47 protein-coding genes and 1 pseudogene (1 of these 48 running past the window's edge) are annotated in these 57,671 nt (G+C 62.7%); 21 read left to right on the top strand and 27 right to left on the bottom strand.

Translation table 11 applies throughout. From position 1 onward, the window contains the following. The 3 genes from ABIB00_RS33550 to ABIB00_RS33540 all read left to right on the top strand — a co-directional run. Positions 1–285 carry the 3' portion of an ABC transporter ATP-binding protein gene (locus tag ABIB00_RS33550; RefSeq protein WP_247349621.1) on the top strand. 501 nt of this gene lie to the left of the window's left edge, so the window shows 285 of its 786 coding nt (coding positions 502–786); its start codon lies off the left edge, out of view; its stop codon occupies positions 283–285. Next, on the top strand, positions 278–1,510 hold the full coding sequence (locus ABIB00_RS33545; protein ID WP_354107309.1) for a Zn-dependent hydrolase: 1,233 nt from the start codon (positions 278–280) through the stop codon (positions 1,508–1,510). Before ABIB00_RS33550 ends, ABIB00_RS33545 begins: the two co-directional genes overlap by 8 nt. 1,156 nt (positions 1,511–2,666) lie before the next feature. Continuing rightward, on the top strand, positions 2,667–3,806 hold the full coding sequence (locus ABIB00_RS33540; protein ID WP_354107308.1) for an MFS transporter: 1,140 nt from the start codon (positions 2,667–2,669) through the stop codon (positions 3,804–3,806). Positions 3,807–3,812: 6 nt separating this feature from the next. Here ABIB00_RS33540 and ABIB00_RS33535 read toward each other — a convergent pair whose 3' ends face one another. Beyond that, positions 3,813–4,802, bottom strand: a complete 990-nt coding sequence (locus tag ABIB00_RS33535; RefSeq protein ID WP_354107307.1) for a Bug family tripartite tricarboxylate transporter substrate binding protein — start codon at positions 4,800–4,802, stop codon at positions 3,813–3,815. 297 nt (positions 4,803–5,099) lie between these two features. Here ABIB00_RS33535 and ABIB00_RS33530 point away from each other — a divergent pair, with 297 nt between their 5' ends. Beyond that, the gene (locus tag ABIB00_RS33530; RefSeq protein WP_354107306.1) at positions 5,100–7,940 is read left to right on the top strand and encodes an ATP-binding protein; all 2,841 of its coding nucleotides are present in this window, start codon (positions 5,100–5,102) and stop codon (positions 7,938–7,940) included. A 29-nt stretch (positions 7,941–7,969) separates the two neighbouring features. On the opposite strand, the gene msrA is transcribed toward ABIB00_RS33530, so the two are convergent. The 6 genes from msrA to ABIB00_RS33500 form a co-directional block, all read right to left on the bottom strand. Next, complete coding sequence (gene msrA / locus ABIB00_RS33525; protein ID WP_247353513.1) at positions 7,970–8,485, bottom strand: peptide-methionine (S)-S-oxide reductase MsrA; 516 nt, start codon at positions 8,483–8,485, stop codon at positions 7,970–7,972. A gap of 171 nt (positions 8,486–8,656) precedes the next feature. Further along, positions 8,657–9,079, bottom strand: coding sequence for an OsmC family protein (locus ABIB00_RS33520; RefSeq protein WP_354045322.1), 423 nt, complete (start codon positions 9,077–9,079; stop codon positions 8,657–8,659). 206 nt (positions 9,080–9,285) lie between these two features. Next, positions 9,286–10,134 (bottom strand): enoyl-CoA hydratase/isomerase family protein, encoded by an 849-nt coding sequence (locus ABIB00_RS33515; RefSeq protein ID WP_354107305.1) that lies wholly within the window; start codon positions 10,132–10,134, stop codon positions 9,286–9,288. A 60-nt stretch (positions 10,135–10,194) separates the two neighbouring features. After that, positions 10,195–11,508: an epoxide hydrolase family protein gene (locus tag ABIB00_RS33510; RefSeq protein ID WP_354107304.1), complete on the bottom strand. Its 1,314-nt coding sequence runs from the start codon at positions 11,506–11,508 to the stop codon at positions 10,195–10,197. A 252-nt stretch (positions 11,509–11,760) separates the two neighbouring features. Continuing rightward, complete coding sequence (locus ABIB00_RS33505) at positions 11,761–12,450, bottom strand: VOC family protein (RefSeq protein WP_354107303.1); 690 nt, start codon at positions 12,448–12,450, stop codon at positions 11,761–11,763. Positions 12,451–12,484: 34 nt separating this feature from the next. Next, positions 12,485–13,153: a sensor histidine kinase gene (locus tag ABIB00_RS33500; protein ID WP_354107302.1), complete on the bottom strand. Its 669-nt coding sequence runs from the start codon at positions 13,151–13,153 to the stop codon at positions 12,485–12,487. 329 nt (positions 13,154–13,482) lie between these two features. Here ABIB00_RS33500 and ABIB00_RS33495 point away from each other — a divergent pair, with 329 nt between their 5' ends. The 4 genes from ABIB00_RS33495 to ABIB00_RS33480 all read left to right on the top strand — a co-directional run bounded on the left by ABIB00_RS33495 (position 13,483) and on the right by ABIB00_RS33480 (position 19,140). Then, the gene (locus tag ABIB00_RS33495; RefSeq protein ID WP_354107301.1) at positions 13,483–16,326 is read left to right on the top strand and encodes an ATP-binding protein; all 2,844 of its coding nucleotides are present in this window, start codon (positions 13,483–13,485) and stop codon (positions 16,324–16,326) included. A 118-nt stretch (positions 16,327–16,444) separates the two neighbouring features. Continuing rightward, positions 16,445–17,152 (top strand): hypothetical protein, encoded by a 708-nt coding sequence (locus tag ABIB00_RS33490; RefSeq protein WP_247353524.1) that lies wholly within the window; start codon positions 16,445–16,447, stop codon positions 17,150–17,152. A gap of 184 nt (positions 17,153–17,336) precedes the next feature. Further along, the gene (locus tag ABIB00_RS33485; RefSeq protein ID WP_354107300.1) at positions 17,337–18,038 is read left to right on the top strand and encodes a type 1 glutamine amidotransferase domain-containing protein; all 702 of its coding nucleotides are present in this window, start codon (positions 17,337–17,339) and stop codon (positions 18,036–18,038) included. A gap of 145 nt (positions 18,039–18,183) precedes the next feature. Further along, positions 18,184–19,140: an alpha/beta fold hydrolase gene (locus tag ABIB00_RS33480; RefSeq protein WP_354107299.1), complete on the top strand. Its 957-nt coding sequence runs from the start codon at positions 18,184–18,186 to the stop codon at positions 19,138–19,140. Between the two features lie 50 nt (positions 19,141–19,190). On the opposite strand, the gene ABIB00_RS33475 is transcribed toward ABIB00_RS33480, so the two are convergent. Continuing rightward, the gene (locus ABIB00_RS33475; RefSeq protein WP_354107298.1) at positions 19,191–22,073 is read right to left on the bottom strand and encodes an ATP-binding protein; all 2,883 of its coding nucleotides are present in this window, start codon (positions 22,071–22,073) and stop codon (positions 19,191–19,193) included. A 351-nt stretch (positions 22,074–22,424) separates the two neighbouring features. Between ABIB00_RS33475 and ABIB00_RS33470 the strand changes: the two genes are divergently transcribed. Continuing rightward, a complete protein-coding gene (locus ABIB00_RS33470; protein ID WP_354107297.1) occupies positions 22,425–23,408 on the top strand; it encodes a helix-turn-helix domain-containing protein in 984 nt (327 codons plus the stop codon). A 92-nt stretch (positions 23,409–23,500) separates the two neighbouring features. Here the strand turns inward: ABIB00_RS33470 and ABIB00_RS33465 are convergent, their stop codons facing one another. After that, positions 23,501–25,822 (bottom strand): molybdopterin guanine dinucleotide-containing S/N-oxide reductase, encoded by a 2,322-nt coding sequence (locus ABIB00_RS33465; RefSeq protein ID WP_354107296.1) that lies wholly within the window; start codon positions 25,820–25,822, stop codon positions 23,501–23,503. Positions 25,823–26,146: 324 nt separating this feature from the next. On the opposite strand from ABIB00_RS33465, the gene ABIB00_RS33460 reads away from it, so the two are divergent. Continuing rightward, positions 26,147–26,497 (top strand): RidA family protein, encoded by a 351-nt coding sequence (locus tag ABIB00_RS33460; RefSeq protein ID WP_354107295.1) that lies wholly within the window; start codon positions 26,147–26,149, stop codon positions 26,495–26,497. 159 nt (positions 26,498–26,656) lie between these two features. On the opposite strand, the gene ABIB00_RS33455 is transcribed toward ABIB00_RS33460, so the two are convergent. The 3 genes from ABIB00_RS33455 to ABIB00_RS33445 form a co-directional block, all read right to left on the bottom strand. Beyond that, on the bottom strand, positions 26,657–29,767 hold the full coding sequence (locus tag ABIB00_RS33455) for an efflux RND transporter permease subunit (RefSeq protein ID WP_354107322.1): 3,111 nt from the start codon (positions 29,765–29,767) through the stop codon (positions 26,657–26,659). Between the two features lie 120 nt (positions 29,768–29,887). Next, positions 29,888–30,346, bottom strand: coding sequence for a nuclear transport factor 2 family protein (locus tag ABIB00_RS33450; protein ID WP_247353538.1), 459 nt, complete (start codon positions 30,344–30,346; stop codon positions 29,888–29,890). 40 nt (positions 30,347–30,386) lie between these two features. Further along, positions 30,387–31,493: an efflux RND transporter periplasmic adaptor subunit gene (locus ABIB00_RS33445; RefSeq protein WP_354107321.1), complete on the bottom strand. Its 1,107-nt coding sequence runs from the start codon at positions 31,491–31,493 to the stop codon at positions 30,387–30,389. A 212-nt stretch (positions 31,494–31,705) separates the two neighbouring features. On the opposite strand from ABIB00_RS33445, the gene ABIB00_RS33440 reads away from it, so the two are divergent. Next, a complete protein-coding gene (locus ABIB00_RS33440; protein WP_354107294.1) occupies positions 31,706–32,284 on the top strand; it encodes a TetR/AcrR family transcriptional regulator in 579 nt (192 codons plus the stop codon). Positions 32,285–32,317: 33 nt separating this feature from the next. Next, complete coding sequence (locus ABIB00_RS33435; RefSeq protein ID WP_354107293.1) at positions 32,318–33,169, top strand: alpha/beta fold hydrolase; 852 nt, start codon at positions 32,318–32,320, stop codon at positions 33,167–33,169. A 65-nt stretch (positions 33,170–33,234) separates the two neighbouring features. Here ABIB00_RS33435 and ABIB00_RS33430 read toward each other — a convergent pair whose 3' ends face one another. The 5 genes from ABIB00_RS33430 to ABIB00_RS33410 are packed head-to-tail and all read right to left on the bottom strand — an operon-like array spanning position 33,235 to position 38,184. After that, on the bottom strand, positions 33,235–34,074 hold the full coding sequence (locus ABIB00_RS33430) for an endonuclease/exonuclease/phosphatase family protein (RefSeq protein WP_354107292.1): 840 nt from the start codon (positions 34,072–34,074) through the stop codon (positions 33,235–33,237). Beyond that, positions 34,074–34,883: a carbohydrate ABC transporter permease gene (locus ABIB00_RS33425; RefSeq protein WP_247353546.1), complete on the bottom strand. Its 810-nt coding sequence runs from the start codon at positions 34,881–34,883 to the stop codon at positions 34,074–34,076. Before ABIB00_RS33425 ends, ABIB00_RS33430 begins: the two co-directional genes overlap by 1 nt. Further along, positions 34,880–35,800 (bottom strand): carbohydrate ABC transporter permease, encoded by a 921-nt coding sequence (locus ABIB00_RS33420; protein WP_354107291.1) that lies wholly within the window; start codon positions 35,798–35,800, stop codon positions 34,880–34,882. The genes ABIB00_RS33425 and ABIB00_RS33420 overlap by 4 nt, the downstream gene beginning before the upstream one ends. Before the next feature lie 48 nt (positions 35,801–35,848). After that, complete coding sequence (locus ABIB00_RS33415; protein WP_354107320.1) at positions 35,849–37,108, bottom strand: ABC transporter substrate-binding protein; 1,260 nt, start codon at positions 37,106–37,108, stop codon at positions 35,849–35,851. Positions 37,109–37,164: 56 nt separating this feature from the next. Then, positions 37,165–38,184, bottom strand: a complete 1,020-nt coding sequence (locus ABIB00_RS33410; protein WP_354107290.1) for an ABC transporter ATP-binding protein — start codon at positions 38,182–38,184, stop codon at positions 37,165–37,167. Between the two features lie 261 nt (positions 38,185–38,445). On the opposite strand from ABIB00_RS33410, the gene ABIB00_RS33405 reads away from it, so the two are divergent. Continuing rightward, complete coding sequence (locus ABIB00_RS33405) at positions 38,446–39,249, top strand: DeoR/GlpR family DNA-binding transcription regulator (protein WP_247353551.1); 804 nt, start codon at positions 38,446–38,448, stop codon at positions 39,247–39,249. 432 nt (positions 39,250–39,681) lie between these two features. Here ABIB00_RS33405 and ABIB00_RS33400 read toward each other — a convergent pair whose 3' ends face one another. The 6 genes from ABIB00_RS33400 to ABIB00_RS33375 form a co-directional block, all read right to left on the bottom strand. Next, a complete protein-coding gene (locus tag ABIB00_RS33400) occupies positions 39,682–42,870 on the bottom strand; it encodes an efflux RND transporter permease subunit (protein ID WP_354107289.1) in 3,189 nt (1,062 codons plus the stop codon). Beyond that, a complete protein-coding gene (locus tag ABIB00_RS33395) occupies positions 42,867–44,261 on the bottom strand; it encodes an efflux RND transporter periplasmic adaptor subunit (RefSeq protein ID WP_354107288.1) in 1,395 nt (464 codons plus the stop codon). The genes ABIB00_RS33400 and ABIB00_RS33395 overlap by 4 nt, the downstream gene beginning before the upstream one ends. Further along, positions 44,258–44,665 (bottom strand): FixH family protein, encoded by a 408-nt coding sequence (locus ABIB00_RS33390; protein ID WP_354107287.1) that lies wholly within the window; start codon positions 44,663–44,665, stop codon positions 44,258–44,260. The genes ABIB00_RS33395 and ABIB00_RS33390 overlap by 4 nt, the downstream gene beginning before the upstream one ends. A gap of 92 nt (positions 44,666–44,757) precedes the next feature. Then, positions 44,758–45,111: a hypothetical protein gene (locus tag ABIB00_RS33385; RefSeq protein ID WP_354107286.1), complete on the bottom strand. Its 354-nt coding sequence runs from the start codon at positions 45,109–45,111 to the stop codon at positions 44,758–44,760. A gap of 216 nt (positions 45,112–45,327) precedes the next feature. After that, complete coding sequence (locus ABIB00_RS33380) at positions 45,328–45,741, bottom strand: DoxX family protein (RefSeq protein ID WP_354107285.1); 414 nt, start codon at positions 45,739–45,741, stop codon at positions 45,328–45,330. Between the two features lie 138 nt (positions 45,742–45,879). Further along, positions 45,880–46,752 carry an NmrA family NAD(P)-binding protein gene (locus tag ABIB00_RS33375; protein ID WP_354107284.1) on the bottom strand — a complete coding sequence of 291 codons (873 nt, stop codon included), beginning with the start codon at positions 46,750–46,752 and terminating at the stop codon, positions 45,880–45,882. A 116-nt stretch (positions 46,753–46,868) separates the two neighbouring features. Here ABIB00_RS33375 and ABIB00_RS33370 point away from each other — a divergent pair, with 116 nt between their 5' ends. The 3 genes and pseudogenes from ABIB00_RS33370 to ABIB00_RS39210 form a co-directional block, all read left to right on the top strand. Next, positions 46,869–47,291: a winged helix-turn-helix transcriptional regulator gene (locus ABIB00_RS33370; protein WP_354107283.1), complete on the top strand. Its 423-nt coding sequence runs from the start codon at positions 46,869–46,871 to the stop codon at positions 47,289–47,291. Positions 47,292–47,494: 203 nt separating this feature from the next. Then, entirely contained in the window at positions 47,495–48,820 is a 1,326-nt protein-coding gene (locus tag ABIB00_RS33365) for an adenylate/guanylate cyclase domain-containing protein (protein WP_354107282.1), read from the top strand. Positions 48,821–49,303: 483 nt separating this feature from the next. After that, positions 49,304–49,666, top strand: a pseudogene (locus tag ABIB00_RS39210) (hypothetical protein); the annotation flags it as partial. A 307-nt stretch (positions 49,667–49,973) separates the two neighbouring features. Here ABIB00_RS39210 and ABIB00_RS33360 read toward each other — a convergent pair. Continuing rightward, positions 49,974–50,672 (bottom strand): LuxR C-terminal-related transcriptional regulator, encoded by a 699-nt coding sequence (locus ABIB00_RS33360; RefSeq protein ID WP_354107281.1) that lies wholly within the window; start codon positions 50,670–50,672, stop codon positions 49,974–49,976. 1,046 nt (positions 50,673–51,718) lie between these two features. On the opposite strand from ABIB00_RS33360, the gene ABIB00_RS33355 reads away from it, so the two are divergent. Then, positions 51,719–52,060, top strand: coding sequence for an H-NS histone family protein (locus ABIB00_RS33355; protein ID WP_354107280.1), 342 nt, complete (start codon positions 51,719–51,721; stop codon positions 52,058–52,060). A gap of 71 nt (positions 52,061–52,131) precedes the next feature. Here ABIB00_RS33355 and ABIB00_RS33350 read toward each other — a convergent pair whose 3' ends face one another. After that, complete coding sequence (locus ABIB00_RS33350) at positions 52,132–52,353, bottom strand: hypothetical protein (protein WP_247443964.1); 222 nt, start codon at positions 52,351–52,353, stop codon at positions 52,132–52,134. A gap of 505 nt (positions 52,354–52,858) precedes the next feature. Between ABIB00_RS33350 and ABIB00_RS33345 the strand changes: the two genes are divergently transcribed. Further along, on the top strand, positions 52,859–53,860 hold the full coding sequence (locus ABIB00_RS33345; protein WP_354107279.1) for a hypothetical protein: 1,002 nt from the start codon (positions 52,859–52,861) through the stop codon (positions 53,858–53,860). On the opposite strand, the gene ABIB00_RS33340 is transcribed toward ABIB00_RS33345, so the two are convergent. Next, positions 53,805–54,185, bottom strand: a complete 381-nt coding sequence (locus tag ABIB00_RS33340) for a VOC family protein (protein ID WP_354107278.1) — start codon at positions 54,183–54,185, stop codon at positions 53,805–53,807. The two genes, ABIB00_RS33345 and ABIB00_RS33340, sit on opposite strands and share 56 nt — an antisense overlap. Positions 54,186–54,241: 56 nt before the next feature. Further along, a complete protein-coding gene (locus tag ABIB00_RS33335) occupies positions 54,242–54,862 on the bottom strand; it encodes a GNAT family N-acetyltransferase (RefSeq protein WP_354107277.1) in 621 nt (206 codons plus the stop codon). Between the two features lie 137 nt (positions 54,863–54,999). Between ABIB00_RS33335 and ABIB00_RS33330 the strand changes: the two genes are divergently transcribed. From ABIB00_RS33330 to ABIB00_RS33320, 3 genes are all read left to right on the top strand, one after another. Continuing rightward, positions 55,000–56,874: an HAD-IIIC family phosphatase gene (locus ABIB00_RS33330; protein ID WP_354107276.1), complete on the top strand. Its 1,875-nt coding sequence runs from the start codon at positions 55,000–55,002 to the stop codon at positions 56,872–56,874. Then, entirely contained in the window at positions 56,861–57,109 is a 249-nt protein-coding gene (locus ABIB00_RS33325) for an acyl carrier protein (protein WP_247443969.1), read from the top strand. Before ABIB00_RS33330 ends, ABIB00_RS33325 begins: the two co-directional genes overlap by 14 nt. Before the next feature lie 404 nt (positions 57,110–57,513). Then, positions 57,514–57,671 (top strand): DUF4082 domain-containing protein (locus tag ABIB00_RS33320; protein ID WP_354107319.1); only part of this gene is annotated, 158 nt, incomplete at its 3' end.

Genomic DNA, 57,671 nt, shown 5'->3' with positions numbered 1-57,671 from the left:
GACAACCAGACCCGCGCCTTGATGCAGGAAATGCTGCTCGGGATCTGGGAGCGCGACCAGAAGACTGTGCTGTTCGTGACCCACGACATCGAGGAAGCGATCTTCCTCGGCAGCCGCGTCATCGTCATGAGCGCACGCCCCGGCCGCATCAAGGCCGAGATCAATGTGGACCTGCCGCATCCGCGCTCCTACAAGATCAAGACCACGCCCGAATTCGTCCAGCTGAAGGAACGGCTGGTCGAGGAGATCCGTACCGAGGCGCTGAAGGTTGCCGAACATGCCTGACACGTTTTCGCGCGCAAACGGCGAACGGGTTCTCGCCGACCTCAATGCGCTCCGCGCCATCGGAGCCTACAAGACCGGGGTGCACAAGCCGACCTTCTCCGAGCCGCACAGGCTTTCGCTGGACTGGCTGGTGCAGAAGCTGCCCGACGCGGGCCTCACCGCCGCCATTGACGGCATCGGCAATGTCTTCGGCAGCAGCGCAAAGCGCGGACCCAAGCTGCTGGCGGGATCGCACCTGGAAAGCCAGAACTACGCCGGCTGGCTCGATGGCCCGCTCGGTGTCGTCTACGCGCTCGAAGCGGCCCGCGTGCTCAATGCCGATCCCTCGGTCAGCGGCGTGGTCGAAGTTGCCGCCTGGTGTGACGAGGAAGGACACTTCGGGCACTTCCTCGGTTCGCGCTCCTATGTCGGGCAAGTGACCGAGGCCGATATTGACGCGGCTCGCAACCGCACCAGTGGCCGCACCATGCGGGACGCGCTCGCCGACATGGGGTTCGCTGGACGATCGCGCGCTACCGCAGAGCCGGGTCGGCACGTCGGATATCTGGAAGCGCATATCGAACAGGGCGACACGCTCGAAAGCGGACGCCTTGCGGTCGGCGTCGTGACCTCCATCGTCGGCATCTGGCAATACCAGATCAATTTTGTCGGCGAGCAGAATCACGCCGGCACCACCCGCATGGCAGCGCGGAAGGATGCGGGCCTCGCGCTCGCAAAATTCTGCGTGGCGATCGACGGGCGTTTTCCTGCCGCGTGCGGTCCACGCACGGTCTGGACCACCGGCCGCATCACACTCGATCCCGGCGCGCCCAGCATCATTCCGGGCGGAGCCGAGATGCTGCTCCAGATCCGCGACGATGATCCTACCGTCATCGCGCGGCTGGAGCAGCTGCTGCGGAGCATGGCGGATGAGGCCAGCGCGAACGGCCCCTGCACCGTCACCGTGAAAAAGCTGCGCACCGGTGCGCCCGCCATGATGAACCCCGGCATTCAGGACGCGATCGAAGCGGCGAGCAAGGCGCTGGCGGACGGACGGTCCGTCCGCATGCCCAGCGGCGCCGGCCACGACGCGCAGATGCTTGCGACCGTCATGCCCGCAGGCATGTTGTTCGTACCGTCGATCGGCGGCATCAGCCATCACTGGACCGAGAACACCGCCGACGCCGACCTCGTCACCGGCGCGCAGGTGTTCGTCGACGCGTGCCGGAGGATACTCGGCGGTTAGAACGACGTGCCGCCGCCGAACCTCATGGTGATCGCTCAGTCTCTTCGGTGTCCCGGACAAGCTGCAACGCTATTGAGCGTTGCTGCGCAGAGCCGGGATCCAGAAGGCAACACGGCGCAATGCGGCAACATGGGCCCCGGCTCAGCAGCGCACCGCTCTGCTGGACGATGCTTCGCATCGCCAGGGAAGCGCTGCGCTGCGTCCGGGGCACGAGAGTTTGGCGCTCGCTCTCTCAAACCGTCATTGCGAGCGAAGCGAAGCAATCCAGAATCCCTCCGCGGAGGGATTCTGGATTGCTTCGTCGCAAGGGCTCCTCGCAATGACAGAGCAAGGGGCGGCATCGCCTTCCTCCAATGCACCTTTCAACTCGCAGACACGCCTTCGCATTCTCGCGGCTGATTTCGCCCGAGCTTTGCTTGGTCGCTTCACCCTCTTGTCCAAGAGGGTGCAGGGAAGGCCGGGTGCCGGCTGGCACCCGCGGTCCGCTGCGCGAAGATGTAGCGCAAAAGAACCGCACAGCAGCATACAGGTGTAGCCAATCACTCGGCCTTCCCTGCGCAGTGGCTTTACGGCTTATGCCGTGCTCTCCCGGGAGCCGAGTTCGTTTTGGCCTCCCTCACCTTCGCGAAAGTCACGGACATCGCGCCGGTTGACGCGAATGCCGCATCCGCAAAGGCTTGACCGTAGCAACGACGACCAGGACCACACGGTTTTGCCGTACGCACGGCTCGCTTGTCGCTACCGGTTTCGACGACGTTGTGCACGTTGCCGCCGACCTGATGACGAGCCGAACCTGACAGCGCCGCTCGTCGGCACGAAGTTCTGGGCTCACGGAGAGCAATCCGCCCTGCCCGCACTTTCGCGCCCGACGCTGTCGCGTCCACCGCAAGCCCGGCTCTACGACCATCACGACACATGGCCGCCCCTCAAGGGTGAGCCGGGATGGGCGATACATACGCCAATTCCGAATTTCGGTAAAGTGGAATATTTTCGCGCTGGCGGATTGACAGGGGAGCGACACAGGGCACAAAGCCTTGCGCGTCCACTTGCAGCTGGCGATGGCTGCCTGCGACAATTCGGGCACGCTGCGGACATAAAGGCGCGGCAATCGCAGGGCTTGTCGATTCACCCCCGCCCCGCTTCCCCCGGAGTTCCCATGCCTTCTGCCGACACGCCGGCGACACGCCTTGCGACCAGGCTTGCCTTCCTCGTCGCGGGCTTCGGCATCGCGTGCTGGGCACCGCTGGTACCGTTCGCGAAGGCGCGGCTCGCCGTCGATGACGGCATCCTCGGACTGCTCCTGCTCAGCCTCGGCATCGGCTCGGTCGTCGCGATGCTCCTGACCGGCATCATGAGCGCACGCCATGGCAGCAAGCCGATCATCATTGCGGGCGGGCTCGGTCTCGCTTTCGTCCTGTCCCTGCTGGCAATCGCGAGCGCGCCCGCGACGCTGGCGCTGGCACTGTTCGCATTCGGCGCCGCGCTCGGCTCCATCGACGTCGCCATGAACATCCACGCGGTGGAGGTGGAACGCGCCGCGGGACGCCCGCTGATGTCCGGCTTCCACGCGCTGTTCAGCATCGGCGGCTTTGCCGGGGCCGCGCTGATGACCGCGCTGCTCTCGCTGCGACTCGGTGCGCTCGCTTGCACGCTGATCTGCTCCGTCCTGATGCTGATCGCAATGCTGGCGACCTGGCCGCGCCTGCTTCGCTCCGTGCAGGTGCAGGAGGGGCCTCTGTTCGTGCTGCCGCATGGCTCCGTGCTCCTGCTCGCGCTGCTTTGCGCCATCACCTTCCTCGTCGAAGGCGCGATGCTCGATTGGGGCGCGCTACTCGTCATCGGCGCGGGCCTCGTCTCCGAAGCGCAAGGCGGGATCGGCTACATCGTGTTCTCGATCGCAATGACGATGGGGCGGCTCGGCGGCGACGCCGTCGTCGCGCGCATCGGAGACCGCACGACATTGGTCTGGGGCAGCCTCATTGCGATCGCGGGCTTCGCGGTCCTGCTCACGGCTCCCGTAGCAGTGGTCGGCGTCGGCGGCTTCCTGCTGATCGGCCTCGGCGCATCAAACCTCGTGCCGGTGCTGTTCCGCCGGGCGGCGAGGCAGAAGGTGATGCCCACGGGGCTCGCCGTCGCGGCGATCACGACCGCCGGCTACGCCGGCGTCCTCGTCGGTCCCGCCGGTGTCGGGTTCGTCGCACGTCTTGGCGGATTGCCGATGGCGTTCTGGCTCCTGGCTGCGCTGATGGGCCTCGTCACACTGTCGGCGCGCATTGTTACGCGCGCAGATGGCTGAGCGGCCTCACAAATTGCTCAGCCCGATCGATTTGATCACGGGCGCCAGGCTTGCGGATGTGGCCTCGACGATGCGCTGGAATTTATCGGGGCTTGAATCGTTGTCCGGCTCCATGCCCTGGGCGCGATAGCTCGCCAGAAGCGCCGGATCGGACATGGCCAGCCGCGTGGCCTGCGCGATCCGGTCGATGATGGCATCGTCGGTGTGCTTGGGTGCAAAAATGCCGAACCATCCCTCATAGCGAAGATCCGGCATGCCGGATTCGGCGGCAGTCGGAATCTCCGGTGCACCGCTCAGCCGCCTTTCGGTGGTGACCGCCAGCAGCCTGACCTTCCCGGCCTCGCTCAGCTCCTTCAATTGGACGGACATCACGCCAATGATGAGCGAGATCTGGCCGCTGACGAGGTCGTTGGCCGCCTGCGACATCCCCCGATAGGGCACGTGGACGATATCCAATGCGCCCGCCTGCTGCTTGAAGGATTCGCCGACCAGATGGTTTCCGGTGGCGATGCCGGGCGTCCCGTAGGACAGCTTTCCCGGATTGGCCTTTGCGTAGGCGATTAACTCGCGCAGATTTGCGGCAGGCAACGACGGATGGACGGCGAAGACCAGCGCAGTGCTGATTAGACGGTAGATGGCGCGGAAATCGTCAACGGAATAGCCGGGATTTGCCGAGGTCAGGGGAATGATGACCTGCGTGCTGCCGTTGCCGAGCAGCAGCGAGTAGCCGTCGGGCTCCTCGCGCGCAACCGCGGCAGTCCCGATCGCGCCGCCGGCACCGCCGATATAGTCGACGAAGGTCGGCCCGAGCAGCGATGACATCTTGTCGACCCAGGGACGCCCGATCTGGTCCCCCGCTCCGCCGGCCCCGTACGGATGCACGAGACGAATGGGACGAGACGGGTAGTCGGCGGCTTGTCCGCTGCGGGGAAGCGCGGCGAGCGCCGCTGCGCCCGACAACGCGCGCACGAATTGTCGCCGCGTGAAAGAGGCCATGCTGGAAATTCCGGAAGTCGGCAGTCAATGTGGTGGCGGGACCGGCTCCCGAACAATGCCATCGCAGCAATCCGCCATCACAGTCAATGCTCCATCCGGACGAGCCCTGGCGTCATCGCATTGTCACGTCGGCCTAACTCTTTACGCTGCAAGCGTTATTTCCGCGGCCTAGCCCACCCAAGCCGTCCGCGCAGGGCTGCCAGCCCTGCCCACTGCTTTCCGCCAGTTTACTGTACGCCTCGTTCTGATAGACGAGAAAGTAATACCTTTTGACTCCCTTCGAGGGGGCGATGGCGCGTGCCAGATCGTAACGAAGACTCGGCCATTTCCTTTGGGCCATTTCGACTGTTTCCGAAGTCCCGGCTCTTGGAGAAGGAGGGCTCGCCGCTTCATGTCGGCGGCCGCGCGCTCGACATTCTGATCTTCCTTGCCGGACGCCCAGGTGAAGTCGTCGACAAGAGAGAGCTGGTCAAGCGCATTTGGGCTGACGTCAATGTCGACGAGGGCAGCCTGCGCTTCCATATCGCGGCGCTGCGCAAGGCGCTCGGCGACACCGGCAAGTCGGCCCGTTATGTCGTCAATGTGCCCGGCCGTGGCTATTGCTTTGTCGCCTCGTTCGCTCAACCAGCCCCGCCGGCCGCCCCTCCCCCGGCCGAAATCGCTGCTCCCCGCTCTCTGCCTGCTCAGCTTACCAAGATGGTCGGCCGGGAAGACGTCATCGAGAAAATCTCGAACGGACTTTCGCTCTATCGCTTCATGACCGTGGTCGGTCCGGGCGGCATCGGCAAGACCGCGGTCGCCGTCACCGTCGGGCATCGCCGCTCCCAGGATTTCGGCGGACGTGTCTTCTTTGTCGATTTCGGCCCGCTGAGGGATGCCAGCCACATCGCTACCACCATTGCTTCGGCGCTCGGACTGACCATCAGTGCGGAGGATCCGACGCCGGCGCTGCTGACATTTCTGAAGACCAGCCCGGCCCTGCTGATCTTCGACAGTTGCGAACATGTGCTGGATAATCTGGCGCCGCTGGTCGAGCGCATCGTTCGCGAGGCGCCGCCGCTTCGTGTTCTCGCAACCAGCCGCGAATCGTTCCGGAGCGAAGGCGAGCGGATTTTCCGGCTATTCCCGCTGGATTGTCCGCCCGAGCGCGAAGGGCTTGCTGTCGCCGAGGTGCTTGCCTATCCCGCCGCTCAACTCTTCGTGGAGCGTATCGCGCAGAGTTCGGGTCCGTTCCAGCTCAGCGCAGAAGAGGCGCCCCTCGTCGCAAACATCTGCCGGCGTCTCGACGGCATCGCGCTGGCGATCGAGCTCGCGGCGGGCCGCGTCAATGCTTACGGCATCGCCGGCACGGCATCCCTGCTCGACAGCCGCTTTTCGCTGCAATGGCGCGGGCGGCGCACCGCCGTGCCGCGGCACCAGACCCTCGCCGCGGCTCTCGACTGGAGCTACGATCTTCTGCCCGCTGCGGAGAGCGCTACGCTACGACGCCTGTCGGTCTTCGCTGGACCTTTCGCGCCGGAGGCGGCTGCCGCCGTCGCGTCCGGTGACGGCGTCACCGCATCGGAGACTCTCGAAGCGATCGACAGCCTGGTGACCAAGTCGCTGATCTCGCCGTCCGGCTCGCGGACGCTGCGTTATCGCCTGCTCGACACCACGCGCACCTATGCGCACGGAAAACTCAACGAGCTCGGCGAAACCAGGCAGTTCGCGCGCCGCCACGCCGAACATTTTCGCGATTTCTTCGGGCGCGCGGAGGCCGACAATTCGACGCCGCTGCCCGAATGGCTGAGCATCTATGGCGCGGAGCTGGATAATGTGCGCGCGGCGTTGGATTGGGCCTTCGGGCCCGACGGCGAGGCGACACTCGGTATCGCGCTGACGGCGGCCGCGGTCACGCTGTGGGTGCGTCTTTCGTTGTTCGCCGAATGCCGTGAGCGCAGCAGAACGGCGCTCGCAGCGCTCGGAGACACCGCCGAGGACAACCGCATCCGCATGCAGCTCCTGTCGGCGCTCGGCTGGTCGCTGATGTATGGCGAGGGCCGCGCGCGCGAGGCGCGGCCGATCCTCGAGACGACCCTCGAGCTGGCCGACAGGCTCGACGACAAGGATTTCCGGCTGCGCGCGCTCTGGGGCTTGTGCATCGACCAGTTCAACAACGGACAGTTCGGCAACGCCCGTACGCTCGCCGATCGCTTTGCGAACGCAGCGGCGAACTCGCCCGACAGGACCGATGTCATGCTGGGCGATCGGCTGACGGCCGTCGCGCTGCACTATCTCGGGGACCAGAACGAGGCACGGCTGCGCATCGACCGGGTCAATGCATCGCTGCATGTGCTGGCGGAGAAGCCGAAAATCTTCCCGCTCGACCTCAGGATATCCACGCAATATTTTCGGGCCCGCATTCTGTGGCTTCAGGGCCTGGCCGATCAGGCCCAGGCTCTCACCGCCAGAAACATCGAGGAAGGCCGCGCCAACGGCCACGCGCTGACCTTCTGTAGCGTGCTGGGACAGGCCGCCTGCCCGATCACGTACTGGGCTGGCGATTTCGACGCCGCGGAGCGTCACGGCACTGAGCTGCTCGAACATACGGATCGCCACGCGATCCGGCTGTGGGGGCTGTGGGCGCGTGCCTTCAACGCCGCGGTTATCGTCAAGCGAGGCGACGTCGCGACGGGACTGCCGATGTTGAGTGAAGAGCTCAATCGCGCCGGCGATGCGCGCTTCCTGCCACGGTTTCTTCCCCTGCTCGGCGAGCTCGCCGCATGCTTTTTGGAGGCCGACCAGGTCGATCGCGGCCTCGACGTGATCGAGGATGTCCTGACCCGCTGCAACAACCGGCAGGAACTCTGGTATCTGCCGGAGCTGACCCGTATCAAGGGTGAATTGATGCTCAGGAGCCCGCGGCACGCAGGGGACGCCGAGGCCCATTTTCGCGAGGCCATGGGCATTGCCGTCCAGCAAGGCGCGCGCTTCTGGGAGCTGCGATGCGCGATCAGCCTCGCGCGAACTATGGTCGGGGCCGGCCAGAGCGCGAACGCTCTGGCCGTTCTCGACAATGTCGGCGGGGCCTTTGCCGAGGGCTCAGACTTCGCCGATATGCGCATCGCGCGCGACCTGATCGCGCAATTGCGAACCTGACCGTACGCGCTGACTGCGCTACGACGGGCTCAGCCTCCCGCAGCCGTCGCGCGCCGCGGCAGCTTCCAGTCGGGCCGGATGAAATGGCAGGTGTAGCCGTCAGGGTAACGTTCGAGATAATCCTGATGCTCCGGCTCGGCTTCCCAGAACTCTCCGGCCGGCGCGACCTCCGTCACCACCTTGCCGGGCCACAAGCCGGACGCCTCGACGTCAGCAATCGCGTCTTCGGCGGTCCGCTTCTGTTCGTCGCTCGTATAAAAGATCGCCGAGCGGTAGCTCGTGCCCAAATCGTTGCCCTGACGGTTGAGCGTGGTCGGATCGTGGATCTGGAAGAAGAACTCCAGCATGGTCCTGAAGCTGGTCTTGGCGGGATCGAAGACGATCTCGATCGCTTCGGCATGGCCTTCATGATTGCGGTAGGTGGCATTCTTCACCGCGCCGCCGGTGTAGCCGACGCGAGTTGAGATCACGCCGGGCTGCCTGCGGATCAGATCCTGCATGCCCCAGAAGCAACCTCCGGCCAAAACTGCGCGTTCCGTTGTCATATCTCCGCTCCCAATTGATCCGTCTGTCCGTTCTGCATCCGTCGCATCCTATGCTTTTGGCGGCCCAGCCGAAAGCCGGGCATTTGTCCATCCGGTTCCTCTCGCGGAGGCCAAAGCTTCGACGAGCTCCGCTTCCCAACCAGAACCAGATGGACATAAATTGAGCGCGCCCTACGTCAGTTTGGCGTCGAGCGTGATCTCGGCGTTGAGCACCTTCGATACCGGACAGTTCTTCTCGGCCTCTCCGGCGATGCGGGCAAAGTCCGCCTCGTTGAGGTTCGGCACTTTTGCGCGCAGCGTCAGGGCCGACTTGCCGATCTTGAAGCCCTTGCCTTCGGGCTCGAGCGTGACCGCGGCTTCTGTCGAGAGTTCGTCCGGCGTGAAGCCGGCGAGCTGCAGGCCGAAGGCCAGAGCCATGGTGAAACAGCCGGCATGGGCTGCCGCGATCAATTCCTCGGGATTGGTGCCCTTCTCGCTCTCGAAGCGGGTCTTGAACGAATAGGGCGTCTCGGCGAGCACGCCGGATTCGCTCGATAGCTGACCAGTGCCATCGCGGCCGGTGCCCTTCCAAACTGCTTTTGCCTTGCGGATCATGTCATCTCTCCTTGCTTGGTTTGGCTCCGGCGCTCCGCACCGGAGGAAGGCGACATTGGCATTACCGCCTGTCGCCTCTCCAACCGGTCGAGCGCCGCAGCGGTTCCGTCACAGCCCCGTTCCGATGGAATCGGAACGGGGCTCTGGATTATTGTTTTGGCACGTTTTCTTGACGCGAACCGGTATCCACTTCGCTCGAAAACGCTTTAGCTGCCGATCTGTCCGACGTGGAAGCCCAGCCTATTCTCGACGTCACCGGCGCGGTGGAAGCCGCGCGACATCAGCGCCTTGATGCGGGTCTGGCTTGCGGGGCGGCCGAGCGAAGCCAGGAACGCGTCCCATTCCGGCTTGATCTCGACATCCGGCGGCAGGCTCGCGACGTCGACGAGACGCTTGGTCTCGGCAATGGCCTCCTTGTCAAAGGACGCGATGCGCATAGCCAGCGCTTCGACGAAGCCGTCGAGCTCGGCATCCGGCAACGACCGGTTCACATAGCCGTAACGTTCGGCGAGATCGCCGTGGATGTCGTCGGCGCCCAGCAGGACTTCGAGCGCGCGGCCACGGCCCATCAGGCGCGGCAGCCGCGCCATCGGCCCGCCGCCAGGCACGAGGCCCGCGCCAACTTCCCATTGCGACAAGATCGCCTTCTGGCGGCTGGCAAAGCGCATGTCGCTCGCGAGCGCCAGCTCGCTGCCGACGCCGGTCGCGCGGCCCCTGATCGAGGCGATCGAGACCACCGGCGCGCGGCTGAGACGCACCAGCATATCAGGCAGTGCCTCGAGGCCGGTCGGCCCGGGCGGGATATTCAAGGAATCCTCCAGCGGCGCGAGGAAGTCGTAATGCGTGATGAAGAAGCCTTCGACGGCGCTGTCGAACACCACGACCTTCACGTCGGGATCGGTCTCGATCTCAGTGATGATGTCGCCCAGCCGCGGGAGCTGCTTCGGGCCGAAAATATTCACAGGCGGCATGTCGAAGGTGACGCGCCAGTACGACGGCAAGCGGCGCTCCAGGCGGATCTCGTCGGTCGTGAAATTTCGTTCGGGACGATTCATGATTGTGATTCCTGATGTTGCGGCAAGCAGGGACGCGCGGAATGCGCGTCCCTGCTTGTTTCAGATCGACTGACGTAGCGGGCGGAACGCGGTGCGCATTTCTGCAGAGAACAGCACGGGCTGCTCCCAGGCCGCGAAGTGGCCGCCCTTGTCGAGGCGGTTGTAGTGCATCAGCTTCGGATAGGCCTTTTCCGTCCAGCTGCGCGGCGCGGCGTAGATCTCGTCCGGGAAGACGCTGACGGCGACCGGGATCTTCACATGCTTCGGCTCGAAGAACACCAGCTTGTTCTCCCAGTACAGTCGCGCCGACGAGACCGCGGTGTTGGTGAGCCAGTAGAGCGTGATGTTGTCGATCACGTCGTCTCGCGACAGCCCTTCCGTCTTGCCGTCGAACACTCGCGCGATCATCGCAGTGCTGCGCGCATCGTGATCGAGCATCCAGGATGCGAGACCTGCCGGCGAATCCACCAGGCCATAGAGCGTCTGGGGCCGGTTCGCCATCTCGATCGCATAGCCGAGACCGTGCTTGTAGAAATCGTCGAGCTGATCGTAAGCATAGCGCTCGTCGGCCGAGAGGTTGGACGGCCGCGATCCGCCGGGCTGAAGCGCTTTGGCGATCTCGTCAGGAACCGTCGCGGGCATGTTCGTGTGAATACCAAGCAACTCCGGCGGCGCGATCACCGCCATCTGCTCTGTGATCGCGTTGCCCCAATCGCCGCCCTGGGCCACGTAGCGGGTGTAGCCAAGGCGCTTCATCAGCACGATCCAGGCGCGCGCGACGCGCTGCGGGTCCCAGCCCAGTTCCGTCGGCTTGCCGGAGAAACCGTGCCCGGGCAGCGAAGGGCTCACCAAATCGAAGGCGTCCGCCGCCTTCGCGCCATGTGCGGTCGGATCGGTGAGCGGGCCGACGATCTTCATCTGCTCGATGATCGAGCCCGGCCAGCCATGCGTGACGATCATCGGCAGCGCATTTTCGTGGCGGGAGCGCACGTGAATGAAGTGGATGTCGACGCCGTCGATCTCGATGACGAATTGCGGCAAGGCGTTCAGCCGCGCTTCCATCTTGCGCCAGTCGTAACCGTCCTGCCAGTAGCGCACGAGCTGCTGCACCGTCGTCAGCTGCACGCCCTGCGACTGGTCGGCGACGATCTCGCGGTCGGGCCAGCGCGTTGCGGCGAGGCGACGACGGAGGTCCAGCAGATCCTCCTCGGGCACGTTGACCTGGAACGGACGGATGGCGCCGCTTGCAGCGGCCTTCGCCGGATGCAGCGGCAGCAAGCTCGATACGCTTGCGGCAACAGCGGTCATCGCGGCCTGCGTCAGCAGTTGACGGCGGTCGGGATTGAGAATGTCGGTGCGTGCTTGGTTAGTCATATTGGATCTCCCTTGCTGTGATCGGTGACGCTGACCGAATTCAAATCGATGCGTCGGTTCGTTGTCCACACAGTGACCCAAGCATCGGCCATTTGCTCGTTATGGATTGTTAGAGAGCGTTAGCCGTTGCGAGTCCGCGCGATGCAAGGCGGGCGAAGACGACGATACGCGCAAGACCAATGCGACACAGCGCGCGACGACCAGGTCATCGCGCGCCGTGTCGGCCAAGCCAGGAGCTACGTTCGCTGCAACTCAGGACGGGAGCGGCTCGCCCGCCTGTTCGCGGACGACATAGTCGGCGTACCAATCGGCCCAGTTCGTGTCCTGCCCGCCGGTCCGCTTTTCGTGCTCGCCATGGGCCGCCGCCGCGCGGCGCAGTGCCGCGGCCAGCGCAGCCTGCGAAGCGAATGTTGTGCCGTCGCCCGCGATGCGTCCGGGCAGGCGCGTGGTGATCTCCTGAAACAGCCAGCCATTGCCGTCGGGATCGCTGAACGCGGCAAATGAGCTGTAGCTGCCGCGCTTCGGGTCAGCACCGTTGACCCGAACGCTGCCGGACAAATATGGCTCGTCGTGGCCGGCGTGAATATCGCCGGCACCGTGGAATGGAGCACTGACCTCGATGCCGCGGTCGAGCAGATCCTGTCGGGCCGCCTCCAGATCGGAGACGATCAGGTACAGGCCCCGCACCGAGCCGGGCGCCGCCGCCGTCACGTTCCTGCCGAAGATCACCGAGCAGGCCGAGCCCGGCGGCGTGAACTGGATCACGCGCCAGTCATCGCTGGAGGCAAAATCGGCGTCCAGTCGCCAGCCGAGACGCGTGTAGAACGCCTTGGCGCGGTCGACATCCGACACGGGGACCACGACCACCTCGAGCCTCATATCAACGCCGCGAGATTCAGAACCCTTGGCCGCGGCGTCGCGTTCGATTTCCCTAGTAGCCATGTTCGAACTCCCTGAGTTGAATTTAAAACGAGCTTCAAGCGGCGATCGGCATCACGATGGTCACGCGTGTGCCGCCCTCTCCGGCCTCGCCGTGCAGGCGGGCGCGGATGCTGCGTGCGAGTCCTTCGAGAATCCGGCTGCCGGTGCCCTGAAGCGGCCCGGTCGCGCCGATTCCATTATCGGCCACCGTGCAGAACCAGGCGCCGTCGCGAACGACCATGTCGATGCGGATCATTGCATCCTTCTTGTTGGTGAAGGCATGCTTTGCCGCATTCGTCACCAGCTCCGTCAGCATCAGCGCGAGCCTATGACATTGCGATGCGGGCAGCGTGCCGCTTGCGATGGCAGCCTCGCAGCGGATGCCCGCCGGCTCCAGCACGGCCTCGGAAATCGCTGCGCACAGGTTTTCGAAGAAGGCCTCGACCGGGATCGCCGTATGCCCGCCATTGTCGGACAAGAGTTGATAGAGCCTGCCGAAGGCGACGATGCGCCGCTCGAGCCGGTCCGCGGCAAGCGACACGTCCCGGGTGCCTGCCCGCGTGAAATCGCGGCGAACTGACGCACCCAGCAGTGTCAGCGTGTTCTTCATCCGATGGTGGGATTCCCGCAGCACCAGTTCCCAGTCACGCGACTGATCCTCAAGACTGGCGACAAATTGAGATTGAACGACATGGTCGTTCGGCCGAGCACCGATAGCGGACATCATAGCCTCCCCGTTGCAAATAGCGCGTAACTCGGAGGCCATACTGGATGCAGTTCGCGCGCTTTGCCCGTTAGACGTTGCAAGTTTTTGTTATGATCGGCGGTACGACGGTCGGACTCCGAACTGTCAGTTCGGCGGCCAAGCACGCTGCCGAATTGTCCCGATCACTTCGCAAATGCTGCGTTTGAGCAAAATTTGCTACGGATTGTCGCGCAACCGGCCAATTGCAGCCGCCACCCGATTTCGCCACTTTCGACCAGTTTACTCAGGGTTCCGTTCTGGTAGATCAAAGTGCGGATGTCAGCCCTTTCACTGGAAATCATTGGCCCGTGCCGGACACTAACGACCAGGATTCGGCCATTGCTTTCGGTCCATTCCGGCTGTTCGCAAAGTCGCGGCTGCTCGAGAAGGACGGCACCCCGATTCACCTCGGCGGCCGTGCGCTCGACATCCTGGTTTTTCTCGCCGAGCGCGCCGGCGAGGTGGTGGACAAGCGGGAGTTGATCAAGCGCATCTGGGCCGACGTGAACGTCGATGAAGGCAGCCTGCGCTTCCACATCACGACGCTGCGCAAGGCGTTGGGCGATGCCGGCGAAGGCGCCCGCTACGTCGTCAACGTCCCCGGACGCGGTTATTGTTTCGCGGCCCCGCTGCTCCGGGCTGCCCCGTTGGAGAGCCGGATCAGCCTGCCCGCGGCTTCACCTCGCTCACTGCCCTCGCCGCTCGCGAAAATGATCGGGCGGAACGATGCGGTCGAGAGAATTTCCGCCGAGCTGGCGCAGCATCGTTTCGTCACCATCGTCGGCCCAGGCGGGATCGGCAAGACCTCGGTCGCACTGGCCGTCGCGCATGGCGAGCTCCCGGCGTTCGACAGCCAGGTGTGTTTCGTCGATTTCGGCGCACTGACGGAGGCCCGGCTCGTTCCCGGAACGATTGCGGCCGCACTGGGCCTGACCGTCAATTCCGACGACCCGAGGCCCGGGCTGCTGACGTTCCTGCGCAGCCGGCGGATGCTGCTGGTCTTCGACAGCTGCGAGCACATCCTCGACGACCTCGCCCCCCTGGCCGAGCGCATCGTGCGGGAAGCGCCCGAGCTGCATATTCTCGCCACCAGCCGCGAATCCTTCCGCACTGAAGGTGAGCGGGTCCATCGGCTGTTTCCGCTGGATTGCCCGCCACAGCGCGACGGACTCGGTATCGCCGATATCCTTGCCTATCCTGCAAGCCAGCTCTTCGTGGAGCGCATCGCCGAGAGCATGGGCGATTTCGAGCTCAGCGAGGAAGATGCGCCGCTCGTTGCCGATATCTGCCGGCGGCTGGACGGCATTGCGCTCGCGATCGAGCTCGCGGCCGGGCGTGTGAACGCCTATGGCATTGCCGGAACAGCCTCGCTGCTGGACAGCCGCTTCTCGCTGCTGTGGCGCGGGCGGCGCACCGCTGTCCCGCGGCACCAGACCCTGAGCGCAGCGCTCGCCTGGAGCTACGATTTGTTGCCGGCAGCCGAAAGCGCAACGCTGCGTGGATTGTCGGTGTTCGTCGGGCCGTTCACCCTGGAAGCCGCGCTTGCGGTCGCCTCCTGTCAGGGCATCGGCGAGCCGGAAGCCGTCGAGGCGGTCTCGAATCTGCTCTCCAAATCGCTGATCGCTACCTCGCCTGCGGAGCGGCGGCTGCGCTATCGCCTGCTGGACACGACGCGCGCCTTCGTCGCGGACAAGCTTGTCGAGAACGGGGAAGCTGGCGGCGCCGCGCGCGGCCACGCCGAATATTACCGCGACTTCCTGCGCGACATTGCGCTCAAATCCACGGGCATGCAGACGGCGGGCGGCTTCCTTCCCTATGCGGACCACCTGCCCAATGTCCGGGCGGCACTGACCTGGAGTTTTTCCGAGGGCGGAGACCGAACGATCGGCGTGGATCTGGCAGCGTCGGCGGCCCAGTTCTTCCTCGAACTGACATTGCTGACGGAGTGCTATCGCTGGACGCAGCAGGCACTTGTCCCTCTCGATACGAATTCGATCGACAGCCGCCATGAAATGACGTTGCAGGCCGCGCTCGGCGTCTCCGCGATGTTCACGCAGGGCAACACCGAAACGGTCCGGTCGGCATTCACGCGCAGTCTCCAGCTTGCCCGGGAGCTCGAGGATTTGCATTGGCAGCTCTGGCTGCTGCGGGGATTGCACATCTACCTGACCAGGGTCGGAGATTTTCACGGCGCGCTCGGGACCGGCGAACAGAGCGAAAGCGTCGCGCGGAAGCTGAACGATTCCGCCAGCACGCTGAACGTCGAATGGATGCTGGGCGTCGCACATCATTTGATCGGCAATCAGGACAAGGCGGTGCAGTTCTGCGAGAGCGCGATGGTGCACAATCCCGGCTCGCAGCGGCTGAATATCGGGCATCTCGGCTATGACGACCGCATTGTCGCACTGGTGGCGCTGGCGCGCGGGCTTTGGCTCACAGGCCGGCCCGATCGTGCGATCGAGGCGGCCAGATACACCGTTCGCGAGGCCGAGTTGCTCGAACAGCCGCTCACTCTCGGTATTTCCCTGATCTGGACGATCTACGTGTTCCTCTGGGTCGGCGACTGGGCCAATGCCGAAATCCTGATCGAGCGGCTGATCGAGCATTCCGCGCGGCACTTCCTCGGCCCCTATCACGCGGTCGGCATCGGCCAGAAGGGTGAGCTGCTGCTTCGCCGCGGCGACGTTGCGGGCGGCATCGAGCACCTTCGCCGCAGCCAGGCCACGCTGTACGCGACGCGACACCGGATCATGACGACGGTGTTTGCGACGGCGCTCGCCGAGGGCCTCGCCTCCCAGAAACAGGCCGGCGAAGCGTTGCAGACGATCAACGAGGCCATCGCCCAGATCCCCGATCACGGCGAATCCTTCGATATGCCGGAGATGCTCAGGATCAAGGGCGACATCCTTGCGCGGTCGGGTAACGCTGCGGAGGCCGAGAGCTATCTGGACAAATCGCTCGATCTGGCGCGGCGGCAAGGCGCGGTCGGCTGGGAGCTCCGCGGAGCGATCAGCCTCGGCCGCCTCTGGGAAGGGGCCGGCAAGGCCGTCGACGCACGCGCCCTGCTCACCCCCCTCGTCGCGCGGTACCAGGAGGGCCTCCAGAGCCGCGATCTGGTCGCCGCAAGGGAGCTCCTGGACGGCCTGAATTGAGAGTATCTTCAACGGGATACCGCAAGAATATCCGCTCGCAACTCCTAACAACTTCTAACACGCCAAGCCGCGTCCGCCCCGCCATGGTGATGGCACTTCATGGTGGATATGGCGGGACATGGCGCTTCTTGACGATGTAATTGATGCCAGCGGCGGTTTGGCCCGCTGGAACAGCTTGAACCGGTTCACGCTCCACCTTTCCGTCAGCGGAACGCTGTTCTCCAACGCAGGACATGCCAGGGAGTTCAAAGACGTGACGGCGGAAGGTTCGACCCGGACGCAATCGGTCCGCTTTACCGGCATCACCGGCGGCGAACACTCCGGATCCTTTCAACCCGATGCGATCACGATCGAGAGCCTGGAGGGTGAGGTGCTGCGGACCTGGCGTAACCCGAGCCTTGCGTTCACCGAGGTCGGCTCGCCTGCGCTTGCGGACGAACTGCACCTCGTCTTCTTCTGCGGCGTCGCGATCTGGAATTATCTGACCAATCCATTCCTGCTCGCCCATCCCGATGTCGTGGTGGAGGAACTGCCACCGTGGCAGGAGAACACGGAGTCATGGCGGCGGCTGCGGGCGCAGTTCCCGCCGAGCCTGATCACGCTCGCGCCCGAGCAGATCTTCTATTTCGACGAGAACGCGTTGCAACGGCGAAACGATCACGATCTGTTCGGGATGAAAGTCGCGCATTACTCCTGGGCTCATGACAGCTTCGGCGGCATCGTGGTGCCGACGCTTCGACGTGCGCAGACGCTGCGGCCCGACGGAACCGTGGTCGCCAAGCCCGTGCTGATGGACGTCGAGATCTTCGACGCCGTCTTCGAGTAGCGGCCCGCGCGACATCTCCAGCTCTCAACGTCTAACAATACATAACGGGCCAACAGCCGGTCTTGAGCGCAGATTGCGGCCGCGAGCAACGAACGACGTGACGTGCTCGGACGAGACCCAGGTCGGCGCATCTCCACCGCAATGGAGTGCGTCATCGCAGCAAACGCACTCAAGGAGAACGGTCATGAAAATATTGATGGTCATCACCTCGCACGACCAGCTCGGCAACACCGGACGCAAGACGGGCTTCTGGCTCGAAGAGCTCGCCGCCCCCTATTTCGTCTTCAAGGATTCCGGGGCCGAGATCACCCTCGCCTCGCCGAAGGGCGGCCGTCCGCCGCTCGACCCCAAGAGCAACGAGCCCGAATTCCGCACCGACCTGACGCTGCGCTTCGAGGCCGACGCCGCGGCGGAAGCGCAGCTCGACAAGACGGTTCGCCTCGACAGCGTCAGGCAGCAAGATTTCGACACCGTCTTTTATCCCGGCGGTCACGGCCCGATGTGGGATCTCGCCGAGGACAAGGACTCGGTCAAGCTCATCGAATCGTTCCTTGCCGCCGGCAAGACAGTCGCAGTCGTGTGCCACTCGACTGGTGCGCTGCGCCACGTCAAGACACCCGACGGCAAGCCATTGGTTCAGGGCAAGGAGGTGACCGGTTTCACCAACGGTGAAGAGGAGGACGTCGGCCTCACTAAGGTGGTGCCGTTTCTGATCGAAGACGAAATGCTGAAGCTCGGCGCCGTCTTCTCGAAAACGGCAAACTGGGGCGTTCACGTCGTCACCGACGGCCTCCTGATCACGGGCCAGAACCCGCACTCCTCGGGTCCGGCCGCGGAAGCCCTGCTCGCCGCGGTGAAGGGCAAGCCGCTGGCGCGCGCCTCGTAAATCCTGGATGCGGCACGTTGCGAGAGGCGCTCGCGATGGCGCCTCTCGATGCCGACGGGCCGGAGGCTCCATATCGCCGTCGCTAGAGTATGGCCCGCACTTGCGACACATCCTCACCTCACATGCCGGATTCGGAGCGAAAGACATGAACATTCCAGCCGCACTTGCCCTCTCGGCCGCTTTGGTCGGCGCGATCGTGCAGGCCTCGGCGCAGGATCTGCGATCGAGCCGGCGCTCGATCAGCTATCATAAGGTCGATGTCCGGGGTCTCGAGATCTTCTACCGCGAGGCTGGACCCATCGACGCTCCGACCGTGCTGCTGCTCCACGGGTTTCCCTCCTCATCGCGGATGTGGGAACCGCTGATGCCGCTGCTCGCCGACAAATATCATCTCATCGCACCGGACTATCCCGGCTTCGGCAACAGCAGCGCGCCGCCGCCGTCCGATTTCATCTATACGTTCGACAACATCGCCGCCGTGATCGGCGAGCTCACAACGGAGCTCGGTCTCACCGACTGCGTCCTGTTCATGCAGGACTATGGAGGTCCCGTCGGCTTCCGCATGGCGCTGGCGCAGCCCGAACACTTCCGCGGCATCATCGTCCAGAACGCGGTCTCGCACGAGCAAGGGCTGAGCCCGCTCTGGAATGCGCGCAGGAAGTACTGGGCCGACCCGGCGCATGAGCTCGAGGCGCTCAAGGCCAACTTCACGTCCTTGGAGGCGACGCGTCAGCGGCATCTCGGCTCCAGCCCGCGTCCCGAGCGCTACGATCCCGACACCTGGATCGACGAATATGCCTTCCTGACGCGTCCCGGCCAAGCCGAGATTCAGACCACGCTGTTCCTGGATTACCGGACCAACGTCGCCTCCTATCCGAAATGGCAGGCTTGGTTGCGCCAGAGGCGACCACCGACGCTGGTGGTCTGGGGCAAATACGATCCATCCTTCACCGTCGCAGGCGCGACGGCCTATCGCGACGATGTGCCGGATGCCGAGGTTCACATTCTCGCAGGCGGCCACTTCGCGCTGGATGAAGCCACCGACGAGATCGCTTCGCTTGTCCGCGACTTCCTGGCGCGGCTGGACGGACACAAGGGGTGACCGCTGATGGGCGCGCTCAGCAGCGAGAGGGCACGGTCGTATCGACTTGATCAGGCAGCAGGCTCGTTCAGCATGCGCTGTGCCGCCCTGAGATCGGCGGTCTCGAATCCTTCCGAGAACCGGGCATAGGTTTTGGCAAGTTGTTCGAGGGGATTCCGCACACCCTGCCGAACCCGAAGCCGCGCCAGCGACATCTCGGCTCGCAGCCTCCAGGACAATGCGCCCTGCTGTTCGGCAAGCGTGACCGACGCGACAAGATCTGCACCGGCCGCTTCGAGATTGCCGCCAACGGCCTCGAGCTCTCCCCGCAGACGGAGCAGCTCGGGCATGTCGAAGGCGCCACCTTCCTGCTCGACCCGTGCAATGGTTTCGTGCAGCACCTGAACGCCCTCCGTCAATCGTCCTAAAGCGACCAGTCCCCGGCACAGGTCCGAGGCGAATGCCGATGCATAGAGCTCGTAGCGATCGGCGTGCAGGCGTGGAAGTGCGCTCCGCAAGAGATCGACACCGGCGCTACCCTCGCCGCGGGCGATCATGGCCTGCGCTCGAAAGCCGGCCGCGACGGCTTCGTAGGGTACGAGTCCGTGCATGCTCGCATGCGCCGACAAGCGACCGGTCATGGTCTCGACCGACGACCAGTCGCCAACCCAGCCGAACACAGAGGCGGACCAGCATAGCGCGATACAATGCATGACCGCGTCGCGCGGCGCTGAAGCGCCGACAAGCGGTCGGACGCATTCGAGCGCACGATCGGGAAAGCCGCGAAGCCATAACACGCGCGCGAGCGGAATTTGCGGCGTGCGTGAATAGGCGAAATGCCCGGGTTGCGTGCCACGTAGCGCAGCGGCGTCGCGTACGCCCTGGTCGAGATGGGCCTGCGCTTCGGCCTGGTCCCCGGCGAGGTGATAGGACACACCGAGCAGTGCTTTGCTCCCGGCGATGCCCGCCGTATCGCCGATCAGGCGAGCGATCCGCTCGGCATGAAGCGCAGTCGGCACCAGATGCCGATAGCCGCCGGTCCGGCGGTAGAACATGTTGAGCCGCGACAGCAGCCTGAATGTGTTGGCGTGGTCCCCGTGCGCTTCCGCGATCTCCAGCCCGCGCCGGAGCGCGACCTCGGCCTGCTCGTTGTTGCGCTCCGTGAACATGAATGCGTGGCCAAGCGTCGACTGAAGCTCGAGCTCCCATCTGCCGCCCCCGTCGGCATCGTCGAGCACCGCGAGTGCGCGATCGGACCAGATGCGGGCCTCGCTGAGCAGATTGAGCTCGACGAACAGCCTTGTGCAGCTGGCAGCGAGCGGCACGCGCAAGCCGGCGCCGTCGTCATTCGCATAACTCCATTGCAGCGCCGCGCGGGCGTCGGCGAGCAGGCCCGCGCGCTCCTGCAAACGGGATGCATGATCGGTGCCTCCCTGATCCGTCATGCCCGCTTCGAGCGCGCGTTGAACATACAACGTGTGACGGCGCGCGATCTCGTTTGCCTGACCGCTGTCTGCCAGCTTCTGCATGGCATAGGCGCGCGTGGCATCCAGCATGCGATAGCGCCGCGATGCCCCGTCCGGCTGCGCGGACACCAGCGACTTGGCCACGAGTTGCTCCAATGCGTCGACGGCGCGATCCCCCGGCGCCCCCTCGTCGGCCGCCACAGCTATTACGCCTTTCAACGTGAAGTGGCCCGCGAAGATGGCGAGCTGCTGAAACACGATCCGCTCGCTTTCGCCGATCAGGTCGAAGCTCCACTCGAGTGTGGCACCGAGGGTCTGCTGCCGTGGCGGCGCCGTTCGCCGCCCGCGCCATTCGAGCTGCAGCCGGCTGTCGAGCAGCGCCGCCATCTCGCGCAGCCCATAGAGACCGACGCGTGCGGCAGCAAGCTCGATCGCGAGCGCGACCCCGTCGAGCTTGCCGCAAATCCGAGCCAGGACTTCCGCATCCTCGTCGGTGATATCGTCACGGTGTCCGGCCGCGACTGCGCGATCCACGAACAGACGCGCAGCAGGATAGCTTAACACTTCGCCGGCGCTGAGGCGGGTGCCTTGCGGCGGGCCGGGCAGCGGAGCGAGCTCAAAAATCTGCTCACCTTCCACCAGCAGCGACTCGCGGCTGGTTGCGAGGATGACGATGCCGGGCGCCTCCCGGTAGATGTTTTCTGCTAGACGTGCGATCTCGTCGACAACGTGCTCGCAGCTGTCGAGAACGAGAAGTAGCCGCCGGCCGCGCAGGAAACTGATGATGCTGCCCGAGGGATCATCGTGGCGCACGACGAGGCCCAACGCGGCGGCAACCGTGCTAGCGACCAACGCCGCGTCCTTCAGGAGGCCGAATTCGAGGAAATGGACGTTGCCGTCGAAGGTATCGCACATGTGATGCGCGAGCGCGGTCGCAACGGTGGTCTTGCCGATGCCGCCGGCTCCTCGCAGCGTGACAAAGCGATCGCGGAGCAAGCGCGCCGCCAACTCCGCCACAGCGTCCTCCCGCCCGACCATCCGGTCCAGTCGATGCGGTAGAGGCGGTGGCGGCGTGGCCTTTTCGGGCGCCCGCGACGCGAGCGCAAACACCTCCGCGCGCTCGCTACGCCGCACCGGCGCGACAAAGCAATAGCCCCGGCCCGGGATGTTGGTGATGTAGCGGGCACCATCCTTTCCGTCGCCAAGCACCTTGCGCAGCGCCACGACATGGACGCGCAGGCTGATCTCCTCGACAGAGAGTCCGGACCACGCATAGGCGAGAATCTCGTCCTTCGGGACCACTTCGCCGGCGCGGCTGACGAGCAAGCGCAGAATATCCATCGCGCGGCTGCCGAGCCTGACCGGCAGGCCGTCCTTCTCCAGCAGCCGCGACCGAAGCGAAAACGGCCCGAACGAGACGGCATCGAAATCAAGGATCGTTGTGGCGCCCCCGCCGCTGGGGCCATGTCCTGCCGAGAGCTCGGTCACTTCTGACTCATCTTGACGGTCGCTCCTCGAAATGCGGCACGACTATACCCGGCACCGAGGCGAGGTCCAGCGAGGGCACCACACGGAACTCACACCGCTGATCGATCGCCACGCGGTGGCCTGCGCTCTCCAGAGTTGGGGCGGGGCTGCGCGAATATCTGACCAACTGTACAAAACAGCGCTTCCTGCGACGAGCTGCCGCACACCTGATGCGCCCCCACAAAAACTAACAGATCCTAATCACCCCTAACGGGCTTCCTGGCCAGCTCACGCCTATCGTTTCAGCATGGAAACGTGGGTTTGGCGCGCTTGCCGGTCGCAAGCAGCGGCAAACCCGGGAGAGGACGAGCGATGTTGACCAATTTGCAGGCGGCGCATTCCTGGATCGATCTTCCGGCCAGCCCGGAGGATCGCGAGATCCCCCGAGCAACCCAGGCGATCACTCGGGAGAGCCATTGGCGTCAGATCGATCGCGGCCCCGAGGCTGCCGTCGAGGACGTCGCGATTTCGCGATGGGAAGACGCGCGGAGCACGTCGTCGCACGACGCGACAACACCTCAGGATTGCTATTTCGTCGGTATCGCCCTGAAGACGACGCGCGCCAAATTGACCCGGGAGCGCCAGATCATTTTCGACGGCACCATGCCTGCGGGCACGCTGTATCTCACCGCGCCGTCGAAGCGTCTCGGCGTGCAATTCCAGTCGCCCTGCGCCTTCCTGCACTTTCACATCTCCACGGATCATTTTCCGGCGCAATTTTCCGGGACCGACGGACTGAATGACCTCGTCCTGTTGCGCGATCCGCTCGCTGCGGAGCTTGCCAAGACACTAATCGAACACGGCGACGCCGCGGACCACCAGTTTACGCGCTGCATCGGCCAGACCCTTGCGATGCATCTCACCCGATTGGAATCGCCGCGCGCCAGGGTCAATGCCTTGCCGAAATGGCGGCTGCGGCGCGTCGAGCAATATGTCGCCGATCATTTCCACCGCCGCATCAGCCTGTCCGAGCTCGCTGATGTCGCCGGCCTGTCAAGAATGCACTTCGCGGCGCAATTCCGCGCTGCGACCGGTTACCGTCCCCGCGAGTATCTGCTCAATCACCGGGTCGAGCATGCCAAGACGCTGCTCGCGACCACAGAGCGGCCGCTGGCCGAGATCGCGCTTGCCGTCGGCTTCAGCACGCAGGCGCATTTTTCGACCGTCTTCAAGCGCATCAGCGATCAGTCTCCGGCACGCTGGCGCCTCGCCAGCAAGGGACAACGGCACGAGATGCAAGCGCTGCCGCCGCGCCGTCGTTCTCTGGAGAGCGACTGGATCAGCGCAGCCGCGTAACGCACAGGCTCGCGCCCTCCTCCTCCCGGGCTCGCGAGTCACTCGGGGCCGCCCCTGCACCCACACAGGGCGGCCTCTTTTTCTTCATGGATCTACACCGGATCGAACGCCCGGATCGGGGGCAGATTGCCGGTGAACTTCTCGACCTCGACCGTCGTGAGCTGGCCGGTGCAGCCCTGCGCGAAGGACGAGGTGCCGATGTCGCGGGTAAGAACGTTCGGGTTGCCGTGCACGCAGAGCGGCGCGTCGTCTTCGGGGTCCATCGGGTCGTACCAGGCGCCGGTCGGGAGCTGCACGATTCCCGGCGCGATGTCGTCGGTGACGTGGACCGCGGCGAGACAGGCGCCGCGTTCGTTGAACAGGCGGATGATGTCGCCGTCCTTGACAGCGCGCGCCTCGGCGTCGCGCGGATTCATGCGCGCGACCTCGCGGCCGCGATGTTTTGCGGCAAGCGAATGTCCGCCGAAATCGAGCTGGCTGTGCAGGCGCGTCACCGGCTGGTTGGCGACCAGGAAGCACGGTGCGCCGGGCCTCGGCATATCGGTCTTGTCGAGCCAGACCGGATGACCGGGACAATCCGCATCGCCATGGCCCGCGATCTTTTGCGAGAATATCTCGATGCGGCCGCTCGGCGTCGGCAGAGCGTGATTGACGGGATCGTCGCGGAAGCGGCGCAGCCGGCCGCCGTCGTCGGGCTGCTGCGGCACGACCAGGCTGCCGCGCTGCCAGAATTCTTCGAAGCTCGGGGCCTGCAAACCACGCGCTTCGAGCGAAGCACGGGTCGGCTCATAAAGATATTCCAGCCACTGAAGTGACGTACGCCTTTCGGTGAAGGGTTCGCGCGCGCCGAGACGGTCGGCGAGATCGGCAAAGATCTCGTAGTCGTCACGCGCAAGGCCGAACGGCTCGGCGATCCGGTGCATCGCGACCATCAGGGGATCGTTGCTGGAATAGCCAATGTCTTCGCGCTCGAGCGTCATCGTCGAGGGCAGCACGATATCGGCATGCCGCGCCGTAGCAGTCCAGGCGAGCTCGTGCACGACCAGCGTGTCGACTTTTGCAAACGCCTTGCGCAGGCGGTTGATATCCTGGTGGTGATGGAAGGGATTGCCGCCAGCCCAGTAGACGAGGCGGATGTCCGGATAGGTGCGCGTCTCGCCGTTGTAGCGATAGGTGCTTCCAGGGTTGAGCAGCATGTCGGCGATTCGCGCCACCGGAATGAAATCGCGGACAGCGTTGCGGCCCTGCCCCAGCGTCGGCCCTGGCACGTCGTTGACGCGGCGGCCGTAATAACCGATCGCACCCAACGAATAGGCGTAGCCGCCGCCGGGAAGGCCGATCTGGCCGAGCGCCGCCGCCAGCACCATGCCCATCCACACCGGCTGCTCGCCATGCTCGGCGCGCTGGAGCGAATGGGAGACGGTGATGAGCGCGCGCTTGCCGGCGAGCCGGCGCGCGAGCTGCCGAATCCTGTCCGCATCGACGCCGCAGATCGCTGCGGCCCATTCGGCGTCCTTGGCTTGGCCGTCGCTATCGCCAGTGAGATAGCGCAGGAAGACGGGCCAGCCCTCGGTGTAGCGATCGAGGAAAGCCAGGTCGTGGAGGTTTTCCGCGACCAGGGTATGAACAATGCCGAGCATCAGCGCGGTGTCGGTGCCGGGCACGCATGTCATCCATTCGGCGCCGGCCTCGACAGGCAGGTCTTCACGCAACGGACTGACCAGGATGAACTCGCAGCCGCGCCGGTGCGCAGCCTCCATCGCGCGGCGCTCGACATGCTTGCTGATCGAACCGCCGGCGACCATCGAGTTCTTCAGCGCCATGCCGCCGAACGCCAGCACGATCTCGGTGTCGGCAGCGATCTGTTCCCAGGTGACATTGCGCTTGGTGATGTCCTCGTAGCCGCAAAGGATCTGCGGCAGCAGCACCGAGGACGCGCCGGAGGAATAGGAATTCACCGAACGCACATAGCCGCCCAAGGCGATGTTGAGGAAGCGATGCACCTGGCTCTGGGCGTGGTGGAAGCGGCCCGCGCTCGACCAGCCATAGGAGCCGCCGAACACCGCGCCGGGGCCGCGCGTGTCACGGATGCGTGCCAGCTCGTCGCCGAGCAGATCGAGCGCCTTCTCCCAGCTGACGGAGACGAATTCGTCGCGGCCGCGCCGATCGTCGGGACCGGGACCGCGTTCGAGCCAGCCGCGGCGGATCGCGGGTTGGGTGATGCGGGCCTGGTGACGCAGCGCGCCGGGGAAATTGTCGATGATGCCGTTCGGATCGGGATCACCCGCATAGGCCCTGACCTCGAGCCCGGCTTCGCTTTGACGCGCCGAGAACACGCCCCAATGCGAAGTGTGCGGCTTGAAGCCGTCGGACAGGTCGAGGCCGGGGTCGGGGAAGCCAATCGTATCGTCCATCGTCTGATCCTTGTTCCGGGCATGGCACGGTCCCGGCCCGTCCCGTGTCAATTCGGGTGGCAGTATAACGATCCGTTTCCCGATGTCGTCGGGATCAGGGTCGGCGGAAATGCCGGGCGCTCGTGCAAGGACAGCTTGGCGGACGTTCGAGGGAACGACAGGCGGCGATCCGTTGGCCAGTTTTCTACTTTTATTTTCAACGCCTTACCAAGCCTTATTCGAGCAGTGCAATTCGTCTCAGGAAGCACTGCGAAATCTCTTGCAACGACAGTGACATTGAAATGTGCGATATGCCGCCCATCCCACAGCAACATCGGTCTCATCATGATCAAGCGCGTCTTGCCCTACGAAGGTCTGCTCCACGAGGTGGTCGAGCATAATGGCGTGCTTTACATCGGTGGGATCGTCCCCGAGGACACGAGCCTCGATATGTCGGGCCAGGCGAACGACGTGCTCGGGCAGCTGGCGCAGTTGCTGAAGACCCTCGGATCCGATCTGGCCAACGTCTTGCAAGTCACCATCTACATGACGAACCTGAAGGAGAAGGCAGAGTTCAATGCGGCCTGGAAGGCACATTTTGCAGAAGCTCATCTGCCGGCGCGCGCCGCAATCGGCGTGGCCGATCTCGGTCCGGGTGTCAGACTCGAGATGACGGTCATCGCCGCTCGACAGTAGTCGCGCACCAAGGCCCGAATTCGGATGACCTCAGCTGCGCGAGGCGTTCGATCTCGCAACCCTGAGAATCGTTCGACGGCTCAAAATCTGCATGAGCGTTCGCTATTAAACTCAAGCGCAGCCAGGCGAGAATTTGAGCCGTCTGCTCCGCCCATAGAGCTACTCGGCAGCCATGACTGGAGTCAATTCAGGCTCTGCCGTCGAATCCTCATGCATCTCATCTGCTGTCGGCTTGATCCGGAACCACGCGGCATAAAGCGCAGGCAGGAACAGCAGGATCAGCACCGTGCCGACCGCCGTGCCACCAATCAGCGCGTAGGCCATCGATCCCCAGAAAACGGAATGCGTGAGGGGAATGAACGCCAGCACGGCGGCAAGCGCGGTCAGGATCACGGGCCTCGTGCGTTGCACCGTGGCCTCGATGACGGCGTGATAGTCGTCAAGGCCGGCGGCAAGGTTCTCCTTGATTTGGTCCGTCAAGATCAGGGTGTTGCGCATCAGGATGCCCGCCAGGCCTATCAGGCCCAGAATGGCGTTGAATCCGAAGGGCTGGTGAAAGATCAGCAACATCGGCACGACGCCGGCAAGACCGAGTGGTCCGGTCAGCACGACCATGGCCATCATCGAGAAGGACCGGACCTGCAGCATGATGACGATCAGCATGGCGGCAATCATGACTGGAAAGATCGTCGCCAACGCGTCGTTGGCTTTGGTTGCCTCCTCGATCGATCCGCCCAGCTCGATGCGATAACCGGCCGGAAGAGATGCGATCAGCGGCTGAAGGGCCGTCTTGATGTCCTTGGAGACCTCCGGAGGTTGGGTTGCCTCGTTGATGTCCGACCTGATCATGACGACCGGGGTGCGATCGCGACGCTTCATGATCGGTTCTTCAAGTTGGACTTCCGAATGGCCGACCTGGTCGAGTGGAACCGCGCGGCCGTCTCGGCTCATCAATGAGAAATCCGCCAGTCGCGTCGGATCCAGCCGCTCGCCGCCGGCGCTGCGCGCCACGATGGGGACATTGCGAATGTCCTCGCGGACCTGCGTCACGGTGATGCCAGTGAGAAGGAACTGGAGTTGCCGGCCCACCTCCGCGGGCGAAAGGCCGATCAGGTTCAGCCGATCCTGATCCGGGATGAAGCGGAGCACGGGCGTGCGATCACCCCAATCGCGGTTCGCCTGGCGCACATCGGGAACGCCCCGCATGATACCGAGCGCTTTTTCAGAGATAGCGTACAATTCCGCCGGGTCGGGCCCCATGACCCGAAACTCGACAGGGAATGGCGTGTACGGTCCGAACACAAGCTGCGTGACGCGCACATTGGCCTCAGGCGCGAGCCCGTCCGACACCGCTTGTCGGAGCCGATGCTTCAAGACCTCGCGCGCTTCCGCGTCCGGTGTCAGCACGACGATCTTTGCGAAGGCCGGATCGGGCAGCTCCGGCGCCATCGCGAAGAAGAAGCGCGGAGCGCCCTGACCGACATAGCTCGTGACGATCTTGGCCTCCGACTGGCCGTCCAGCCAGCGTTCGAGCTTTGCGACGGTGGCGGTCGTCGTCTCGATGCTGGTGCCTTCTGGCAGACGAACCTCCACCAGCACTTCAGGGCGGTCGGACGTCGGGAAGAATTGTTGCTTGAGGCCACCCATGCCGGCGACGGACAGCGCAAAAGCGACGGCGACGACGCCGCAGGTCACGAACTTGTGGCGCACGACGAAGGTAATGAGCGCGCGCAGGCGCCGATAGTTTGGCGTACCGTAGATCGCGTGGTGACCACCTTCGATCGGCTTGATCGCTGGCAGCATCTTGACGCCGAGATAGGGCGTGAAGACTACGGCGACGATCCAGGAGACGATGAGAGCGAACCCCACCACCCAGAAGATGTTGCCGGCGTATTCGCCGGCCGTCGATCGCGCGAAGCCCACCGGCAGGAAGCCTGCGATCGTCACGAGTGTTCCTGACAGCATCGGTGCCGCAGTGTGGCTCCACGCATAGGCTGCCGCCGAGATGCGGTCCATGCCCTCTTCCATTTTCACCACCATCACCTCGATGGCTATGATGGCGTCGTCGACGAGAAGACCAAGCGCCAGGATAAGGGCGCCCAGCGTAATGCGGTCGAAGAAACGGCCGGTCTCCAGCATGATGAGGAACACGACGGCAAGCGTCAAAGGGACGGCAGCCGCGACAACGATTCCGACGCGCCAGCCGAGGCTGAGCAGGCTGACCAGCAGCACCACGCCGAGCGCCATCGCGAACTTCATCATGAATTCGTCAACCGACGAGGAGATGTTGACGGCCTGGTCGCTGACCTTGGCCAGCGTCATCCCGAGTGGCAGCGTCCGGGAGATCGCTGCGGACCTCTCCTCCAGCGCCTTGCCGAGCGCGAGGCCATTCCAGCCCTCCTGCATGACCGCCCCGAGCATGATGGAGGGCTCGCCCTGGTGCCGGATGAGGTAGGTGGGAGGATCCTCGTAACCGCGACGGACTTCGGCGATGTCGGACAGCTTCAGCGTTCGCCCGGCAGCGACGATCGGCGTGTCGGCGATCGCCTGGACGCTATCATAGGCCCCCTCGATCCGGATGAAGACCTGCGGCCCCTTTGTGTCGATCGAGCCTGCCGGCGTCACGGTATTCTGCCGCTGCAAGGCGGCGACGATATCCTGTGCCGACACACCGAGTGTTGCCAGCTTGGGATAGGAAAACTCGACAAATATCTGCTCGGGGCGTTCACCGAGGATGTTGATCTTCTTGACGCCGGATACGTGCAGGAGATCCTGGCGAATGGTCTCGGCTTGCCTGGCGAGCTGCCGCATCGGCATGCCCTTCGCCTTGAGGGCATAAAGGGCGAAGCTCACGTCCGAATATTCGTCGTTGATGAAGGGGCCGAGCACACCGGACGGCAGCTTGCGCGCTTCATCCCCGAGCTTCTTGCGGGCCTGGTAGAATTCCTCCTGCACGACGGATGGCGGCGTGCTGTCCTTCAGCGTCACCGTCATGTACGCATAACCTGGCCGTGTGGTCGTCTCCACCCGGTCGTACCAGGTCAGCTCCTGAATCCGCTTCTCCAGGGGTTCGGCGACCTGGTCCTGCATCTCGCGAGCCGTCGCACCTGGCCATACCGTCGTGACCGTCAGGGTCTTGATGGTGAAGGAGGGGTCCTCCGCGCGCCCGAGCATGAGGAAGGCGTAGGCGCCCGCGGCCGCCAGCAGGACGATGAAGAACAGGGTTACGGCCCGTTCGCGAACGGCAATCGCGGAAAGATTGAAATTCATCATTTGGCCGCTCCTATTTCCTCGACGTTCGTCCTAACGCTCGCGCCGTCCTGCAGCAGGTGGGCACCGAGTGAACCGCGCTTACCTAAAGAACGCGGGCCTCTGACTGCGCTTCTTCTGCTAGTTTACAATCGGTTCGGCGACAGCTTCTTTGAGGCCAGCTGCCGCTTGGGCGGCAAGCCCACGGGCCGCTTCCTGTGAATCTTGAAACTCCTCGAGTGCATAGACTCTACCCCACCGCAGGGTGAACACGTGGAGACCACGGTTGACGTACGACGCGTCGCCGTTGAGCAGCGTTGCGGTGGCGTCCCACCGGGCAAACACGGTAGTGTGCCACGGCCAGCCCTTCACCCAGATGTGGTTGACCGTGAGATGGAGAGTGGGCAGGACTCGGCCGAGGCGCTCAAACCAGCGGCGCAGGGCTTCTTTGTCGTGGCGCTCACCACCAAGCGCGTGGGCGCCGGAAACGCGGTGATGGACATGCGGCGCGACTGCTTTCACCGCTTCATCCCAGCGATGGTTGTTGACGTGGTCGAAGGTCTTTCGGATTTCTTTTTTGACAATGTAACTGTACAGCATTTGACTTCTCCAACGGCGATCGCTGAAAGATTGAGGCTCATCAGTTACTCCTGCTTTCGGAGGCAGTCCTGACGTGAGCGCCCTCCTGCAGGAGATGGGCGCCCAGCGAGACAACCCGAGCAGCTGAGCTCAGCCCGGAGATAACGGCATTTTCGCTGGTCACACGCACAAGCTTGATGGGCTGAAAGCGTACCGTCGAGGTGCCGCTGTCGAACACCCAAACGCCGGTCTTTCTGCCGTCATCGAGCACCGCTCCCAGCGGCACCTGGACTTCCGGCAGAGTCCCCTGGCTTGCAAGCCGGATGGTGACCGTCGCGCCAAGCGGTGCCGCCGCGGCCTCACCCTCGAGCACGTAACGGGCCTCATAGGTGCGGGTCTGGACATCGGCGGAATCCGACAACTGCCGGAGATGCGCAATAAAGCGCCCATCGCTCCCATACAGGCTCGCCTCAGCAAGCGAACCGATCGCCGGCCGCATTGTTTCGGGGAGCGCCACCACAGCTTCCCGAGGACCGGACTGTGCAAGCCGGACGACCGTCTGGCCCGCGGAGACCACTTGCCCCGGCTCGCCAAGCGTTTGCATGACCGTTCCGTTCGCATCCGCGACCAGGACGGAGTAGGTCGCCTGGTTTTCCGCGACGCGAGCGTCCGCTTCGGTCGCGGCGAGTTGCGCATTGGCCGTGTCCGACGCGGCCTTCGCCTGCTCGTAGCGCTGTTTGGAAGTCCATCCGTCGTTGACCAGATTGGCGTATCGCCGCTCATCTGCGTCCGTCTGAACGACAGTTGCGCGCGCTGCGGCCACGGCGTTGCGCTTCGCCGTAAGCGCAAGGCGCAGATCGGTTTCGTCGATCCGCATCAGCGGTTCGCCGGCTTTGACCTGCTGACCGACATTTACCAGCCGTTCGACGATCTTGCCGGGAACGCGAAAACCGAGATTGCTTTCCACTCTCGCGCCCACAACGCCGGTGAAGCCGCGATCGGCTCCGGCCACCCGTGCAGCCGCCACCAGGCTGACCATCGGCGAATCCTGCCTCGGGTCGCGTGCCGCGGAGGCCTCATGAGTGGGAATGGTAAGAGCAGCAAGCACAGCCGCGCCAGACGCCGCGATCAGCACACCAGCCAGGACCACAAGTCTGCTCTTTTTCATCGCCATCTCCATACCACTTAGATTTCGTTTGACCTCTATAGTTGGATTAGAGTTCATCCGCAATCTAAATAAGCTTTATCACGGGAGTGTGATTGAAGGAAATCGGTCCGGGGGACCTTTCTGCGATGCCAAACTATCCGCCCACTTGATAGATTGCATTCGACCTCTATCTATCATATAGATGTCAATCGAAATCCAAATGGAGGTCCAAAATGCGGGTAAGTCGCATTCAAGCTGCCGAGAACCGCCAGAGCGTGATCAATGTGGCCAGTCGCCTCTTCAGGGAGCGCGGCTTTGATGGCATCGGCCTCAAGGATCTGATGGAGGCCGCCGGACTGACCCAGGGCGCCTTCTACAAGCAGTTTGAGTCCAAGGAAGATTTGGCGGTCGAGGCGTCCAGGCGGGCATTGGAGAGCGCTTCCGGCCGATGGTCGGACGCGGCCGCCAACAATCCCGATGATCCGCTCGGCACGGTGATCGCGTTTTACCTCAGCGGCGACCATCGCGGAGAAAGGATGGACGGCTGCCCGATCGTGGCACTCGGTTCAGATGCCGCCCGACAGGGCCCCGGCGTGAAGGCGGAATTCGAAACGGGGATCAAGGCGCATCTCGACGTGATCGGCCGCTTCATTGCCCAGACTGGCGGCGAGGCCGACCGCGCCAAGACGATGGCCATTCTCGCGACGATGGTCGGCGCCGTGACGCTATCGCGCGTCGTCAACGACCCCGAGCTGGCTCAGGCGCTTTTGGATGCCGCGGCCGAACAGGTTCGCGACGCCGCTGCCGCTTGAAAGCGCGCGCCCCTCGAAGCACGGAGAGATCGAATGCTCAGCATGACTGAAGTTAAACCAAGCCTGCTGAAGATATCGGATACGCTGAGCGTCCGTTTTCAAAAGACCGGCAGCGGGCCCCCGCTGCTCCTCATACATACAATCCGGACCCAGCTCGAATATTTCCGCAGTCTTGCGCCCCTCCTCGCCAGATCGCACACGGTGTACGCCAATGACCTCCCAGGCCACGGCCACTCACCAATAGATCCGAGCGCGAGCTTCGACGAACCCTACTTCAGGCAGTCCGTCATTCGCTTCATCGAGGAGCTTAATCTCTCGGCCGTCACGATTGTCGGCGAGTCGATCGGCGGGGCATTGGCGCTCACGGTGGCGGCGTCGCTTCCGCAGCGGGTGAAGCGCGTCTATGCGATCAACCCCTACGACTACGAGACCCGCTACGGGGACGGCATTCGACGCGGCAACTGGTTCTCGAATTTCATCATCGGAAGCCTGCAGGTCCCGTTGCTCGGCGCGATGAATGCATCGCTCGAAAACAAGCTGGTCCTCGGCAAGATCATGAGCGGCGGATATCACGACCCGCGCAAACTGCCGGCCGATCTGCTCGCTGAGTTCGATGAAGTGGCCCGCCGCCCGGGATACAAGCGGATCGCACGCAAGGTGCTGGCGGGCTGGCGATCCTGGAGCAAGGCACGCGATGACTATCGGCAAATCTCGGCGCCTGTGACGCTCATTTATGGCGACAGCGATTGGTCTCGGCCCAATGAACGCGAACGCACACGGGCGCTCATTCCAACCGCGCGGATCGTGACGCTGAAGAATACGGGACACTTCTCAGCTGTTGAGAATCCGTCGGAGCTGGCTCGCGTGATCATGGAGACAAAATAAGTCCAATCACATTCAAGCTCTTGGGCAGCGGCGGACGCTTAGTAGGAACCCTCGAATCCGCCCCTCTAATCCGCCAATTCGATGAAGAGCGGCTGATGATCGGAAGCATCTGTCTTGCCATTGACATCGACGCCAAGGACACGGCTCGCCAAATCCTCCGTCACGAAAATAAAATCTCGGCAATCAGGTCCTGCTATCCATTGCGCGTGATCGTATAGCCCGCAGGTCGGCGACCGCTGCCGGTCTGGACGACTAGCTGTCCAGGCATCGCGATAGTTGAGGCCCGGCCGATTCGATCGATCGATCATGGCGTGCTGGGGATCGGCAACGTCACAATTGAAATCGCCGCACATCAGGCTGGACGCGGCTACCGTCTGGCTTTCATAGGGCTCGACGGGCCGTCCGGTCGGTGCCTTGGGACTGATCGATGCATCCTCTTGCAGGTCCAGCAAACGCTTGATCTGCGCCTCCCGCTGGGCGACCGAATAATATTCGAGATGGGTATTGACGATACGGATCGCACCAAACGCAGCCTGGACCGTTACTTCCAGGGCATGGCGCCGCATGCTGCGCACCGTGCCTGCGCCAGACCACGGCAGGATGTGGTTGTTGATCTGCACGACCGGCAGGCGCGATAGCGTCATGTTGCCGAAGCGATGCAGTTGGCCCGCCTGATCGACGGTCTCGATCGCAGGCCGAAATATCGCCATGTAGCCCGGCAGCAGCGCGGCGAGCTCTGCACTCTGATCCTCTCCCCCGTCGTGCCTGGAGAAGTTCGAACTCACCTCCTGGAAGCAGAAGACGTCGGCATCCATTGTTTCGCTTGCGACCTCGACGATCCTCGCCAGATCAGTAACGCCGTCGCAACCTTTGCCGCACTGAATATTCCAGGTAAGAAGCCGCATCAACGAATTCCCGCGCGCATGAAGGATTGGACGAACTGCCGCTGGAAGAGCAGGAACGCGATCAGCAGCGGTGCCATGGTCATCACCGTTGCCGCCGTGATGACCGACCAGTCCACGCCGGTCTCCGGCGCGCCGAACACCGCAAGGCCCACGGTGAGCGGGCGCGCTTCGACAGAGTTCGTCACGATCAGCGGCCACAGGAAATTGTTCCAGTGGTAGCTGACCGACACGAGGCCGAATGCAACGTAGGTCGGACGCGCCAGCGGGACATAGACCCGCCAGAGAATCCCTAATGGTCCAGACCCTTCGACCCGGGCCGCATCGACGAGTTCCTGAGGGACGCTTTTAAAGGTCTGCCGAAGCAGGAAGATGCCGAAGGCGCTAGCGAGATAAGGCAACGCAATCGCAGGGATTGTGTCCAGCAGGCCGAGCTTGGCAATCGCGCGATAATTCTCGACGATCAGCACGTCGGGCATGATCATCAATTGTAACAAGACAAGCGCGAAGGCGATGCCGCTGCCCTTGAACTTGAAGCGCGCAAACGCATAGGCCGCCAGCGTCGACAGGATGAGTTGCCCGACCAGAACCAGCGTCACCAGCACTATCGTATTGAGATAGTAGCGGGCGAACGGCGCCTGCTTCCAGGCGCGGGCAAAGTTCTCCAGCGTCCAGGGTGCGGACAAGCTGAACGACGTTGCATAGGCGGCCGGATGCAGTGCGCTCCAGAAGGCATAGGCCAGCGGCGCGAGCCAGATAAGCGCCAGAAGCCACGCGGCGACAGCCTCGATGGGATGCGTCCGGCCTCTCATTGATAGTGGATCCTGCGATCGAGATAGCCGAACTTGATCAGCGCGACGGCGCTCAGCAGCACCAGAAGCACCACCGTCAACGTCGCCGCGTAGGATGAATCCTGGAACGTGAAGGCGACTTCGTAGATGTAGTAGAGCAACAGCGTGCTGGCGTTGTTAGGACCGCCCTTGGTCATGATGACGAGGTGATCGACCAGCTTGAACGAGTTGATGACCGCGTTGATCGCGACGAACAGAGTGGTCGGCATCAGCAGCGGGAACGTGATCCGGCGGAATGTGTACCATCGGCTCGCCCCCTCGATGGACGCAGCCTCTTCGAGATCCGGCGAGAGCTGCTGGAGGGCCGCGAGATAGAAGATCATGAAGAAGCCGGCTTCCTTCCAGATCACCATGACGATCAGGCAGCCCATGACGGTCGAGGGATCGCCGAGCCAATTCCAGCCGGCGAGGCCAAAGTTTCCGCGCAACTGATCGAGCAGCCCATAGTCCGGGGTGTAGAAGAACAGCCAGATGTTCGCGACCGCGATCATCGGCAGTACGGTCGGAGTAAAATAGGCCAAACGCAGAAAGCCGCGGCCGCGCATGTTGCGATTGACCCAGATCGCCATGACCAGCGCCAGCGCGATCGACGTCGGAACTGTGCCGAGCGCGAACCAGAAATTATTGACCAGCGCCTTCCAGAAGATCGGGTCGGCCGCCATAGCCTGATAACTGTCGAGGCCGACAAAGACCTCGGTGCCATTGCGGCGTGTGATGAACAGCGAATGCCGGACCGTCGCGAGGATCGGGTAATGGGTGAACGCGATCAACAGCACTGCCGCCGGCAACAGCAGCAGCCAGGCGTTCACGGCATTCCACCACGCCTGCGAGCCGGCGCGGCGCGGAGAAGCCTGTGATGAGGCGAGGGTATCGGACATCCCTGTATCAGCGGGATGGCGGCGGCGAGCCGCCACCCCGCCGTTTCCTTACTTGTAGGCGCGCAAGACGCGATCGGCCTGCTGCTGGGCTGCGGCGAGCGCCTCCTGCGGCTTCTGCGTGCCGGTGATCGCGGCCTGCACGGCATCGCCAACGAACTTGTAGATGCGGCCGTTCTCGTGGACGGAGAGTTCCGGCACCGCGTGCTCCAGCTGATCGCGTGCGACGGTCGCTTGCGGGAAGCCCTTGGCATATTCCGTCATCGCGCTGGTCTTGTAGGCGGCCGGGGACACAGCCACGTAGCCGGTCTTCATGCTCCATTCCGCCGCGCGGTCCGGCGCCGTCATCCACTGGATGAACTTGACGGCTGCCTTCTGCTGCTCCGGGGACGCGCTTTTGAAGATATAGAAATTGCCCCCGCCGGTCGGCGATCCGCGCTGCTCCTTGGCCGGAAGCATGGCCACACCGAACTGGAACTTCGCGGCATCCTTGACCGCCGTCAGGTTGCCGGTGGTGTGCCACATCATCGCCGTCTTGCCTTCGAGGAAGTCGGTGCGCAGCGTGGCCCAGTCGATGCTGCCCGCCGGCGCCACGTTGTGCTTGCGCGACAGATCGACCCAGTAGTCCAGCGCGGCGACCGTCTTCGGTGCGGTCAGATACACCTCATTGCCGGGCTCGTTCATCATCTTCTGGCCGTTCTCGATGGCCAGCGCCTGCAGCATCCAGTAAGCGTAACCGGTCGAGGGAATTTCGACACCCCAGCGCGTGGTGTTTCCGGCACCGTCCTTCTTGACGAGCTTCTTCGACATCTCGACCAGTTCGTCCCAGGATGCCGGCGCCTTCTCCGGATCGAGGCCGGCTTCCTTGAAGGCCTCCCTATTCCAGTACAGCACGATCGTCGAACGCTGGAACGGGATGCTCCAGGTCTTGCCGTCGATCTGCCCGTTCGCCATGAACGCCGGATAAAAATCCTTGAACCACGCCTTGTCGCTGACGAGGCCGTCGATCGGCACGATCGCGTTCTCGTCCATGAGCGTAAACACGTCGGTGGACAGCAGCACCGACAATTGCGGCGGTTGGCCGCCCTTCATCGCTGTCATCGCCTTGGTCATCGTATCCGTGTAGTTGCCGGCATAGACCGCCGTCACCTTGACCTCCGGGTTGTCCTTCTCGAAGCGCGAGACCATGTCATCGATGATCTTGGTGACGGGACCGCCGACCGCGACCGGATAGTACATCGTGAGGTCCACCGCTGCCGCCGGACGGGCGGCGCCCATGGACAGCGCAGCGAAAGCAGCTGCCATCAACATTGTTCGGCGCGCAAACATCCTAGTCTCCTTCGTTATCCGCCCTGGCACCGCCGCCCTCATCGGTCGGATGCTGCCAGACGGCCCTCTTTGAAAATGCTCTCCAACCGGACTTCCGTGGTCGAATCGAACCGGTGTTCGTAATCCGCATCCCAGGCAATCCGGATATCCTCGCCCGGTCGAACCTTGCTGAAGCCGTCAAGCCGCACCGAGATGGGCTGCCCACCCATCTCGCACAGCACGATGCTGTCCGCGCCGAGATGCTCGACGGCCTTGACGCGCACAACATGATCGCCGCCGGAGACGATGCGGATATGCTCCGGCCTGACGCCAATAAGCTTGTCGCCCTGACGCACGAGATTCATCGGCGGCGTGCCAATGAACCGTGCCGTGAACGCCGTTGACGGACGATTGTAGAGTTCTTCCGGCGAGCCGTTCTGCTCGACGCGGCCGTCGCGCATCAGCACGACGCGGTCCGCCATCGTCATCGCCTCAGTCTGATCGTGGGTCACGTAGACCATGGTGATGCCGAGGCGCTGCTGCAGCGCGCGGATTTCCGTCCGCATCTCGTGCCGCAACTTGGCGTCCAGATTTGAAAGCGGCTCGTCCATGAGGCAGACGCGCGCCTCCGCGATAATAGCCCGGCCGAGCGCTACCCGCTGGCGTTGCCCGCCGGACAATTGCGACGGCTTGCGCTCCAGCAGACCACTGAGTCCGACGATGTCGGCGACGCGCCGGAGCCGCTCGTCCCGCTCGGCGCGAGACACGCGGCGCACGCGCAGTCCGAAGACGATGTTCTCAGCCACGCTTAGATGCGGAAACAGGGCGTAGGACTGGAAGACCATTGAGATCTTCCGTTGCGCCGGAGTGAGATGCGTAACATCGATGCCGCCAATAGTGATCGTGCCGACGGCGGCCTCCTCGAGGCCCGCGATCAATCGAAGCGTCGTCGACTTGCCGCATCCGGAGGGCCCGAGCAGCACCAGCAGCGAGCCTTCGTCGGCTGTCAGGCTGACGTCATCGACAGCGCGCATCGATCCCCAAAATCTGGAGACGTGGCTCAGCGTAATCGCTGACATGGTCTGTTCGCTCTCAAATGCCGGGTTCGGTGGCGGGCACCGGCGTGGCCATTCATACCCGCCATACCCGCTTTGTCCTGCCCTCGCGGAGCAGCCATAGGCTCCTCACCCCAAGCAGACCGATCCATGCCGTTCCTCCAGACCGCGCAACTTCATTGGCGCAGCAATTATTATGTTCATATGAACATAGTGTGACCCCATATGAAACAGAAAATTGCGTCCTAAGCGTTCAAATGATACTTTGGTTGGAACGGATCAATTATGCTCAAGACCTCCACCTCACGTCGAGCCCCCATACTAGAGATCGTGCGCGAGCAAGGCTTCGCCTCGATCGAGCAACTTGCGACGCGTTTTGAGGTGACGCAGCAGACCATTCGCCGTGTCGTGAATGCGCTCTGCGACCAAGGATTGCTCCGGCGAATCCACGGCGGTGTCAGCCTTCCCGTCCAGAACCAGAATTTGGCATATGGAAGCCGGCAAGGTTTGAACGCCGTCGCCAAGCAGCGCATTGCGCATGCGACCGCCAGGTTCATTCCCGATGGAGCATCGCTGATGATCGGACTTGGCACGACGCCAGAATACGTTGCGCAGGCACTATCCCGTCGTCAGGATCTGCGCGTCATCACCAACAATCTGAACGTGGCTGCTGCATTCGCACAAAACCCTGAAGTCGAGATTACGATCGCCGGCGGCACCCTCCGCCCACTTGATCGGGATATTGTTGGCGAGGCCGCCGCGCGCTTCTTCGCGGGTTTTCGAGCCGACTACGGGATCTTCGGTGTCGGCGGCATCGATCAAGACGGCGCGCTGCTGGATTTTCACTTGGACGAGGTTCAAGCACGTCAATCAATCGTCGCCAATTCGCGCACGGCGGTGCTCGTCGCTGACACGACCAAGTTCGGTCGCAACGCGACGGTGCGAGGCGGCCATCTCGACGATTGTCACCACCTCTTCACCGACGGCCCGTTGCCGCCAATCTTTGAGCCGATCTCCACCAGATACGCCGATCGTATTCACGCAAGAGACTACACTCGCGAGAAATCCGAGCGGCTTGGCTACGACTAAACGGCATTGGCTGACGAACGCGTCCGTTTGCGTTACTTGAGCGAAGCCGCTCCCGCATCCTCGTTCCGCCGCTCGCCCTCCGAACTTCGTACGCCATCAAAACTCCCTTCCGGAAAGCTACCTCGAAAGAGCTCCACGCGAAGCTCCTGGAGTTGCAAGGGGTGAAGTCGCCCTTCCCCGCGAGCCGGCATCCCATTCGCGACCGCGCACGTTACCTACCTGAAGCTGTAGTGCTCGGCATACTGCTCGATTGATCGTTCATCTGTATCGCTGGGGTCCATTGTACTGCGAAGTTCGGATCAACTCCGTCCATACGCAAGTTGGGCCCGCACCGCTGTCCTGACGGTGCATCGGCCACGCTCGATCGCCGTTCGATCGTCTAAGTCGTGCCATGCCCAGCTCGAGGACTTCGCGCATGGCGCCTTGTCGATCTTATTTAACAGGCTGCAGCACTCGCTCCTTGACGGGCCCCTTTGTCTGATCTGCCGACTGGGCCCTGCCCTGATCACCGGGCGGAAGTCCGAAGCCCTTCACCAATCCGAAGATCGCCGGGATCACGATCAGCGTCAGCAGCGTGGAGGAGATCATCCCGCCGATCATCGGCACCGCGATCCGCTGCATGATTTCGGAGCCGGTCCCGGTGCTCCACATGATCGGCAGCAGGCCCGCCATGATCGCGACCACTGTCATCATCTTGGGTCGGACGCGCTCCACCGCGCCCTCCATGACGGCGTCGTAGAGATCGCCGCGGGTCAGGGCCCGCCCCTCGGCGGCACGCCTCGCCGCAGTCTCCGCCAGCGCCTGGTTGAGGTAGATTAGCATGACAACGCCGGTCTCGGCCGCGACGCCGGCGAGCGCGATGAAGCCGACGGCGACGGCAACGGAGAGGTTGAAGCCCAGCCACCACATCAGCCAAAATCCGCCGACCAGCGCGAAAGGCAGCGAGAGCATGACGATCATCGTCTCGGTGATCGAGCGGAAGTTCAGGTAGAGTAGCAGGAAGATGATCATCATCGTCAGGGGAACAACGATCTTCAGCCGCGCGGTGGCCCGCTCCAGGTATTCGTACTGGCCGCTCCACATCACGTAGTAGCCGGCCGGAAACCGGATGCTGGCCTGCACGGCGGTTTTCGCGTCCGCGACGTAGCCCCCGAGGTCGCGGTCGCGGATGTCGACGTAGACGTAGGTCGCGAGCTGCCCGTTCTCGGTCCGGATCGAGGTCGGCCCGCGCGCCGGCGCGACCTTCGCCACCTCGCCGAGCGGCACAGCGCCGCCGGCGGGCATCGGCACCAGCACGTCGTTGGCGATAGCCTGCGGATTGTCGCGCAGATCGCGCGGATAGCGCATGTTGACGGTGAAGCGCTGCCGGCCTTCCACGGTGGTGGTCACCGTCTGCCCGCCCAGCGCCATAGCGATCGTGTCCTGCACGTCTTGGACCATGATGCCGTAACGAGCCAGCGCGGCCCTGTCCGGCGTGACCTCGAGGTAGTAGCCGCCGATCCCGCGCTCGGCGTAGGCCGATGAGGTACCCGGAACGGTTTTGAGGACCTGCTCGATCTGCTTGGCGAGCTTGTCGATCTCGACGAGATCCGTCCCGATCACCTTGGCCCCGATAGGCGTCCTGATCCCCGTCGACAGCATGTCGATGCGCGCCTTGATCGGCATGGTCCAGGCGTTCGACACCCCGGGAAACTGCAGCGCCTTGTCCATCTCGGCGATGAGCCCGTCGATGGTCATGCCGGGGCGCCACTCTTCCTTCGGCTTGAGGTTGACGAGGGTTTCGAACATCTCGGACGGTGCCGGATCGGTGGCGGTCGCGGCGCGCCCTGCCTTGCCGTAGACCGAGGCGACTTCCGGAAAGGATCGAATGATTCGGTCCTGGGTCTGCATCAGTTCGCCGGCCTTGGTGACGGAGATGCCCGGCAGCGTGGTCGGCATGTAGAGCAGCGTGCCTTCATTGAGGTTCGGCATGAACTCGGTGCCGAGCTGGCGCGCCGGCCAGATGCTCACGGCCAGCACGGCGAGCGCGAGCACGACCACCAACGTCTTCGCCCGCATGACGCCCTTTATCACCGGGCGGTAGATCCAGATCAGGAACCGGTTGATCGGATTCCGGTGCTCCGGAACGATCCGCCCGCGCACGAAGATCACCATCAGCGCCGGCACCAACGTCACCGAGAGGAGCGCGGCGGCCGCCATTGAGAACGTCTTGGTGAACGCTAGCGGGCTGAACAGCCGCCCCTCCTGCGATTCGAGCGTGAAGATAGGCATGAACGACACCGTGATGATCAGCAGGCTGAAGAACAGCGCCGGTCCGACCTGGGCCGCGGCGGCGATCAGGACGTCGATCCTGGACTTTCCCGGCTCGGCGCGTTCGAGGTGCTTGTGCGCGTTCTCGATCATGACGATGGCCGCATCGACCATGGCGCCGATCGCGATTGCGATGCCGCCGAGGCTCATGATGTTGGAGCCGAGGCCGAGCAGCTTCATGGCACCGAACGCCATCAAGATGCCGACCGGCAGCATCAGGATCGCGACAAGCGCGCTGCGCACGTGCAGCAGGAACACGATGCAGACCAGCGCGACAACGACGCTTTCTTCGAACAGCGTGTGCTTGAGGGTGTCGATTGCCGCGTAGATTAGGTTGGAGCGATCGTAGACCGGGACGATCTCGACGGACTTCGGCAGACTCGAGGCGATCTCCCGGAAGCGCTTCTTGACGTTCTGGATCACCTCCAGAGCATTGAGGCCGAAGCGCTGCAGCACGATGCCGCTGGCGACCTCGCCCTCGCCGTTCAGCTCCGCGATGCCGCGCCGCTCGTCGGGGCCGAGTTCGACCCTTGCGACGTCGCGCAGCAGCACGGGCGTGCCGCCGGACGTCTTCAGCACGATGTCGCCGAGGTCGTTGATCGACTTGATGTAGCCCTTGCCGCGGATGACGTACTCGAATTCGGAGAGTTCGACCGTTCGCCCGCCGACGTCGGCGTTGCTGGCGCGGATGGCGTCACGCATCTTCTGCATGGTGATCCGCCGGTCGCGCATGCGTTGCGGATCGAGGATCACGTTGTACTGCTTGACGAACCCGCCGACGCTCGCGACTTCCGCGACGCCCTCGGCCTTGGCCAGCGCGAACTTCAGATTCCAGTCCTGGATGGTCCGCGTGTCGGCGAGGTTCAGTTCCTTCGACATCACCGCGTACTGGTAGACCCAGCCGACGCCGGTCGCGTCGGGACCGATCGTGGGTGTGACACCGGCCGGCAGGCGCGCGCTGGCGCCATTGAGGAATTCCAGCACGCGCGAGCGCGCCCAATAGATGTCCGTGCCGTCCTCGAAGATCACGTACACGAAAGAGACGCCGAAGAACGAGAAGCCGCGGACCACCTTCGATTTCGGGACCGTCAGCATCGCCGTCGTCAGCGGATAGGTGACCTGGTCCTCGATCACCTGCGGCGCCTGGCCGGGGTACTCGGTGTAGACGATCACCTGGGTATCCGAGAGATCCGGGATGGCATCGAGCGGCAGATGCAGAAGCGCGTACAGTCCCGCCGCGGCGGCGAAGCCGGTCCCGAACAGGACCAGCAGCAGGTTGCGGGCGGACCAGGCGATGAGGCGTGCGATCATTGCTGCGCCCCTTCGGCAAAGCCCTTCAGGGCGGCCTTCAGGTTGCTTTCGGCATCGATCAGGAAATTCGCCGAGACCACCACGGCGTCGCCCTCCGCGAGGCCCTGCCGGATCTCCACGAAGCCGCCGCCCCGGTGGCCGAGCTTGACCTCGCGCGGCTCCAGCCGACCCTGCCCCTTGTCGATGAAAACGGCCTGCCGGCTCCCGGTGTCCATCACGGCGCTCTCCGGCACCGCGAGGACCGCCTCGCCGCTACCGGTGTCGATGTCGGCGTCGACGTACATGTCGTGCAGCAGGATCAGGTCCGGATTCTGCAGTTCAACGCGGACGCGCGCGGTCCGGGTCTCCTTGTTGATCTCGGGATAGATCACCTGGACCTGCCCAGTGAACTCCCGGCCCGGAAAGCTCCGCGCCTTCACCGCGACGGGCTGGCCCTTGGCGATCATGCCCAGATCGCGTTCGGCGACGTCGATCAGCGCCCAAACAACGGAGTGGTCGGCGATCCGGAACAGGACGCCGCCGGGCTGCACGCGCATGCCTTCGATGGCATTGCGCTCCAGCACGATGCCGTCGCGCGGCGAAGTCCACTCGATCGAGGTCGGCACGGTCCGGCTCCTCTCGATGGCGGAGATCGCAGCATCGGGCACGTCCAGATTCATCAGGCGCTGCCGCGATCCACGGCCATACTGAACGTCGCCGCTGGTCGTCTTCGAGGTGATGGTGGTCAGGTACTCGGCCGCCGCGGAGGACACCGCGGGGCTGTAGACCTCCATCAGGGGCTGGCCCTTGGCAACATGCGATCCGGTGGTGACGTCGGCGACCTTAAGGATGAAGCTTTCCGCCCGCATTGCGATCACAGAAATCCGCCGCTCGTCGAGGGCGATCGTGCCCGGCGCCCTGACGACGGTCCGGATCACCCGCCTCGCTGCGGGCTCCGACTTGACGCCGGTACGCTGGATCTTCCCCGGGGAGAGCTTGACGAAGCCATCGTCGCTGTCCTCGCCCTCGTAGACCGGGATGTAGTCCATCCCCATGGAATCCTTCTTCGGCGCCGGGGAGGTGTCCGGCAGGCCCATGGGATTGCGGTAGTATTTGATCCGTCGCGCTCCGGAATCGCCGGCCGTTGTCGCCGGCTGGTCGTCGTCGAAGCCGACGTCGGCGCCAGCGGGCACGGCGCGGTAATCCCGGCCGTCCGGCGTCTTTCTTGGCACAAGCGAGTAAGACGGCTTGCCGTCCGGATCCTGGTAGTAGATCGGGGCGCCGCTCTCCTCGGCCGCAGCGAGGCCGATCACGGCTCGAGCCGCCGGCCGCTGCGGGCCGGCGATGACGAATGCGATCCCGGCCGCCGCGATCAACGCGGCGACCAGGCTTGTGGCGATCGGGCGGGTCATTTGTGCGCCGTGATGACGAGCTTGTTCTCGACGCTACCCGTCTCGCCCTGGACCTTGGCGCCCAGCGAAAGCTGCCACCGTCCCGCCATGCCAAAGCTTGCCTTGAAGCGGTAGGTGCCGGGCTCGGTCCCGGGCATGGCCGTGACCTTGGTCGCCATCTCCTGCATCCCGTCCGGAGCCATGTCCAAACGGCTGGCGAAGATCACCGCCTCCGGCACCGGTTTGCCGGTCTTGGTGTTCACGAGCCTGACGGTGATGACCTTGTCGGGCCCGGCCTGGACCGACTGGTCGACGAGCTCGAACGTGTAGTCCTTGATGTCGGCCAATGCGGCCGTGCTTGTGCCGCCGATGGTCGCAGCGATCAACGCGGCCTGGACGGCCCGCGCGAAGATAGACGTCTTCATGTTGTGTGTCCTCGATGTCCTGAATTCGCCGCCGAGGCGGCGTGCGTCATCCGGGCGCAAAGCGCACGGACGCAATCGGCGTCAAGCGCCGTTCAGGCCAGGATTCGAGGGGGTTGGTCGGGAGGTGGACGGATCAAACCGTCGCCGACCACGTCGTCCGCCACTGAGTGGGTGGTCCGGATTGCGTGCCGCAGCGGAAGGGCGGCGGCCTCAGAGGGTCCCGCCTGGGCCGTCTTCAACACGCACATTGCAACCAGCGGACAGCCTTGACAGTCCTTGCTCTTCTGCTCCTCCGGACAACAGGGCATGTCGGCGGACATGGACATGTTGGCCATCACGGCCGATCGCGCGTGCGCAGCGGCGGCCGGCGTGATCAGAGGCGCCAGCATCAAGCCGAGGCTCACAAAGAGCGCGAGAGCGAGTTTGAGCAGTTGCCGCAAATGCATGGTACGACCATCCCACGGAAAGTGAAACTATGGAAGCCAGCCCGGTTCACATGTTCGCCAGCCAAACCTGCCGGATCTCAGCCGCAGCAGGACTCTCGATCCTCATCGCCGGACTGGATCGGCGGACACGGGATCGACCCGTAGCTGCAGAACACGCAACGGCCGATCAAACGCGGGGTCAGCTAGGTCCAAACATTGGTAGGTGGACATCCAGTTTCAGCCGCGAACGTTCGCACGCAGACAATCCCTCGGCTCTCCAGTAGCGTCGGTCATGCCGGGCCGCGGAGCCGCTTTCCGCGAGGCGATCCAGCCGACGATTATCGATAGTGTCGCCACGACAAGCGGCATCACCGCGTGCCCGTATTCGGCGTGCAATGTGATGGTCGCGAGCGCCGCCAACATCACGGTGCAGCCCAGCGCCGAGCCCCACAGCCGCGTTCGTGCCCGCACCAGCAGAACGGCGGTCGTGAGTTCTAGCGATCCGGTCACGAAATGGAACCAGGGTGGGTATCCCCACCGAAGATACTCCTCGTAGATGGACCCCGGGGCGAAGATGTTGCTGAGCGATCCCACCACGAAGAAAACAGCAAGCGCCAAGGCCGAGACTTGGCTCCAGGAACTCTTTGACATTTGTCTATCCTTTTCTGATGAGGGCGCCGGAGAACCTGTGTGGCCGCCAAGAGAGGGGCGGCCGCGACGCATTCATTCCGAAGGAGATGCGACTTTCCGGAGCAGGTTCGAAAGTCGCATCTCATCGCTGATCCGGACTTACGCCGTGGCGGTCTTCTGGGCCGCCGCGAAGACATCGCGGGGCAGCGTTGTGCCGGCGACGTGCTCCGTGCCCGCTACGCCGAGGTCCATCCAGCCCGCGTTGACGGCCTCAAACATCGCTTCAGCCGGTCCAGTTTGGCCCTTCGGGATGCCGAACTGCTCGAACGCTGCCGACCACTCGGCCCGCGGCACTGCGAACGCCCTGACCTCGCGCTGCATGACATCGCCCAGTTGCGCTGCGACTTCATCCGCGCTGACCATCGAACCAAGTTCGATGACGCGATGCCCCGACCACGCCGGCCCGGTCAGCAGCGTCGCCGCCTCGGCACCGATGTCGTTCGTCGCGGCCATGGTCGATTTGCGGTTGGTCGGATTGTAGTAGACGGGGAGCGTGCCGCCCTGGGCGGCGTGCAGGCCGTAAAGGAAATTTTCGAAAAACCCGCCGGCGCGCACGAAGGCGGTCGGCGATGTCAGTTTGCGAAGGCTCTGCTCCAGCAACGACAGGGCTGTGATCATCCCCAACCCGCTGGTTCTGTTCGCACCCATCGACGAGAGCCCGACGACCCGCGGGGGCGCGGCCTTGGTCAACGCCTCGACATAGTTCGCGATGACCCCCTTGGCTTCCCTAAAGTCCGGCGAGGGGGCCCAGACCGCCGGCAACATGACAAACGCGCCGTCGACGCCCTTGAGCGCCCGTTCGATGGCGGCCGCATTGTTCCAGTCGCCGTCGACCAGTTCCACGCCCTGGTCTGACCAGCTTGCCGCCTTCGCGCGATCGCGAACCAGCGCGCGTACTTTCTTACCTTGGGCCAGCAGATGCCTGACCGTTGCGCCGCCGACTTTTCCCGTGATTCCCGTGACTAGAAACATACGTATTCTCCCGGTGTTAAATGGTCTACGTTCTAGGGCAGGTCTCACATAGAGACCTGAGGTCTGCACCGTAAGGAGGCAGTTTTTTGTAACCAGGAGAGAAAAAGGAGACCGGCATGAGCGACGCATTGAGTGCGATCGAGCGATTCAGCCGATATCAATCGGACGACGCCCAGTCAGCAGAATCCGTACACTGCCCGGTGCGCGACGTACTCGACTGCATCGGCGATAAGTGGAGCATACTCATGATCATGACCCTCGCGACGCGACCGCAGCGCTTCAGCGAGCTTCATCGAGCCATCCGCGACATCTCGAAGCGCATGCTCACCCAGACGCTGCGCGACCTGGAGCGCGACGGACTTGTCACCCGCAATGTCTTTCCGACCAAACCACCGAGCGTTGAATATCGCCTTTCCCCGCTAGGCCAATCCCTGCTGGAGCCGATGGCGAGCCTCGTCGATTGGGCCGACCGTCGTTATTCCGACATCCATGCCGCGCGCGTCCGCTTTGACGGAGCCCCCTGTGATGTCCCGCGCTAGTGATCTGGTGCAGAAGTTCGCATGGGGCGAACACCACGGTCTCGCTCGGCCTCTACAGCTGCTTTTGCGACATTTCGAGGCCATTGCTCTAGCCCTGTTGAGCTGCCCGTACGATAAGATGCCAGCTGCGCGCCGACCAGGTGACGAACGATGTCGCCTGTTTGCTTCGGCGGTGGGGACCTTAGCCGTCAAGGAAGTGACTGATGATCGATTTTGCCATGCCGGAGACGCGCTATGCGCTCAGCGGCGACGTCAATATCGCCTATCAAACGCTAGGTAGCGGACCCGTCGATATCATCATGGTCCCGGGCATCATTTCGCATGTGGAATTCTTGCATGAACTGCGCGGCTATACCGCGTTCATGCGCCGCCTTTCGACCTTCGCCCGCGTGGTTTCCTTCGACAAGAGAGGCCAGGGGCTCTCCGACAGGGTAGCCGGAGCCCCTTCGCTCGAACAGCGGATGGATGATGTTCGCGCCGTCATGGACAGCATCGGGTCAACCCAGGCCGCGCTGCTTGGCGTTTCCGAGGGATGCGCGATGAGCGTCATGTTTGCTGCCACCTATCCCGAGCGCGTATCCAAACTCATCCTCTTTGGCGGCTATCGACGGCGACGCGACTTGCCCGGAGACGGCGAGCAACGGGCCATACAGCTCATGAAGTCGTGGGGCACGGGCGCGATGATCAACAGAGTTGCTCCCAGCCTCGCGACCGATCCTGCCGCCGTAGCGCAATTCGCCAAGTATGAAAGGCTTGCAGCCAGTCCCGGAGCCATAAAGCAGTTTGCCCTGCTGAATGCGTCGATCGATGTGAGTCAGCTGCTTGAGAACGTACGCGCTCCGACGCTCGTGCTGCATCGTCACGGCGACGTGCAGGTACCGGTCGAGCATGGCCGCGATTTAGCCGCGGGGATTCCCGGCGCGCGATTCATCGAATATGCGGGAGATGACCACAGTCCATATTTCGGCTTCAGCGATCGCGACGAGCTGCTTGGCGATATCGAAGAGTTCATGACGGGGCATCGCGACGGCTCGCCGGAGGATATCGATCGCGTTCTCGCCACGGTCCTGTTCACGGATATTGTCGATTCAACGCGCCGCGCCGCCGAAACCGGCGATCGGGCATGGCGCAAATTGCTCGACAGTCACGATGAACTGGCGTCGCAAATCGTCGAGAAGCATCGCGGCACTTTGATCAAGTCCACCGGCGATGGCATTCTCGCCACCTTCGACGGACCAGCCCGCGCCGTTCGTTGCGCTCTCGCGCTTGGAACAGCTGCAAAACAGATTGGCTTGGCGCTCCGAGCGGGTCTTCACACCGGCGAAATCGAGATCAGGGGCCGCGATATAGGCGGCGTCGCCGTGCATGCAGCTTCGCGCGTTATGACCCAGTCGCAGCCTGACGAAGTCTTGGTGTCGCGGGTCGTCACCGATCTCGTCGCAGGCGCGGGTTTGAGGTTCGCCGAGCGCGGATCGCATGAACTTAAGGGACTTCCGGGCCGGTGGGATCTGTTCGCAGCGATCATCTAAGTGAAGGGCCGCTCTTGATGCTATTGGCGAACCACATTTGCTCAGGTTGAGTTCTTCGCATTTTGACCCAGTGCGGACATCGCCCTGACGGACGCTAGGAGATCAACTATTGCGCGGGTCGCCCTGAAGCGGAGATCCCGCTCGCCCACTCTTTCGCTTGGCTATTAATTTCGCCGCGCGGAGGACGGTCACTGGACCGCGAAAGCGCAAGCCCCGCACGCAAGTAAGGCAAAGAGCACAACAACCGATGAGGACGGCCGCATAGCTTCCGGTCCAATCGATACTGACTGCGAAAGGCAGCAGTCCGAATGCCGCGCCCGCAGCCCGCCCTCGACCACACTTCGGACCATCGCCTCTCGGTATGGTTCGGCAACCACGTCGCCGCGCCCAGCAATTCCCGCCATTCAAAAGAAAATGCCTTGTTTAAAATATAATATATAATACCATGGTTTTATATTTCATTTAAATCGAGGAGAGCGCAGCGTGACCCGGGACGGCAACGAAGACGACGACCGGCGGGCGTTTTTGAAGACATGCGGAAGATTCGCGGCCGTGACGCCCCCGGTCATGACATTGCTTCTGTCCACCTCCCTGACCTCGAAAGCCATTGCACGTTCGGGCGGTCTGAACGGAGCGACGCAAGGCGACAAGAGCCAGTCTGTCTTCGACAACGACCGGTCCTCCGCGGTAAGGTCGGGGACCTCCAGTAGCGGCGGATCATCCGGAGGGGGTGGAGCACCCGGCGGTGGCCGGCCCAGCTCACCTCATGCTGCTGCAGGGACACCCGTTGGCGGCGGATCCGCTGGTGCCGGAGGCAATGGTAAAGGGCCTTTCGCGACCGGCGGCAGCTCCGGAAGCCCGACCGCATATGGCGGCGTCGATTGCGCAGATGAAGAGGAAGAGAGGCTCAAGGCCGATTGCGACCGCGCTATCACTCGGGTTTCGAGCGCGACCAAAGCCGAAAATTAGCATCGTTTCAGCGCATGCATAGCGCATTGACTTGCCCAGCCAGCACGTCGGCTCATTTGCTGCGGCATGCTGAAAAGCGTGGCTCGGATTGCGGGAGCCGCGGGCCTGGACATCCGAGAACCTCCTTGAGAGGCAGACCCGATTCCCGTGAGTCGAAAAGGCGTTGTTGCGCTTAACGTCCTCGTCATTTCGCGCTGGCGGGATCTCGCTGTGTAAGACCGGTAGCACTCGACCCACGAGGCGCTGAATGCAGCTCATTCCGTGAAATTGCCAATGCCGCGAGAACTGTCCGATTACTGATGTCCAGTTTTTGAAAGATGTGATGAAGGTGGACTTTGATCGTACCGTCGGCAATGTTCAGGCAACGCCCAATTTCCTTGTTCGATAGCCCCTCCGATACGAGCCGCATGATCTGCCGCTCCCGGTCCGTAAGCTGGGTCAGGGACTTCTCCTCACCTGCGCGAGAGTCTTCAGCAACCTGCCCAGTGCTGTGCGACCGTGACGCCAATCCTCGGATCTGAACAACCTTCCGCAGGGTGGCGACTAACGTCTCCGGCTTCGCATGCTTCGTGAGGACGAGACAGACCCCGTCGGCAACCAGCTTCTGCAACGCGTCATCGCCAGCCGTATCGACGAAGAAAACTACCCGAGTACCCTGGCCCGCGGTGTTTGCCAGAGCCAGGAAGTCAGACCGGCTCATTTCAGGCGCGCCCAAATCCACCAGCGCAATGTCCGGCACAAGAAGTCGAATTGCCTCGATGCAGCTTGCAGCATCTCCGCATGAGGCCACGATCGCAAAATCGTGCTGCGTCGCCAAGACGCTGCTGATTCCCTCCAAAACGATCGGGTGCCGATCCGCGATGACAATTCTGATGCGACGCATGCTTCCTCTGCCCGATTTCGTAAACTCACAATGCGGCAGTTTATTCCAGCAACGTCTTCGGTAACGTTCGCTAACCATAAAGCCAATTTGCAATGTCAAAGTGTCGCACTTGTTGAGGCACATCTCGCAACGCTTGACCGCGGTGTGAACGTAACTCACTCTGAAATTGCGTGCACCACCGTACGAACCCGGGCTCTGCTCGAAACGCCAAAACGCGAAATTCTTCGGCGGAAGCCGACCTTCCGGGCAATTTTTGATAGTAAAGCAAGTAAACTTCGCCCGGCAGGTGTATTTTGGGCGCGGGTGAGTCGCTGACTATCATAATCGACATCCATCTAATCGGTCCACCGCTGCTATATTACGAAGGATATATAGGGATATCCGCGATTCAAATCTAACATTCAACGAAGTTTCGCCTAAAACGAGGCGATCCAACCCGGGGAGGCTGCAGAGTAATATTATCGTCGAGGAGCGTTCATCCGACGCAAAGAACGGCTGCGATCCTTTGATTTTGTGTATCGGCGGGGAGCTCAAATGAGGAATGAAAATTTTTCAAACTGTCTGATTTCAACGAAAGCACCCTGCCAATGCTCGTTTCGAGCGAAATCCAGGGAAAGGCCTTCAACCTAACTATAGCACCGATGAACAACTGGTCAGCAGAGTTGAACCGGCTTCTTCGTCAGCCCGGCAACTTCACTGAGCGGTTACGAGGTGATCTTTGTAACGAGTGTAGGTGGTCACATGCATTCTTCGGCTGTTCTGCGTCAAACTCATCAGGATCTGATCGTTCAATTCACCGAATTGCAGAATTTGCGTAGTCGCGTATTGCAGGCCGAACAGCGGATGTTTGGCCCCCGACGAGCCAACCGGCGAAGGGCCTCTGGGAGGCGCCTGCTCGGTCGGACAACCAGAACGAGGCGGTAGCGGCGACAGGCGTCGGCGCGGGCCGGACATGCTGGCCCAACCGATCGTGCTTGCCGGACCGGGCTTCGACCTGATATCCCCTCGACCTTCCTGTTTGACGGAAGTAGCTGGGGACGGCTTCCATGGGTAAGGACGACTGGACATCCGTCCCTACGGGGGACCTTTGGCAACTTTACGACGAGGTGACCACGGTTCTCAGTCGCAGAATGACCGCGGAAAAAGCCAAGCTCGAACAGCGGCTTCGCAGGATAGAGGGAACCGCCGGCACTCCCACCGAGGAGCGTGCACGGCGCCCCTACCCTCCAGTGCTGCCGAAGTACCGGAATCCTAAGAAACCATCCCAAACCTGGTCTGGTCGCGGTAAGCAACCCCGATGGCTGAAAGAGCAGCTTCGCGCCGGCAAAAAGCTGCCCGACCTGTTGATCAACCGCTCATCCGGCCAGAAGCGCCGCCAGACCGGCTGAGCACGAGCAATCGTTGTACCGGCGCCCGCGCGAACGCCGGCATGGCTGTCGCGGGCCGTTGGCGCCACCCTTCAGCGGTCGTCATCCTCTTTGCCGTTAGGACTGCCGTCCCCGCCGCCGTTGCCGCCCCCATTGTTGCCGTGCACAATTCGGCCAGCCGAACCCGCGATGGCGGCCGAGGTAAGAGAGGTGGAGAGCAACAAGGTCATAGCTGGAGGGGTCACGGCGGCAAATCTTCCACAACTCTTCAAGAACTCACGACGGTCTTCGCTGTCGGCGTCCAGGTGGGTCATCGGGTCATCCTGCAATGATTGCCCAATCGAAAATAGGCCAGAATGGCCGCGCCGCAAGTTAAATATGTTATTTCGGACAATTTAATTACAAGCCTGGTCTGAGGCCTTCTTTGGAGCGACTATCGCTCGAAACCGCGCACGTGAGCTGGGGATCCACTAATATGTTCATCGCCAATCAGCACAATCGCGCCCATCTACCCGTCCGAGGAATGCATGATCCCAGCTCTCGCATTTGACATTTTCAACGTTAGATCTATTATAAATTTAAATCTAATTTAATAGCAGACAATTTCTTCTTCGCTCATAAGCCTGTTCAGCGCACACCGAATTAGGGCCGAATCGACCCCGAACGTGCCGCGCCCAAGCGCACGGCCATTTCCCGAGTGGCGAAAGCGAAAAGCAGTTCATGACCGGAACCGAGGCAGGAGCAGCATTCAGGCAATTGCGGTCTGGCTTTAATACGGCTTTACGACCAGGATTCTCACTGCCGCGTCTGGGAGCCCTGATGAGCCGGGCCCTCACGGAAACTCTCTTAGACCTTTCGGAACTTACAGTGCTCACCGAAGCTGCGACCGGCGCGTATGCCGTGACGGCCGCCCTTGCAGCGATGGCCGGAGCCAAACACGTCTATGCCTTCACGAGGCCCACACGACACGGCACACCAGCTGAAGCCCGGCAACAGACTCTGGAGCTCGCAGATTTGGTCGGTGTGGCCGATCGCATCGACGTCTTGGAGCAGATCACCCCGGAAGTCCTCCATCAAACCGACATCGTAACCAACAGCGGTCATCTACGGCCCCTTACCGCTGCACTCATTGATGAGTTACCAAGAAACGCCGTCATCGCCCTGATGTTCGAGGCTTGGGAATTTCGCCCCAAAGATCTCGACATGGAAGCATGCTTACGGCGCGGAATTCCGATTGTCGGAGTGAACGAACGCCACCCGTCGGTGGATGTCTTCTCGTTCCTTGGTCCGCTGTGCGTGAAACAACTCCACGATTGCGGACTGTCCGTTTACAAGAATCGCATCGCTGTGTTGTGCGACAACGACTTTGTTGGCTCGCTGCGCACCGGTCTCGCAAGTTCTGGAGCGAGCGTGGACACCTTCGACAACGTGCAAGATCTGTATCGCGACGAGTGGGACGCAATCGTCGTCGCGTTGCGACCGGCGGCTGAACCTCGTATCAGTCCGCCGGAAGCAACACACCTCGCTGCTTGCGCGCCCGCCGGTGCCATTATCGTGCAGTTCTGGGGTGATATGGATCGAACCGTATTGTCAGAAAATGGATTGGCCGTTTGGCCAACGGCCCCTCCGGCATCGGGGCACATGGGCATTCTCCTGTCGGAGATCGGCCCCGATCCGATCGTGAGACTGCAAGCTGGCGGCCTCCGTGCTGCTGAATGGGTTCGGCGCAGTAGACCTGTTTCGTCCGACGGATTCGCGCAAATCGTCACTCAGCCCCCGATCGACATTTCGCCAATTCATGCTCGGTCCTCGCCTCGATGAGTTCGACGAGTGTGCGCGTCGCGGACGAGAGAAAGACTATACGCCGCATGTCGAACGCGACCGCGGGCGCGGGTGACGATATGGGGAAATACTGCCGCGCCGTGAAGCAAGCGATCGCGTCGTCGAACTGGCTCACTTCGTAAGCAAGATGATAAAATTTGCCGCCTCGCCTCAGGATACCCTCCACTGGCGATTGTGCGCCGGCCGGCTCAATGAGCTCCAGGCGCGGACCGCCGCCTGACACGAACTGAATCCGCACCTGCTGGATCGGATCCTCGAATACAAGTCCTTCAGGACTGTAGCCGGCTATCGCGAGTTCCGGCACTCCGCCTCGATGTTTCGGCACGCCATTCCCAAATGATGAAAATGCAGATCCATCTGCTATTCCCGCGCGTCGAGGAGCAGCGCCGACCAGGCCTGCTTCAACCGTGGATAATCTTCGCGCGACATCCGAAACGTAATCACGTCATCGCCATTCCACCAAGCCTTCGGCGCAATCTTTTCGATTTGGAAACCAAGGCGAATATGGAAGTTCTTCGAAGACCGGTTGTTGCTTTGCACGTTGGCTACGACGACCGAAAGCCCTAGCTGCCCGAAGGCGAACCCGAGAAACAGATCGAAGATCTCCGCCAGAAAGAGGCGCGCTCCCGGATCGACGATCAACCGCGCCACCTCGCCGCGCTTTGCCGCAAAATCCAGGTTCGCAAGGGCGATGCTGCCAGCCGGTTTCCTCGACTGTTTGAACTCGGCAATAAAATAGTAATCGTCCGCCCTCGCCTGGTAGTTTCGGAAAAACTCCGCCTGCTGAGCCAAGGTCAGCTTTTCTCGGGTCAGGAACTTGCCGAGAACGGGATCGTTCCGCCAAGCGATGATTTGCGCGGAATCCTCCAGCCGGATCTCTCGGAGGACCAGGTTATTTCCCTCAGGAAGCCGTTCGAGATTCTCAACCTTGTTGGCAAGCGTGCCCTGTCCCGGCGGAGCCAGCCCCATATATCCCGTCATATATCTATCTGCCTTTAATCAATAAAAATCACAACATATTTAATTGACCAGGACTTTAACATTATTTAGGATCGGCGACAATCAAATGATTGCTGTTTCACTTATGGAGGCTCGCCATTCTCGCTGCTCTACCCGACTTGTCGGACCGGCACGTAAATGATGCCGAACTCAAATCTTTGGCGCTATCCGGCGATGCCGCGTTCTGGGGACATCTCATCACCCGCTCGCGGCAGGCGGGGAGTTTTTCAGAACTTTTTTTTCTGTCGGCACTTCGAAAAAAGGCGAAGTTACCTTCGATCGAAAGTGTCCCGCCAAAACTCCGCCTCGCCTTGATCGGTGGCTACAACCTGTATCCGTTGCACGAATTGGTTGCACATCTCCTGGCCGTTCGTGGGATCGAGTGCGAACACTTCCTCGGCGAGTACGATAATTTCGTCTCGGAAATCCTCGACAGCTCCAGCCCGCTGTACGCCTTCAAGCCAGATATCGCCTTCATTCTGCCGAATGCAAGTCACTGTCGTTTTTCCGGCTCGCTCCTCGATGCCGTAGAGCATCAGCGCGAAGCCGCAGTCAACGCGGCGAAGCACCTCCTCAACCTCGCGCAGACTTTCGTCGAGCGCTCGGATGCGGCGGTGATTCTAGCGAATCTTCCGCTGCCAGGCGAACTCGATCTCGGCTCGTTTCGTTCACGCACGCTTGGCGCCGATTGGAGTTTCCGCAAAGCGGTAAATCTCGAACTCGGGCTCCGGGCCCCAGCGGAGGTGCAAATCTGCGACGTCGAGTTCCTCTCGGCACGCCGAGGGATCTCAGCCGCTGCGGATGCGCGAGCGTGGTATGAATCGAAGCAGCTCGGATCACCTGACTTTCTCGTGGACGTCGCGCAAGAGCTAAGCCATCTGATCGCCTCCCGGAGGCAAAGCCCCAAGAAGGTGCTGGCAATCGACCTCGATCACACGCTATGGGGCGGCGTGATCGCGGAGGACGGTGTCGAAGGAATCGAGCTTGGCGACTCGTCCCCCCGCGGCGAAGCTTTCAAGGCCTTCCAGAAGTACCTCCTTACACTTTCCGAGCGCGGCGTCCTGCTTGCGGTGTGCAGCAAGAACGACCATGCGCGCGCGATCGAGGTATTCGAGACGCATCCCGAGATGGTTCTCCGGCTGGAGCATTTCGCGGCCTTCAAAGCCAACTGGGACCCGAAGTCTGACAACCTGCAGCGGATCGCGGATGAACTCCGCGTTGGCATGGAGAGTTTCGTCTTCGCCGACGACAACCCAGCGGAGATCGAGATCGTGCGCCAGTTTCAGCCCCAGGTCGAAGGCGTGCTCCTCGGGCCGGATCCCGCCGAATTCATCGGCCGCCTCCAGGCCGGGCGCCATTTCGAGCCGCGGAACGTCACCGAGGAGGATCTCGAGCGGACGGCGCAGTATAGGCAGGAACGGCGACGTACAGAGCTCGCGGCGAGCGTCACCGACATGCCAGCCTACCTCGCGTCGTTGGAGATGCGAGGCACGATTAAGGAATTCGACTCGCTCGACCTACCACGCATCGCCCAGCTGATTGCACGTAGTAACCAGTTCAACCTAACGACGGTCCGTCGATCCGAAACTGAGATCCGGGGGCTGTTAAAAAGGCAGGACTACCTGTGCTTCACGATGCGGCTTGAAGATCGATTCGGTGAATCCGGGCTCATTTCTGTGGTCATTGCAAAGATCGAGGGTGACGCCTGTGTTCTCGATACCTGGCTTATGAGCTGCCGCGTGCTTAAGCGCCAGGTCGAGGACGAGATCATGAACGAGATTTTTCGGCTTGCAAAGGTCGCTGGCTGCACGAAAGCGCGCGGCATTTATCTTCCGACGGCCAAAAACGGGATCGTCGCTGGGATCTACGAGGAGTTTGGCTTCGTGCGTACGGAAGGCTCCGCCACCCGAATAAAGTTCGAGCTCGATGTGGAGAAGTATCAGACGCGTTCGACAAAGATCCGCATAACCCGGAGGGCTTATGAAGCAGGCTGAAGTACTGGTGAAGTTGCAGGAGCTATTCGACGGCATCTTCCTTGAGAAGGTCGTGGCCAGACCCGAGCTGTCGGCGGCCGACGTCGAGGAGTGGGACTCGCTCATGCAGATCTCGCTGGTCATCGCCGTCGAGCAGAAGTTTCGCGTGCGATTCCGCGTTGGCGAAGCCGAGACGGCCCGGAACCTGGGTGAGTTCGCCGATCTGATCGCGAAACGGATAGAACCAAAGAGCTGACATCGCAAGACGATCGCGGGAATACGCGATCCGCCACCGTTTTTGGCGTCTCCGGCCCAGCTTATGGGCGTGACGCGGCACCGCTGCGCATAGCCGCAGCCGGCGATTGTTCGTCTGAGGTCGAGCGGAACCCTCAGCGCCGATATCGTTGCCTCCACTGAAGCGAGCACGCCTTGGGCGGCCTGCAATCAACGGGAGCAGCCGCCAACAGCTGTTCATATCAGGAGGTTGACTGGGAACCGCACCTTTTCAAGAGAAATTGACATCCGTGCAAAGCTTCCTTCACAAGCGCATTAAAGAATGCCATTAACAAATATAATTATTTAATTTATTTAATATTGCTTTGCGTGATTTGGTTTATTAAATTTTGCTGAGTACAAGAATCGACGGCGCTGGAGAACAACATGGCAAGCTTGTTCACCACTCAGGCTCCCGTTCTGACCAACAACACTGACGGGATCGGGGCGGATTATGAGCTGGGGATGCGCTTCACCAGCGACACGTCCGGCGTGATCCAGGCAATCCGCTACTACAAGGCCTCGAACGAGACCGGCACCCATAT

It is taken from the genome of Bradyrhizobium sp. LB14.3 (assembly GCF_040547985.1).
GTDB lineage: Bacteria > Pseudomonadota > Alphaproteobacteria > Rhizobiales > Xanthobacteraceae > Bradyrhizobium.
The sequence above is the reverse complement of the archived record's forward strand: the minus strand, read 5'-3'. Positions and strand labels throughout refer to the sequence as shown.

Coding starts and splice junctions, on each gene's coding strand:
- ABIB00_RS33520 (WP_354045322.1), bottom strand. CDS start 9,079: ATGATCCGCAAGGCAAAAGCAGTTTGGAAGGGCACCGGCCGCGATGGC.
- ABIB00_RS33440 (WP_354107294.1), top strand. CDS start 31,706: ATGCGGGTAAGTCGCATTCAAGCTGCCGAGAACCGCCAGAGCGTGATC.
- ABIB00_RS33460 (WP_354107295.1), top strand. CDS start 26,147: ATGATCAAGCGCGTCTTGCCCTACGAAGGTCTGCTCCACGAGGTGGTC.
- ABIB00_RS33425 (WP_247353546.1), bottom strand. CDS start 34,883: ATGAGAGGCCGGACGCATCCCATCGAGGCTGTCGCCGCGTGGCTTCTG.
- ABIB00_RS33380 (WP_354107285.1), bottom strand. CDS start 45,741: ATGTCAAAGAGTTCCTGGAGCCAAGTCTCGGCCTTGGCGCTTGCTGTT.
- ABIB00_RS33325 (WP_247443969.1), top strand. CDS start 56,861: ATGAAGCAGGCTGAAGTACTGGTGAAGTTGCAGGAGCTATTCGACGGC.
- ABIB00_RS33385 (WP_354107286.1), bottom strand. CDS start 45,111: ATGCATTTGCGGCAACTGCTCAAACTCGCTCTCGCGCTCTTTGTGAGC.
- ABIB00_RS33500 (WP_354107302.1), bottom strand. CDS start 13,153: ATGTCCGCTATCGGTGCTCGGCCGAACGACCATGTCGTTCAATCTCAA.
- msrA (WP_247353513.1), bottom strand. CDS start 8,485: ATGACAACGGAACGCGCAGTTTTGGCCGGAGGTTGCTTCTGGGGCATG.
- ABIB00_RS33420 (WP_354107291.1), bottom strand. CDS start 35,800: ATGTCCGATACCCTCGCCTCATCACAGGCTTCTCCGCGCCGCGCCGGC.
- ABIB00_RS33485 (WP_354107300.1), top strand. CDS start 17,337: ATGAAAATATTGATGGTCATCACCTCGCACGACCAGCTCGGCAACACC.
- ABIB00_RS33335 (WP_354107277.1), bottom strand. CDS start 54,862: ATGACGGGATATATGGGGCTGGCTCCGCCGGGACAGGGCACGCTTGCC.
- ABIB00_RS33375 (WP_354107284.1), bottom strand. CDS start 46,752: ATGTTTCTAGTCACGGGAATCACGGGAAAAGTCGGCGGCGCAACGGTC.
- ABIB00_RS33365 (WP_354107282.1), top strand. CDS start 47,495: ATGATCGATTTTGCCATGCCGGAGACGCGCTATGCGCTCAGCGGCGAC.
- ABIB00_RS33450 (WP_247353538.1), bottom strand. CDS start 30,346: ATGCTGTACAGTTACATTGTCAAAAAAGAAATCCGAAAGACCTTCGAC.
- ABIB00_RS33360 (WP_354107281.1), bottom strand. CDS start 50,672: ATGCGTCGCATCAGAATTGTCATCGCGGATCGGCACCCGATCGTTTTG.
- ABIB00_RS33515 (WP_354107305.1), bottom strand. CDS start 10,134: ATGAATCGTCCCGAACGAAATTTCACGACCGACGAGATCCGCCTGGAG.
- ABIB00_RS33540 (WP_354107308.1), top strand. CDS start 2,667: ATGCCTTCTGCCGACACGCCGGCGACACGCCTTGCGACCAGGCTTGCC.
- ABIB00_RS33395 (WP_354107288.1), bottom strand. CDS start 44,261: ATGACCCGCCCGATCGCCACAAGCCTGGTCGCCGCGTTGATCGCGGCG.
- ABIB00_RS33350 (WP_247443964.1), bottom strand. CDS start 52,353: ATGACCCACCTGGACGCCGACAGCGAAGACCGTCGTGAGTTCTTGAAG.
- ABIB00_RS33505 (WP_354107303.1), bottom strand. CDS start 12,450: ATGGCTACTAGGGAAATCGAACGCGACGCCGCGGCCAAGGGTTCTGAA.
- ABIB00_RS33480 (WP_354107299.1), top strand. CDS start 18,184: ATGAACATTCCAGCCGCACTTGCCCTCTCGGCCGCTTTGGTCGGCGCG.
- ABIB00_RS33405 (WP_247353551.1), top strand. CDS start 38,446: ATGCTCAAGACCTCCACCTCACGTCGAGCCCCCATACTAGAGATCGTG.
- ABIB00_RS33465 (WP_354107296.1), bottom strand. CDS start 25,822: ATGGACGATACGATTGGCTTCCCCGACCCCGGCCTCGACCTGTCCGAC.
- ABIB00_RS33410 (WP_354107290.1), bottom strand. CDS start 38,184: ATGTCAGCGATTACGCTGAGCCACGTCTCCAGATTTTGGGGATCGATG.
- ABIB00_RS33535 (WP_354107307.1), bottom strand. CDS start 4,802: ATGGCCTCTTTCACGCGGCGACAATTCGTGCGCGCGTTGTCGGGCGCA.
- ABIB00_RS33345 (WP_354107279.1), top strand. CDS start 52,859: ATGAGCCGGGCCCTCACGGAAACTCTCTTAGACCTTTCGGAACTTACA.
- ABIB00_RS33545 (WP_354107309.1), top strand. CDS start 278: ATGCCTGACACGTTTTCGCGCGCAAACGGCGAACGGGTTCTCGCCGAC.
- ABIB00_RS33370 (WP_354107283.1), top strand. CDS start 46,869: ATGAGCGACGCATTGAGTGCGATCGAGCGATTCAGCCGATATCAATCG.
- ABIB00_RS33435 (WP_354107293.1), top strand. CDS start 32,318: ATGCTCAGCATGACTGAAGTTAAACCAAGCCTGCTGAAGATATCGGAT.
- ABIB00_RS33355 (WP_354107280.1), top strand. CDS start 51,719: ATGGGTAAGGACGACTGGACATCCGTCCCTACGGGGGACCTTTGGCAA.
- ABIB00_RS33490 (WP_247353524.1), top strand. CDS start 16,445: ATGGCGCTTCTTGACGATGTAATTGATGCCAGCGGCGGTTTGGCCCGC.
- ABIB00_RS33400 (WP_354107289.1), bottom strand. CDS start 42,870: ATGATCGCACGCCTCATCGCCTGGTCCGCCCGCAACCTGCTGCTGGTC.
- ABIB00_RS33430 (WP_354107292.1), bottom strand. CDS start 34,074: ATGCGGCTTCTTACCTGGAATATTCAGTGCGGCAAAGGTTGCGACGGC.
- ABIB00_RS33415 (WP_354107320.1), bottom strand. CDS start 37,108: ATGTTGATGGCAGCTGCTTTCGCTGCGCTGTCCATGGGCGCCGCCCGT.
- ABIB00_RS33445 (WP_354107321.1), bottom strand. CDS start 31,493: ATGAAAAAGAGCAGACTTGTGGTCCTGGCTGGTGTGCTGATCGCGGCG.
- ABIB00_RS33455 (WP_354107322.1), bottom strand. CDS start 29,767: ATGAATTTCAATCTTTCCGCGATTGCCGTTCGCGAACGGGCCGTAACC.
- ABIB00_RS33510 (WP_354107304.1), bottom strand. CDS start 11,508: ATGACTAACCAAGCACGCACCGACATTCTCAATCCCGACCGCCGTCAA.
- ABIB00_RS33470 (WP_354107297.1), top strand. CDS start 22,425: ATGTTGACCAATTTGCAGGCGGCGCATTCCTGGATCGATCTTCCGGCC.
- ABIB00_RS33390 (WP_354107287.1), bottom strand. CDS start 44,665: ATGAAGACGTCTATCTTCGCGCGGGCCGTCCAGGCCGCGTTGATCGCT.